Here is a 55,742-nt window from a genome sequence, read left to right as displayed (position 1 = left end):
TGCGCGGCGCCGGCCTCCGCTTCGGCGACCGCGAGCTGTGGAGCGGCGTCGACCTCGACGTGCGCGCCGGCGAGTTCGTCGCGGTGCTCGGCGCGAACGGCTCCGGCAAGACGAGCCTCCTGCGCGCGGTGCTCGGCCAGCAGCAGCTGAGCGCGGGGGAGCTGCAGGTGCTCGGCGAGCCCGTGCACCGCGGCAACCGGCGCATCGGCTACATCCCGCAGCAGAAGCTCGCCGACGAGGGCACTCCGCTGCGCGCCCGCGATCTGCTCGGGCTCGGGATCGACGGCCACCGGTTCGGCCTGCCCCTGCCCTCCCGCTCCCGGCGCGCAGCCGTCGACGCGCTGCTCGAGGCCGTCGGCGCCACCGCCTTCGCCGACGCCCCCATCGGCAGCCTGTCCGGCGGCGAGCAGCAGCGCGTCCGCGTCGGCCAGGCGCTCGCGGGCGACCCGGCGCTCCTGCTCTGCGACGAGCCGCTGATCGCGCTCGACCTCGCCCACCAGCGGGCGGTCAGCGAGCTGATCGACCGGCACCGCCGCGAGCGGAACCTCGGCGTCCTCTTCGTCACGCACGACGTGAATCCGGTGCTCGGCATGGTGGACCGCGTGCTCTACCTCGCCGGCGGCCGGTTCCGGATCGGCACCCCCGACGAGGTCCTGCGCTCGGAGGTGCTCAGCGAGCTCTACGACGCACCCGTCGACGTGATCCGCGCCCGGGGCCGGGTCATCGTGGTCGGCGCCCCCGACCACTCGCACGTGCACGAGCACGAGGAGGGGCAGTCGTGACGGACGTCTGGTCGGAGATCTTCGACTTCTCCGACTACGGAGCGCTGCTGTCGCTCCTGATGAACTCGGTGATCGCCGGCGCGGTCCTCGGAGTGGTCGGCGGGCTCATCGGCGTCTTCGTGATGTCGCGCGACATGGCCTTCGCGGTCCACGGCATCAGCGAGCTCTCGTTCGCGGGGGCCTCCGCGGGGCTGCTGCTGGGCGTCGGCGTCGTCGAGGGATCGATCGTCGGCTCGCTGATCGCGGCGGTCCTGATCGGCGTGCTCGGCTCGCGCGCCCGCGACCGCAACTCGATCATCGCGGTGCTGATGCCGTTCGGACTCGGCATCGGCATCCTCTGCCTGGCCCTCTACCCGGGCCGCAGCGCGAACAAGTTCGGCCTGCTCACGGGTCAGATCGTCGCGGTCGACGACCCGCAGCTCGGGTGGCTGATCGGCATCTCGGTGGTCGTCCTCGTCGGTCTCGCGCTGATCTGGCGCCCCCTCACCTTCGCGAGCGTCGACGCCGACGTGGCGGCCGCGCGCGGCATCCCCACCCGGGCGCTCTCGATCGCGTTCATGCTCCTGCTCGGCCTCGCGGTCGCCGTCTCGGTGCAGATCGTCGGCTCGCTGCTCGTGCTCGCGATCCTGGTGACGCCGGCGGCCGCGGCGCTGCGCCTCTCCGCCTCGCCGGTGGTCGTGCCGCTGCTGAGCGTGCTCTTCGCCGTCGGCGCGCTGGTGGGCGGCATCCTGCTCGCGCTGGGCGGATCGATCCCGATCAGCCCCTACGTGACGACGATCTCGTTCGCGATCTACGCGGTCTGCCGGATCATCGGCCGGAAGGGCGTCCGGCGCTCCCGGCTCGCCGTCGGCGGGGGGCGGTAGCGTGGCTCGGGTCGTGCGGAATGGAGGTGGTCCAGTGGTCAAGCGCAACACGTGGCAGCGCGAGGCGGTGCGCGAGGCTCTCGGGCGTCGCGAGGACTTCGTCAGCGCCCAGGGCCTGCACAGTGCGCTGCACGCCTCCGGCTCGCCGATCGGGCTCGCGACGGTCTACCGCGCGCTCTCGGACCTGGCCGTGGAGGGCGAGGCCGACTCGCTGCAGTCGCCCGAGGGCGAGAGCCTCTACCGCGCCTGCACGCCGGGCACGCACCACCACCACCTGATCTGCCGCCGCTGCGGGCTGACGGTCGAGATCGCGGCCGACGAGGTCGAGGAGTGGGCGCGCTCGGTCGCATCGCAGAACGGCTTCACGGACGCGCACCACGTCGTGGACGTCTTCGGGCTCTGCGCGGCCTGCACCGCGGAGCTCGCCGAGGCCTGACGCCGGTCCGGCCGGGAGCCCGTCCGCGGGCGCCCCTCGATCCTGGTCCGGCTCAGGCCGGGAGGAACACCCCGATCGACCGGTCCTTCACCACGGAGCCGGCGGGCAGCACCCGCCCGCTCATCGCGAGGTAGACGCCCGGCGGCAGCAGCTGCACGGCGGCCACCGCGGTGCCGAGGTTGAACGCGGCGTCGCTGTCGAGCATCCGTGCGGGCTGCATCGCGCCGGTGAGGACGACCACCCGATCGCGGACGACGCCGAGGGCCTCGGCCGTCGCGGTCATCGTGTCGGTGCCGTGGGTGAGGACGATCCGGTCCTCCTCGGCGGCGAGCACCCGCTTGCGGATGAGGGCCCGATCGGCGTCGTCGAGCTCGAGGCTGTCCTTGGCGAGGACCTCCTCGACGCGGAACTCGAGCGTGGTGAGCACCGGGGCGAGCAGGCGCGGCACCATCGGGGCGCCGATCTCGAGCTCGCCCGCGAGCGAGTACTCCTTGTCGACGGTGCCACCGGTGGTGAGGACGAGGATGCGGTCAGTCACGCGATCAGACTAGGCGCCGCCTCCGACACCGGCACGTTCGTGCGCAGTGGCCGCGCCACGGCGGCGGCGGCGGCGGCCCGCATCGGGAACGATGGAGCGCATGACATCCTCCTCCCCCTCCCTCCTCCGCACCGGCGCCAAGGTGCTCCTCGGCTCCGCCCTCCTCTTCGCGGGGGTGAGCCACCTCACCCGCAAGCGGGAGGAGTTCCAGGCGCAGGTGCCCGAGTGGGTGCCGCTGGACAAGGACGCGGTCGTGCTCGCCTCGGGCGTGGTCGAGATCGGGCTCGGCGCCTCGCTGGTGCTCGCGCGCCGCCGGGCGCCGCTGGTCGGAGCCGCGGCCGCCGCCTTCTTCACCGCGATCTTCCCGGGCAACGTCTCGCAGTGGGTGACGCGGACGAGCGCCTTCGGCCTCGACACCGACCGCAAGCGCGCCGTGCGCCTCGCGTTCCAGCCGCTGCTGGTGGCATGGGCGCTCTGGTCGACCCGGCGTCCGCGGGGCTGATCCCACTCGGCGGGCGGCACGGAACCGGCCGCGAGCGCGTGCCGTCCGCCGCCGGCCGCGGAGGATTCCCTTCAGACGTCGTGCTGCGCCTCGGCCAGCAGCGGCGCGAGCAGCTCCTCGATCCGGCGCCGCGCCCCCTCGGCGTCACCCGCGGCGATCGCCTCGACCAGCTCGGCGTGCTGGCGGGCGTGCACGTCCTCCTCGCCGACGACGTCCTCCTCCAGCACCGACTCGAACATGCCGGTGAGGCCGTCGTAGAGCTCGACGAACAGGTCGTTGTGGGTCGCGACGACGACGGCCCGGTGCAGCGCGGTGTCCGCGGCGATCCGCTCGGCGAGCTCCGGCGCCTCCCACGAGCGGGCCCGGCGGGCCAGCAGGGCGCGGAGGGCGGCGACGTCCTCCCCGGTGCGGCGCTCGGCCGCCAGCGCGGCCGTCGCCCCGTCGATCGCGAACCGCAGCTCGAGGCCCTCCCGGCGGGCGGCGCTCGGGATGCGCCGGCGCAGCGACTCGGCGAGCTGCGAGCGCGCGGTGACGAACGTGCCGCGCCCCTGCTCCCGCCGCACGAGGCCCGCCTGCACGAGGGCCTGGACGGCCTCGCGGACGGAGTTGCGTCCGGCGCCGGTCCAGCGGGCGAGCTCGGCCTCCACCGGGATCCGCTCGCCGACGGCCCAGCGGCCGGAGCGGATCTCCTCGTGGAACAGCGCCGTGACGTGATCGATCACGCTCTCGCGCTGGAACGGCGCCGCGGGGCTAGACTCGCCAGGATTCATCCCATCATCCTATCTCTCGGGGACTCCATGACCGCAGCACCGACGCTCCGCGCCACCGCCCTCCTGGCCCTCGCCGCCATCGCGATCACCGCGCTGAACCTCCGCACCGCCGTCACCGGCTTCAGCCCGCTGCTCGACACGATCGGCACCGATCTCGGCTTCGGGCCCTCGCTCTACGGGGCGCTGGGGACGATCGTCACCGCCTCCTTCGCCGTCTTCGGCTTCGTCGCCGCGGCCGTCTCGCGCCGGATCGGCCTGGAGCGCACGCTCGCGATCGCGACGCTGGTGACCACGCTGGGCATCGCCCTCCGCGCGCTGAGCCCGAGCCCGGTCGCTCTGGTGCTCTCGACCGTCGTCGCCTTCGCGGGCGTGGGCACCACGAACGTGCTCATCGTGCCGATCGTGAAGCGGTACTTCGCCGAGCGGATCAAGACGGTCAGCTCGCTCTACCTGGCGCTGCTGCAGGTGGGCCAGTTCGTCGCTCCGCTGGTCGCGGTGCCGCTGGCCTCGACGGCGGGGTGGCGCTGGGCGATCGGGATCTGGGCCGTGATGACGGCCGCGGCCTGCCTGCTCTGGGCGGCGCTCGCGGCCCGCGGAGGAGGCGGGGCGGCTCCGGCCGCCGCCGGCGGCCGTGTGGACGGGGCCTGGCGCACGCCGCTGCTCTGGGCGATGGTGCTGATGCTCGGGATGACCGGTCTGCACACCTACGGGATCATCACCTGGCTGCCGACGATCCTCGTCGACGCGGGCGCGGATCCGGCGCAGGGCGGTGCGCTGCTGGCGCTGTTCTCGGTGTTCGGCCTCGCCGCCGCCTTCGTGGTGCCGCCGCTGACGCTGGGGATGCGCAACCCGGTCGTGGTCGTGGTGGTGTGCTGCGCGCTGCTCGCCGTCGGATACGCCGGCCTCGTCGTCTCTCCGCTGGAGGGAGCCGTGGCGTGGGTGGTCTGCCTCGGGCTCGGCGTCAGCACGTTCCCGATGACGCTGACGCTCGTGAACGCGCGGACGCGGACGACCACCGGCTCCTCGACCCTCTCCGGCGCCGCGCAGGGGCTCGGCTACGGGCTCGCCTGCCTCGGTCCGCTGCTGATCGGCGTGCTCTACGAGGCGCAGGGGGACTGGGGCGGCGCGTACGCGCTGCTGTTCGCCGGAGTGGCGGTGCTGCTGGTCAGCGGGATCGTCGCGTGCCGTCCGCGGTTCCTCGAGGACGAGGCGGCGCTCCGCCGGGCCTGAGCGGCGGCGCTCAGCGCGACGCGGCCGGAGCGAGCGCGGAGACGATCCGCCCCAGCCCGAAGCGCCAGGCGCTCTCCACATCGCCGCCGAGGGTGAAGGCGCCGGTGATCTCCATCCCGATTAACCCCGTCGCCCAGGCGGTCAGCGTGCGCGCCGCCTCGAGGGCGTCCTCCTCGCCCGCCAGCTGCGCGGTGAGGTCCAGCAGGCGGGCGCTCGCCGCGTCGCGGTACTCCTGGGCGGCGACGGGCATGCCGGGAGCGGGGGCCGTCACGAGGAGGAACGCGGCCGGCCGGTCTCTGGCCGGAGCTCCTGGCCGAGCTGCGCGCGATGGGCCGCACCCTCGACGACGTGCGCGGCGTCGTGCTGACCCACGGCGACTCCGACCACGTGGGCTTCGCCGAGCGCCTGCGCCGCGATCACGGCGTGCCGGTCCACGTGCACGCCGCCGACGCCGAGCGGGCGAAGGGCGGGGCGAAGCCGAGGACCGCGACACCGCGGCTGCGCGTCCTGCCGCTCCTCGGCTTCGCGGCCTACGCGCTGCGGAAGGGCATCGCGACGGTCCCGCCGCTCACCGAGGTCGTCGAGGTGCACGACGGGCAGACGCTCGACCTGCCGGGCGCTCCCCGCGTGATCGCGCTCCCGGGCCACTCCCCGGGGAGCATCGCCGTGCACGTGCCGCTGGCCGACGCGGTCTTCGTCGGCGACGGGCTGACCACCCGCCACGTGCTCACCGGCCGCACGGGTCCGCAGCCCGCGCCGTTCACCGACGAGCCGGAGCAGGCGCTCGCGTCGCTCCGGGTGCTCCTGCCCACCGGGGCGCGCTGGGTGGTCCCGGGACACGGGGCGCCGTGGAGCGGCGGGATCGAGGCGGCGGTCCGGCTGGTCGAGAGCGCCTGAGGCGCGGAGCCGTTCAGGAGGCGGGGACGAGCTTCCAGCGGTCGGCGAGGATCTCGAGGCCCTTGTCGAAGGTCGCCGACCACGCCGTGACGTCGTGGGCGCTGTCCGGCACCTCGAGGTAGGTGGCGCTCATGCCGGCGGCGACGGCCGCGGCGTAGACGGTCTTCGCCCCGGGGAGGAACGAGGTGTCCTCGGCGCCGACTCCGAAGATCGCGACGGTGCCGGTGTAGGGGGCGTTCGCCGCGAGGACGTTCACCGGCTTCGCGGCCTCGTAGGCGGCCTGGTCGCCGCCGAACCCCTGCGCGACCGTCGCCGCCTCGCTGCCGAGGGTCGGCGCGAGCTCGCCCGAGGCGTCGACGATGTTGCCGAAGAGCGACGGGTGGCCGGCGCCGAGCTGGATCGAGCAGGTCCCGCCCTGCGAGAGGCCGCCGATCGCCCAGTGCTGCGCGTCGCCGAGCACCGGCAGGTTGGCGCGGATCCAGTTCGGGACGTCGACGGTGAGGTAGGTGGCCGACTTCCCGAGCGGTGAGTCGACGCACATCGGGTTCCTGTCCGGATCGCCCAGCTGGTCGGGCGACACGACGATCGGCGCGAGGCCGGCGTGCGCGGCGGCGTAGGCGTCGAGGGTCTGCTGGAACTTCTCGGTCGAGAGGGGATCGGAGGGCGACCCCGGCTGCCCCGAGAGCATGATCATCACCGGCAGCAGCGGCGGGGTCGCGGTGAGGGCCGCGGGCGGGAGGTAGACCACGGCGTCGCGGGCCGGGAAGCCCGACGCGGTGGCGGGGATGGCGACCGTCGAGACCGAGCCGACGGCGGGCATCCCGGCCGGGGCCGTCCAGGTCGCGAGGTCCGAGTGCGGTCCGTCCGCGGCGGCGACCGGCACGGAGGAGTCGGAGTACGCGCTGATCCCGAGCGCGCTGCGCACCGTGGGGTACTGGCCGAAGTCGATGTTGACGGTCATCGCGGCCGCCGCGACGACGAGCACTCCGGCCGCGAGCGATGCGAGAACCCCCCGCGCGCGGCGGCGGGCGATCGCGTGCCCGAGGACGACCAGGGCGACGCCCAGCCCGCCGATCCCGAGGCCGATCGCGACCCGGGTGACCGGCGTGAAGTCGACGCCGAACGGGCCGTCGGGTCCGTCGACGAGGGCGGCCAGGGCGGCGCCGCCGATCAGGCCCAGGAGGAGGACCGCGACGGCGATCCCGCCGCGTCGGGAGCGCCCGCGGCGGGGAGCGCGGACGTGGGCGGCGAGCAGGAATAGGAGCGCTCCGATCGCGAGCACGTAGACGGCGACGACGAGGGGGCCGGAGACGAGGCTCAGGTCGAGGAGAGAGGTCATGCGTCGATCCGGTCGGAGGGTGCTCGGGCGGGGGTCAGTCTGGCGGCGGTCTCTGGAGGAGAGCCGGGAGCTGTCGGGAGCGATTCTCCTCCCCGGGCGCGGATCCACCGAGCTCTCCACCGATCGGGCGCAACCCCGCGCGCCGCGCCGCCGCTCCCGCCTAGCGTGGGACTCCCGACGCACACCGCGCCCTCACGAAGGAGCCCGCACCATGACGCAGCACCCCCGCCTCGAGACCTCCTCCCGCGAGGCCCGCGCATGAGCCGCGGAGTCGCCGTCGTCACGGGCGGCACGGCCGGGCTCGGACGCGCCACGGTCCGCGAGCTCGCCTCGCGCGGCTGGGACGTCGCCGTGCTGGCGCGCGGCGAGGACGGACTGGCAGCCACGGTGGCCGAGATCGAGCAGAAGGGCCGGCGCGGGCTGGGCATCCCGACCGACGTGGCCGACCGCGAGGCCGTCGAGTCGGCGGCCGACCGGGTCGAGGCCGAGCTCGGCCCGATCGAGCTGTGGGTCAACGACGCGATGGTCGGCGTCTTCGGCGAGTTCCTGTCGACCGAGCCCGCCGACTTCGAGCGCGCCGTGGGCGTCAACTTCTTCGGCTTCGTCAACGGCACCCGCGCAGCCCTCTCCCGGATGACCCCGCGCGACCGCGGGCACGTCATCCAGGTCGGCTCCGCCCTCGCGCACCGGGGCATCCCGCTGCAGGCCGCTTACTGCGCCTCCAAGTTCGGCGCCCGAGGCTTCACCGAGGCCGTCACCGCGGAGCTGCTGCACGCGAAGAGCCGCGTGCGCCTGTCCGAGGTCGACATGCCGGCGCTCAACACCATCCAGTTCAACTGGGTGAAGTCGCAGCTGCCGCACCACCCGCAGCCCGTGCCGCCGATCTACGAGCCCGAGGTGGGCGCGATCGCGATCGCCGACGTGGCCGACAAGCCGCGCCGCCGCACCTGGGTCGGCGAGCCGACCGCGGGCACCATCCTCGGCGACCGCTTCGCCGGGCGCTTCATGGACTGGTACCTCGCCCGCAGCGCCTTCGACGGTCAGCAGGCCCCCGACAAGACGGAGCCGATGCTGCCGAACAACGTCTACGAGCCGGTCCCCGGCGATCACGGCGCCCGCGGCCTCTTCAGCGACCGCGCGCACACCATGACGCCCCAGATCTGGATGATCCGCCACCGCGCCCTGAGCTACGCGGGGGCCGCCGCGGCCCTCGCCGCCGGCGCCGCGGGCGTCGTCTCGGCCCTGCGGAGGAAGTGACCGTGGTCGACGCCGTCGTCATCGGGGCGGGGCCCAACGGCCTCGCCGCCGCGGTCACGCTCGCGCGGGCCGGGCTCTCGGTCACCGTGCTCGAGCGCAACGAGACGATCGGCGGCGGCGCGCGCACGGCGGAGCTGACGCTGCCCGGCTTCCACCACGACGTCTGCTCGGCGGTGCACCCGATGGCGCTCGCGTCCGGCTTCTTCCGCGCCTTCGGGCTCGACCGGCGCATCGAGCTGGTCGTCCCCGAGATCTCGTACGCGCATCCTCTCGACGGCGGCCGCGCGGGCATCGCCTACCGCGACCTCGACCGCACGGTCGAGGCGCTGGGGCGCGACGGAGCGGCGTGGCGCGCCCTGATGGGACCTCTCTCCGAGCGGGCCGACCGCGTCGCGGGCTTCACCAACGACGCGCTGCTGCGGATCCCGACGGACCCGAGCGTGCTGATCCGCTTCGGACTGCGGGTGCTCGAGCAGGGCACCCCGGTGTGGAATCTGCGCTTCCGCGAGGACGTCGCCCCGGCGATGTTCTCCGGGGTCGCCGCGCACTCGATCCGCCCGATGCCGAGCCCGTCGACGGCCGCGGCCGCCCTGGCGCTCGGCGCCTACGCCCACGCGCGCGGCTGGCCGGTGCCGATCGGAGGCAGCCAGTCGATCGTCGACGCGCTCGCCGACGACCTCCGGGCGCACGGCGGCACCATCGAGACCGGCGTCGAGGTGACCTCGCTCTCCGAGCTGCCCCCGGCCCGCGCCGTGCTCGTCGACGGCACGCCGACGGCGCTGCTCGCGATGGCGGGGGACCGGCTGCCCCCGGCGTACGCCGCGGCCCTCCAGCGCTTCCGCTACGGCAACGGCGTGGCCAAGGTCGACTTCGCCCTCGACGGGCCGGTGCCGTGGACGAACCCGGAGCTCGCCGGCGCAGGCACGTTGCACGTGGGAGGCAGCCGCGCCGAGATCGCGGCCGCCGAGCGCGACGTGAAGCGCGGCCGGCACAGCCGCAGCCCCTACGTGCTGGTGGCGCAGCCCTCGATCGTCGATCCGACCCGGGCGCCCGAGGGCAAGCACGTCCTCTGGGCGTACACGCACGTCCCCCGGTACTCGCCCGCCGACCAGCAGGAGGCGATCACCGCCCAGATCGAGCGCTTCGCCCCCGGGTTCCGCGACCGCGTGATCGGCGCCTCCTCGATGACCGCCCGCGACATGCAGGCCTACAACCCGAACTACCTGGGCGGCGACATCGCCGCCGGCGCCGCGAGCGTCGCGCAGCTGCTCTCGCGCCCGGTCCCCACGACCGACCCGTGGCGGACGCCCGCGAAGGGGCTCTACCTCTGCTCCTCGTCCACCCCGCCCGGGCCGGGCGTGCACGGCATGGCCGGCTGGCACGCCGCCCGCAGCGCGCTGCGGCACGAGTTCGGGGTGCGCGAGTCGCCCGACCTGTCGCCGGAGGCGCGCCCGGCCTGAGCCGCCGCTGTTGCGCTGCGCCCGTCGCCGCCCCCGGCCTGCCAGGCTGAGGGACGGCGCCGCCACGCGCCCCACCACCACTCGAAGGAGCCCGCGATGTCCCGCACCACCCGCGTCGTCCACTGCCCGCCCGAGTCCGTCTTCGCGGTGCTCGCCTCCGGCTGGCTGTTCCCGAGCTGGGTCGTCGGCGCGTCGCGGATGCGGAAGGTCGACGCCGACTTCCCGCACGTGGGCTCGCAGCTGCACCACTCCTTCGGCCTCTGGCCGCTCGTGATCGACGACCGCACCACGGTCCTCGAGTGGGACCCGCCGCGCCGGATGGTCATCCAGGCCGCCGGCTGGCCGCTCGGCGAGGCCCGGGTGCGCGTCGAGGTCGAGCCGCACGCGCGCGGCGCGAAGGTGCGGATGCACGAGGCGCCCGTGAAGGGCCCGGGCACGCTCGTCCCGAAGCCGCTGATGCACTCGTTCCTCTGGATCCGCAACCGCGAGGCCGTGCGCCGGCTCGCCCACATGGCCGAGGCGGGAGCCGCGGGCCGCACGCTCGCGCCCGCCTCGCTCCCCTCGCCCGCCGACCGCGCCGGGATCGACCGGCCGAAGCACGTCTGGGCGCGCCTGACCGGAGCGATCGGGTCGATCGCGGTCGGAACGCTCGTGGTCCGCGGCGTCCTCGCGGCCGTGCGGCGCGCCCGGAGCTGACGGGCCCGGACCCGACGGCGCCCGGAGTCGGCGGCGCCCCGGAGACGACGGCGCCCGGGTCCGACGCCGCTCGGCTCGGACGCCGCCCGGGTCAGACGATCCGCTCGACCAGCCGCACGTGCTGCACCGCGACGCGCTTCGGCTCGCCCGCGAAGGCGGCGTCGCGCTCGGGCGAGGCCAGGTACGCCCGCTCGACCTCGGCGAACGCGTCGGCGTCGCCGGCCGTGCTGACCGCCCAGACGAACTCGTTCACCTCGCGGTCGGCGTAGGCGAACTCGATCCGGAAGCCGTGGGCCTCGCGCGCCGGCACGATCCGCTCGGGGAACCAGGCGAGGAAGTCGTCCATCACCCCGTCCATCAGCTCGTAGCGTCGGAGTTGGATCGTCCTGGTCTCGGCTGCAGCGCTCATGCTGCGACGGTACCCGCCCGGCGGCCGCGCCGTCGCCGCGCTACGCTCGCCGCCGACAGCCCCACGCCGAGGAGGACAGCACGGACCCCCGCCACCGCTCCCTCGCGCTGCTCGTCGCCGGCTGCTTCTTCATGGAGAACCTCGACGCCACGATCGTGACGACCGCCGCGCCCGCGATCGCCGCCGACCTGGGCGTCGACTCCGCCGCGGTCTCGATCACCGTCACCGCGTTCCTCCTCACCGTCGCCGTCCTCATCCCGGCCTCGGGCTGGCTCAGCGAGCGCTTCGGCGTGCGCCGCGTCTTCACCAGCGCGATCGCCGTCTTCACCCTCGCCTCCCTGCTCTGCGCGCTCAGCCCCACGCTGCCGCTTCTGGTCGGCGCCCGGGTCCTGCAGGGCGTCGGCGGCGCGCTGATGGTGCCGGTCGGCCGGCTCGCGGTGCTGCGGGCGACCCCGCGGGAGGGGATCATCCAGGCCATCGCGATCCTGGTCTGGCCGGGACTGGTCGCCCCGGTGATCGCGCCGTTCCTCGGCGGCCTGCTCACGACCGTCGCCTCCTGGCACTGGATCTTCCTGATCAACCTGCCTCTCGGGGTCGTCGCGTTCGCGATCGCGCGCCGGATCGTCCCCGCCACCGCCGAGAGCGCGCCGCCCCCGCTCGACGTCACGGGGCTGGTGCTCGTCGCGGTCGGGCTGGGCGCGCTGGTCGGAGCCGCGGGGCTCCTCACCGGCTCCGAGCTGGACGGGCGGGCGGTGGCGCCGCTGCTCGTCGGCGCGGTCGTGACGGCGCTCGCCGTGCGGCACCTGCGCCGCGCCGAGCATCCGCTCGTGCGGCTCGACGCCTTCCGCTTCCGCACCTTCCGGGTCGCCAACGCGAGCGGATCGCTCTACCGGGCGACCGTGAACGCGGTGCCGTTCCTGCTCCCGCTGCTGTTCCAGGACGCGTTCGGCTGGAGCCCGGTGCAGGCCGGCTCCGTGGTGCTGGCGCTCTTCGCCGGCAACCTGGCGATCAAGCCGACCACGACTCCGCTGCTGCGGCGCCTCGGCTTCCGCGGGGTGCTGGTCGCGGCGAGCGCGGTCGGGGCGGCGTGCATGGCGGCGATGGCGTTCCTCGAGCCGGCGACTCCGGTGGCGCTCGTGGTGGCGCTGCTGGTGCTGAGCGGAGTGGCCCGCTCGGCGGGCTTCACGGCCTACAACACCGTCACGTTCGCCGAGGTCCCGCAGGAGGGGATGTCGGGCGCCAACACCCTCAACGCCACCACGCAGCAGATCGCGGCCGGCCTCGGAGTCGCGGTGGGCGCGGTGGCGCTCGCCGTCGGCACCGCGATCGGGCCCGGCCTCGTCCCCTACCGCGTCGCCTTCCTCGCCCTCGCGGTGCTGACCCTCGTGCCGCTCGCCGCCGCCGCCCGGCTCCCGCGCGACTCCGGGAGCGCCCTCACCGCCTGACCCGCGCGGGCGTCAGGCGAGGCCGAGCGCGATGCCGTCGAGGATGTCGTGCGCGGTCGAGCGGACCCGGTCGACGCCCGGCGACGCCTCGTGGACCGCGCGGAGGACCTCGCCCCAGACCAGCGCGCCGGCCGCCAGCACGTCCTCGCGCCCCGGGCGCACCCAGGGGAGGGCCGCCGTCCCCTCCGGAGACAGCGCGGCGAGCTCCTCGCAGGCGGCGAGGACCTCGGAGAGGGGGAGGGACGTCTCGAGCGCGGCGTGGTCGGTGCTGCGGAGGACGTGCGCGGTGATCGTGAGCACGGTCGCGGCGACGCCGACGACGCTCCGGGCCTGCGAGAGGTCGACGGAGGAGGCGGCCAGCGCGGCGCCCACGTCCACCCGCATCGCCGCGCGCTCGCCCTCCGTCGGTTCGGCGGCCCGGCGGTGGCGCTCGGTCAGGCGGACGCTGCCGACGTCCATCGAGTGCGCCTGCTCCGGCTCCGCTCCGCCGAGCACGAGCTCGGTCGAGCCGCCGCCGAGGTCGACGACCAGCACGGGCCGGGCGGAGTCGACGGCCGAGACCGCGCCGCGGAAGGAGAGCCGCGCCTCCTCCTCGCCGGAGATCGTCTCCGGGGTGACGCCGAGGATCCGCTCGACGGCGGCGAGGAAGTCCTCGCGGTCGGCCGCGTCGCGGGTGGCCGAGGTGGCGACGAAGCGGAGGCGCTCAGCGCCGGCCTCCTGCGCGGCGGCCGCGTACTCGCGGGTGACGGCGAGGGTCCGCTCGAGCGCGGCCGGGTCGAAGCGGCCGGTGCGGTCGACTCCGCGGCCCAGCCGCACGAGCTCGGTGCGGCGCTGGACGTCGCGGAGGCGGCCGCCCTCCACGTCGGCGATCAGCAGGCGGAGGGAGTTGGTGCCGCAGTCGAGCGCCGCGACGCGCGTGGGGGAGGACATCCGCCCATTCTGCCCGCGCGGCCCGGGCCGGAGGCGGGCGATAGCCTGGGGGAGAGACGAAGGAGCCGCCCGTGCACGAACACCACGTCCGCGTCCACCGCAGCGACGAGGAGCTCCCGCGACACGGGCAGCTCGCCCACGCGCTCGCCGAGGTCGCCGCCGATCCGGTCGAGATCGACGACGAGGTCGCCGAGATGGTGGTCAACCGGGTCATCGACAACGCCGCCGTCGCCACCGCGTCGCTCCTGCGCCGCCCGGTCGTCGCCGCCCGCGCGCAGGCTCTCGCGCACCCCGCCTCCATCGGCGGCCAGGGCTCGGTCGTCCTCGGCGTCGACCCGGCCCGCCGGGTCTCGCCCGAGTGGGCGGCCTGGGCCAACGGAGTCGCCGTGCGCGAGCTCGACTACCACGACACGTTCCTGGCGGCCGAGTACTCGCACCCGGGCGACAACATCCCTCCGCTGATCGCCGTCGCCCAGCACGCGGGCATCGGCGGGGCGCAGCTCGTCCGCGGCATCGTCACCGGCTACGAGGTCCAGGTCGACCTGGTGCGCGCGATCAGCCTGCACCGGCACAAGATCGACCACGTCGCGCATCTCGGCCCCTCGGCCGCGGCCGGGATCGGCACGCTGCTCGGCCTCGACGTCGCGACGATCGAGCAGGCCGTCGCGCAGGCCCTGCACACGACGACCGCCACGCGGCAGTCGCGCAAGGGCGAGATCTCGAGCTGGAAGGCGTACGCGCCGGCCTTCGCGGGGAAGATGGCGATCGAGGCGGTCGACCGGGCTATGCGCGGCGAGACCAGCCCGTCGCCGATCTACGAGGGCGAGGACGGCGTCATCGCCTGGATGCTCGACGGCGCCGACGCGAGCTACGACGTCCCGCTGCCCGACCGCGGCGAGGCCAAGCGCGCGATCCTCGACACGTACACGAAGGAGCACTCGGCCGAGTACCAGGCGCAGGCGCTGATCGACCTCGCCCGCCGCCTGCACCGCACGCACCCCGAGGCCGCCGATCCCGAGCGCGTCGAGCGGATCGTCCTGCACACCTCGCACCACACGCACTTCGTGATCGGCTCGGGCGCGAACGACCCGCAGAAGTACGACCCGGCCGCGTCCCGCGAGACGCTGGACCACTCCGTGCCGTACATCTTCACGGTGGCGCTGCAGGACGGCGCCTGGCACCACGTGCACAGCTACGCCCCCGAGCGGGCCGCCCGCGCCGACACCATCGCGCTCTGGCACCGGGTCACGACGCAGGAGGACGCGGAGTGGACGCGCCGCTACCACTCCACCGATCCGGGCGAGAAGGCGTTCGGCGCCCGCGTCGAGATCCTGATGACGGACGGCACGACGATCGTCGACGAGATCGCGGTGGCGGACGCGCACCCGCTGGGCGCGCACCCGTTCAGCCGAGAGCAGTACGTGTCGAAGTTCCGCACGCTCGCCGCCGACGTGCTCGAGGAGTCCGAGATCGAGCGCTTCCTCGACCTCGCGCAGCGCCTGCCCGAGCTGACCCCGGAGGAGGTCGGCCGCCTCAGCGTGATCGCCGCCCCCGGCGTCCTCGCCTCGATCGAGCCCCCGCGCGGCCTGTTCTGATCCCTCCGCGGGAGCGTCGTCCGCACGCACGGTGACGCGCGCACGGACGGCCTCCCGCGGCGGGGAGCGCCGTCGTCAGGCGGTCTGCTCGGCGACCCAGTCCTGGATCTCGGCGATGAAGCGCCGGCGCGAGAAGACCCGGGTGCGAGCCCGGAAGGAGTCGACGTCGAGCGCGAGCGCACGGCGCAGCAGGTCGCTCCAGTCGGGATCGCCCTCGAGGTCGGCGATGACGCCCCCGCCGGCGAGGGACACGCTCTCGCGCACTCCGCCGATGTCGGTCCCGATGACCGGCGTCCCGCAGGCCATCGCCTCGACGGGCATGATCCCGAAGTCCTCGACCGCGGGGAAGACGTACACGAGCGCCTGCGCGTAGAGCGCGCGGATCAGCTGGTCGGAGGGCGAGATGACGAAGGTCACGTCGGCCCGGATCTCCTCGGCGTAGGCGCGGAGCCGCGCCTCCCAGGGGCCGTGCCCGGCGATGACGACCGGGAGCCCGGTGCGGGCTCCGGCGTCCATGACCTTCTCGAGGCGCTTGTAGGGGACGAACCGCGAGGCGCCCAGGATGAACGGCCGCGCGAGCGAGTCGAGGAGGCGCAGCTCGTCGTCGTCGAGCGGGGAGCGCCAGTCGGTGATCGTCGAGAGCAGCTCGGTGTTCACGGGCGGGTAGATGACCCGCGACGGCTGGTGCCACGCGTCGCGCACCCGCTGCCCGGTGAAGAGGCTGTTCACGGCGATGGAGGAGGCCTCGGCGGCGCGGAGGCGGTCGATCGGCTTGAGGAGCAGGCTCGCGGTGCGGGCGGCGAGGCTGCTGCCGCGGCCGTCGCGGTCGGGCTCCCAGATGTAGCGGGCCGGGGTGTGCGCGTAGACGAGCTTGCGGGTCGGTCCGCTGGTGCGGACGTGGTGGGCGAAGAGGTGCGAGCTGACCAGCACCCACTCGCGGGAGGCGCCGACCGGGAGCCGCCACGTGGGCAGCATCGCCGGCAGGGCGAGGACCTTGTGGCGGCGCAGCGGCGTGCGCGCCAGCCAGGACTCCGAGACGGGCCTGCCGACGACCTCGGCGCAGTCGCTCCAGAGGACGCGGACGTCGGCGTCGGCGAAGGCCTCGGTCATCGCCTCGAGCACGCGCTCGGCGCCTCCGCGGCGCTCGACCCACTCGTGCACGATCAGGCCGGGACCGACCGGGGGGACGGATCGGGAACGGGTGGTCGCGTCGATGACGGCAGTGATGATGGGCCCCTTCCCCCGGGCGTGCGGTGAGGATCGGGCGGCCATCCGGAGACGGGAGCGGCTCCGAATGCTTATCCGTCGTCGGTGACCGATCAGCAGTGCAGTAGAAGCTAACCGGCTCGTGGAGAAGGAATCGAAAGGCGAGTACGAGTCGTCGCAGAACGACGGGGAAAGGAGAGTCCGATAATCCGGATAAGCCGCGAGTGGAATGGCGAGGATCGTCTGGAGTTCGTCGCGGAGGTGCTATTCCCTCGGAGATCACAACGATGGAGGAGAGTCGCGGAGAAGAAGAAGTCACTCTTTCAGTGACGCCGTGCCGGAAGGATCAGGAGACGCCGATGCGCTGCAGGGTCTGCCACCGCCACTGGTCGCGGACGCCCTCGCGGACGGTGCGCACCGCCCGCCAGCCCAGCTCCCGCTCGGCGCGTGCCGGGTCGGCCCAGCTCGCGGCGAGGTCGCCCGGCCGACGCTCCACGACCCGCCACCGGACCGTCTCCCCGCTCGCCCGCTCGACCTCGTCGATCAGCTCGAGGACGCTCGTCGGCGAGCCCGTGCCGAGGTTGTAGACGCGGTGCCCGGGCCGCGCGCGCTCGAGCGCCGCGACGTGCCCGGCCGCGAGATCGCAGACGTGGATGTAGTCGCGCAGCCCCGTGCCGTCGGGGGTCGGGTAGTCGTCGCCGAGGACGTCGACGCACCGGGAGGGGTCGCCCGCGGCCCGCGTCAGCACGGGCAGGAGGCTCCCCGGCGCCGTGGCCGGATCCTCGCCGATCCGCCCCGACGGGTGCGCGCCGATGGGATTGAAGTAGCGGAGGCTGACCCCGCGCAGGAGGGGATCTGCGCGCGCGGCGTCGCCGAGGATCTCCTCGATGACGCGCTTGGTCGCGCCGTAGGGGCTCGCCGCGCTCAGCCCGGCGGGGGAGTCCTCCCCGACCGGCATCGCGCCGCCCGGGCTGTAGACGGCCGCCGAGCTCGAGAACACGACGGTGCGGATCCCCGCCTCCGCTGCGACCGAGAACGCCGCGGTGGCGAGCCCGACGTTGACCGTCCAGTACTCGAGGGGCCGCCGCACCGAGTCGCCGACCGACTTGAGCCCGGCGAGCAGGACCAGGGCGTCGACCGGTCCGTGGGCGGCGAGGAAGCGGGTCAGCGCGGCCGTGTCGCGCGCGTCGGCGATCAGGCGGGGGACCACTGAGCCGGTCAGCTCCTCCACCGCGTCGAAGGTCCGCTCGCTCGCGTGCGAGAGGTCGTCCACGACCAGCACCTCGTGGCCGCTCTCGAGGAGCGCGACGGCGGTGTGGCTCCCGATGTAGCCCGCTCCGCCCACCAGAAGGACTCGCATGCGGGGGAGCCTAGATCGGCTCCCGCACGGCGTCGGCGCCGCTGCCGGGCCCGCGGATCCGTCGATCCGCGCCGCCATCACCCGTGCGCGGGACGCCCTCTGCCGCGGTCGTAGCCCGCGATCGCTGCGGACTCGACGGCGAGCGCGACCAGCTTCTCGCCGACCGGGCGGGGCACCACTCCGAGCGCGGCGTCCGCGAATCCCGCGACCAGTGCCGTCCGCCGCTCGCTCCCGTCGCGGGCCAGGAGGCGCACGGCTGCGTCCCACGCGCCGGCTGCGGGCACCGCCTCCCGCACCTGCTCGGGGTGCAGCCGCTCGAAGGTGCGGCGGGCCGCCCCCGAGAGGAACGCGCGCCGGCTGCGGACCGCCGCCGAGACGGAGGCGCCGTGGTGCAGGGCCTCGGCGCCGGACTCGATCCGCACCGGCACTCCCAGGCGGTGCAGCCGGTAGCCCCAGTCGACGTCCTCCCAGCCGTACTCGCGGTAGTCGGTGCTGTAGCCGCCGACCCGGTCGTAGGTCGCCCGCGTCACCGAGACGTTGCCGCCCCAGTAGCGCCAGGAGGCGTCGGGGCCCGCCGCGTAGGCGCCGCGGCGGAAGCGCTCGCCGGCGGGCCGGCCGTAGGCGCGGGAGTAGGCGGTGCCCGGGTCGACGTCGGGGCAGAGGCCGACGACGCCGGCGACCGCGTCCCGATGGGCCCCGACGTGCGCGGCGGCCCAGCCCGGGCCGGGCTCGAGGTCGTCGTCGCAGCGGATCAGCACGTCGCCCCGCGCGGCGTCGAAGCCGGCGGTGAGCGCGGCGGAGCGCCCCCGGTTCTCGGGGAGCACGACGCGGCGCACGGGCACGGGGGAGGCGTCGAGGGCGCGCTCGCTGGCATCGACGACGCCGTCGAGGACCACGACCACGTCGAGGTCGCGGTGGGTCTGAGCCGCGAGGGCGGCGAGGAGGCGGGGCAGGCGCGCCGCACCCGCGTAGCTGGGGACGACGACGCTCGCGACGCTCATCGTGGCTCCTCGCCGCGCGGGCTGCTCTCGACCAGGAGCAGCTCCTCCAGCCCGCTCAGCACGCGCGCCAGGTCGTCGGCGATGGCGCCGGGATCGGTGGAGTGAAGGCGGGCGAGCCGGTCGGCCAGGCCGGAGAAGTCCTGCGGCTCGTCGTCGAGCGCCCGCCAAATCGCGGCCACGCTCTCGCGCAGCGCGTAGGGGCTGCCCATCGGGGAGACGTCCAGCGGGAGCACCAGGACGCGCCCGTTCAGATCGACGGAGGCCGTGTCCGGGCGGCGCCGCCAGAGAAGGAGCCGGGGGTCCTCTGCCATCTTCTCCGCGTCCTCTCCGCTGATCGACGCCACTGCGAGTAGAAATCCGCCAGCGCCTCTTATCGCGACGCCTCTCTCGCTATGTTTGCCGCCGACGCGCCAAGGGGTGTACGTCGAGCGACAGCACCGGAGGGCCGCCAATGTCGGAGTCTAATCCGCTCGCATCCAGCGATATCAGCGATAAGAGCGAGAAGAAGAGCGCGAATTCCGCGGGCGTCTTCGCACGGCGGACGGTCGTGGCCGGAGCGGTCTGGTCGGTGCCCGCGGTGATGCTGGCGCAGTCCGCCTCCGCTGTCTCGATCAGCTGCTTCCCGGTGGGGACGGTCTTCCAGGCGGTCGCCCGCGGACGCCTCCTCAGCGGCTTCCTCGGCGGCGTGAACCTCGACACCGTCGCCGGTGTCGCGGGCGTGACGGCGATCGCTCCCGACCAGGGCAATCCGGCCGTCGTGACCGGCGGCGTCAACGCCACGGTGCTGAACGCGATCAACGTGAACGCGACCGGGCTGACCGGCACGCTCTCCTCCCTCCTCACGCTGGCGGCTCCCGCCACCGTCGGCACCCTCAACCAGTACGCGTCGGCGAACACGAACGGCACCGTCCGCGGCGCCTCCGGCGCGATCACGGACGCGGGCCAGCTGGCGCTCGACTCGACGGCGGGGAGCTTCCCCGACTTCGGGACGGTGAACCTCCGGGCGATCCTCGCGGCGTCCGGCGGCGCGGGAGTGGCCGCTCTGCTCACCAACGTGACGGACCTGACCCTGCGGATCGGCGCCCTGACCGGTCGCGCGTCCCTCCAGTCGGCCTGCGTGCCCGGGTCGGACAACCTGCAGCGCGACTACCAGGTCGGCCGCCTGGACCTGGTGCTGAGCTCGCCCACCCTGAGCGCGATCACGAGCGCGCTCACCCTTCTGCTCACGAACGCCGTCAACCTGTCGGTGCCCGGGGTCCTCTCGGTGACGGTCGACGGAGCGGCGCTCCTGACGGGAAGCCTGCCGGGCGGCACGCAGCCGATCCAGGCGCAGCTGTCGGCGAGCCCCGCGACCATCACGGTCGATCTCTTCTCGCTGCTCGGCGGAGCGCCGGGCCAGGGGGCGACGTCGCCCTACGTCAACGGCCTCCCGCCGAACTCGACCCTCTTCGTCGACAACGCCCTGCAGGTGCCGGGCACGGCGGTGGGGAACTTCACCGCCGCGCTCCTCACCTCTCTGACGACCCGCATCGGGAACGTCATCAGCGTGAACGGGACGCCTCTCGTCAACGCCGGGGCCGCCGGAGCCGGAGTGCGCCTGCTGGTGAACACTCTGCTGACGGCGACTCTCCCGCCGCTGCTCACGACGCTGCAGAACGCGGTCCTCACCCCGGTCTTCACCGCCCTGCGGGACGTCATCCAGATCGACGTCAACGCGCAGAACCGCTCCACCAACCCGACCGGGCCGGCCGCCCTCGAGGCGCTCCCCGTCGGCCGCTACGACGTCGCGGCGCTCTACGTCCGCGCGGTGGGGCTCGTGAACCTGCTCGACCTGTTCATCGCCCGCGGCTCCGTCGGGCCGAACGTCCGCACGGGCTAGCCGCGCGCTCGGCGCCGTCAGGCGCCGCGGACCACGAGGCCGTGCTCGACCATCGCGTCGAGCACGGCCTCGACGTGCGCCCGGGGGGCGCCCGCGGGCGGGGCGCCGTGCTCGGCGACGACGGCCCCGGTCAGCGCGTCGACCGTCGCGGGCGTTCTGAGAGCACGCCACAGCACCGGGCCGATCCCGGTCAGCGTCTCGACCCGCTCGTCGAGGAGGCAGCTGACCACTCCGTCGCGCTCGACCCACTCGACGCCGGCGGCGCGCGCGAGCAGGCCCGGGCCGGGCGCCGCCGGATCGGCCTCGGGTGCATCGGCGACGACCGGTGACGGCTCCCCGATCCGCTCGAGGAGGGGCAGCACCGTCTCCGCCTCGCGGTAGCGGAGCACCCGCGCCCCGCCGACGGAATCGAGCAGCCCGGCGAGGTGGTGCAGCGCCGCGGGCAGCCGTGCGAAGTGGCTCAGCTCGGGCAGCAGCACCGAGAGCGCCTCGTCGAAGGCGATCGGCTCGAGCCGGGGCTCCGCCGGGCCGGACGGGTCGCGGGCGATCAGGAGCAGGGCGGCCAGGCGCAGCGGAGCGTCCGGCAGCGGCTGCAGGCCCATCGCGGCGGGGGAGCGGTGCCGCTTCCAGTCGCCGCCGTCGAGGAGGGCGACGGGCTTCCGGAACGGCAGCACCCGCCCGTCGCGGCGGACGGCGAGCGTCTCGTCGGTCACGTACCCGTACCGCCGAGCGGCGAGGCTCACGAGGGTCGACTTCCCGGCACCGGGCCGGCCGACGAACGCGACGACCCGGCCGTCGGGCAGGGCGACCGCGGAGGCGTGCACGCTGAGCAGCCGGCCCTCGCAGGCGTCGGCCGCCGCGAGGGTGAGCGCGGCGCCGATGTGCTCGGCGAGGGCGTCCTCGGTCGGCTGCGCGATCACTCCGGGCTCCCCGACCGGCTCGGTCAGCGACACCCGGTACTCGGAGCCCGGGCGATCGGCGTCGTCGTCCACGTCGTTCCACGACTCCTCCACCTCCGCCACGAAGCGGTCGGGGACGGTGTCGTCGAAGGTGAAGCGCACGCCGAGCCCGAAGGGGGCGCGGATCAGTCGGCGGGTCATGTCAGGTCCTGTCCGCCCGTCGGAGGTGGTCCCACGCGAGCGGAGCCGTGCGGGCGCCGCGGCGCAGCCGCCGCCACCAGCCGGCCGCCACGTCGATCCGGCGCGGGCCGATGGCGGGGTCGGCGGCGCGCAGGGCGTGGGGAGCGGGGAAGACGGCGCGGGCGAGGAGCAGCGGCCGCTGCCGCCAGCCGGCCGCGCGCACGGCCTGCACCCACCCCGCGGAGGCGTGGGGCGAGCTCGCGTTGATCCGCCACGCCCGCAGCTCGGCCGCGGGCACCTCCCCGGCGCGCGCGCGGATGCCGAGCGCGTCGAGGAAGGGCTGCGCGGTCTGGACGGCGCCGAGCTCCTCCGCAGCCGCCCGGAGCGGAGCGTGCAGCTCCGCGCGGGCGGCCACCGCCTCGACGAGCAGGTCGTAGTCGGAGGGCCGCGTGAGGCGCGGGTCGGTGATCTGCCAGGCGTCGCGGAGCGCGTGCAGCGCCAGCACGAGTGCCGAGTCGGCGACGCTGGCGGTCGCGACCGGACGGCCGGCCAGCTCCACGATCCGGTGCCGGCTCCACAGCGCCTCGAAGGCGTCGCGCGGCGGCACGAGGAATCCCGGCCACCGCCAGTGCACGTCGATGTCGACCGGCCACGCGGCGTGCCGGTAGGAGCGCGAGTGCTTGGCCGCGAGCGTCGGTCCGTCCGGCCAGGGCCGCTCGGTCCAGCCGTCGGCGGCCAGGAGGGCCAGGATCCGGGGCAGGTCGTCGGGGGCGACCAGCAGGTCGACGTCGCCGGAGGCGCGGGGCGGCCGGAGCCGGTCGGCGGCGGCGGTCGGTCCCTTGAGCACGAGTGCGCGCAGGCCCGCCGCGTCGGCCCGCCGGTGGACGAACGCCGACACCAGCGGCACGGCCTCGTCGGCCCAGAGAACGCCCACGAGCTCCATCCGGTCAGTATTCCAGCGCTCCTGCGGCCCGCGGAGCCCGGCCGGGGGCGGTGGAGCGGAGCGCTCGTCTCGGTGAGGATGGGCCCGCGGGCCGCGGGGGCGCCGCACGGAGGCGGGCGGGGCGGCGGATGATCCACGGGGGAGCGGGCGGCGCCGGGCGGCCTCCGGTGGCGCTCGCGACCAACAACGGCGACATCGGCGGCGGCGAGGTGATGCTGCTGAGCATCGCGGAGGCGCTCGAGGCGCTCGAGGTCCCGGTCGTGGTCGTCGGCCCCTCGGAGCCGCGTGCGCTCGTCGTCGCCGCCCTCGCCGCCGGCCACCGGGTCGTCGAGCTCGAGGCCACGGGCAGACCCGCCTGGATGCGCGCGCTGCGGCGCTGGGACGCCTCCTCCCGCGAGGGCGTGCTGTGGTGCAACGGGCTGGTGCCGGCCGTCGCGACCGCAGGGCGTCCGCGGCGGATCGTGCATCTGCACCAGCGCCCGTCCGGCCTGCAGCGGCTGCTCGCGCCCGTGGCTCGCCGCGGCGCGCTGGCGACCCTCGTCCCCTCCCGCTACCTGGCGGGGGTCGTCCCCGGGTCGACCGTGCTGCCGAACTGGAGCCGCCGCGTCGACCTGCCGGAGGCGCGGCCGCGGGAGGACGGGACGACCGTCCTCGGCTTCCTCGGGCGTCCCTCGCTCGCGAAGGGGGTGCGGGTCCTCACCGAGGCGCTGGCGCTGCTGGAGGCCGGGGAACCGGGCGCGTATCGCCTGGTGCTGGCGGGCGAGCCCCGGTTCGTGGCGGAGCGGGAGCGTCGCGAGGTGGAGGCGGCCCTCGCTCCGGTCGCCGCTCTGGTGGACCGGCCGGGGTGGATCGAGCCCGGCGACCTCTTCTCGCGGATCGACCTCCTGGTGGTGCCGTCGGTGCAGCCGGAGTCGTTCGGCCTGGTCGTGACGGAGGCGATGTCGGCCGGCGTCCCCGTGGTGGTGAGCGATAGCGGTGCGCTCCCCGAGGTCGTCGGCCCGTCGATCGACGCCACGTTCCGAGCCGGGGATCCGCGGGCTCTGGCCGAGCTGATCAGAGCCCGGAAGAAGAGAGGACTATCGGAGTCGCGGGAGAGGGATCGTGCCCGCTGGAACGATTCCTACTCCCCGTCCTCCGGGAAGTCGGCTATCGACGGACTTCTGGCGCGGATGGCCCTCTCCGATGATTCCTGATCCTCCCGCCAGGAGACCGATCCGCTTTCCGGGGAATGCCGCGGGGAGCCTCTCCTCCTCCCTCGGGAAAGGACGACGATGACCCGCGAACCGGAAGTCCTCAGAGTGCTCGGACTGTTCCTCAAGCACTCGACACTGCGCCTGGCTCCGGGCGAGCCCTTCGCCCGCGGGAGGCTGCCGTACCGGGCCGACCTCCTCCGGGACGACTCGACGCGGCTCCTCGTCCCCGGTCACGCGTCTCGGCCCGCGCACGTGAAGCTCCGCGACGTCGTGGAGCACCGCACGGGGCTGAACGTGGACACGCAGCTGCGCGCGCTCCGGGCGGTCCGCTCGGCCGACGCGGTGCTCTGCGTGCTCGAGCCGGAGGCGGGCCTCCCCGCCCTGCTCCGGCGCGCGCGGCTCGGGCCGTACGGCCGCACGCCGCTCGTGGTCCTCTCCTGCTGGTGGGCGGAGGAGCTGCTCACCGGCTCGCCGGAGCGGCGCCGACAGGTGGTCCGGCTGCTCCAGGGCGTGGACCGGCTCGTCGTGCTCAGCGAGAACCAGCGCGAGGTCTTCGCCCGGCACGGCGTCGACGAGCGGCGGATCGCACCGGTCCTCTTCGGGGTCGACTCCGACTACTACCGGCCCGTTCCTCCGCGTCCGAAGCGGTTCGAGGTGCTCGCCGTCGGGGTCGACCGCGGGCGCGACTTCGACTCGCTGGTCGCCGCCGCCGAGCGCCTGCCGCACCGGCGGTTCGACATCGTGACCACTCCTGCGCGGCGGCCGTCCCGGGCGCTGCCGGCCAACGTCGTCCTGCACGATCCCGTCCCGGTCGATCGGCACCGCGACAACCTGCGCGACGCCGAGCTCGTCGTCGTCACCAGCCACGACCTCGCCTACCCGACGGGCCAGAGCGTCCTGCTGGAGGCCTCCGGCTGCGGGACCTGCACGGCGGTCACCGCGAGCGCCGCGATGACCGGCTACGTCCGCGACGGCGAGACGTCCTTCGCGCTGCCCCTGCACGACCCGGCGGGGATCGCGGCGGTGCTGGAGGCGGTGCTGAGCGACGACGGGAAGAGGGCCGAGGTCGCCAGCGCGGGCCGGGAGCGGGTGCTGGCCGAGCTGAACGCGCGGCACATGTGGGCGGGCGTCCGCGCGGTACTCCGCGACGCGGTCCGCGAGCGCGGCCGCGCCTGAGCGGCGGTCGGCCGGGGCCGCACCAGGCGAGCTCCGCCCCACCGGGAAGCGCCCGCCGACCGGGACCTGCGCGCCCCGGATCCGCGGATACGCGCCGGATCGGGTGGACGCGGGAGGCGCTACTCCGGCGGCAGAGCGCGGACGCGGGCGGACTGCTCCGCGAGCAGAGCGAGACCCGCGCCGACGACGACGAACGAGATCGGGGCGAAGAACACCTCGCCGAGCTGCGTCGCGCACAGCAGCACCAGGATGCTCGCCGCGCCGACCGCGTGCCCCGGGCGGCTCCCGGCCCCGGCGGCCGTGGTCGCGAAGCCGGCCACGAGCACGGTGCCGACGACGCCGACGAGCAGCACGACGCCGCCCTCGGCCATCAGCGCCAGGTAGGAGTTGTGGAAGAACCAGTCGATCCCGTCGACCCGCGCGGTCGCCTCGCCGAGCCCGGAGCCGGTCCACGGCGAGAGCGCCACCTTGTCGACCGAGGCGTCGAGGATGCGGGCGCGCAGGGCGTCGGAGCCGGCCCGCTCCACCCCGTAGCCGCCGGCCGTCGCCAGGTTCCGCTCGGCCCAGAGGAACAGCAGGACGAGGCCGCCGCCGAGGAGCGCGCGGAAGAGCAGGCGCAGGTACGGCGCCGCGACGAGCCACACGAGCGCGCAGGCGTAGGCCGCCATCGACGTGCGGGAGTCGGTGGCGACGACCGCGGCGGCCCCGAGCGCGAGCACGCCGACCCGCAGCCACAGCCGCGAGCTGAGCGCCGAGACCAGCAGCGCCGCCGCTCCGTAGACGAGACCGGCCACGTTCTTGTCCTGCAGGTAGCCGGTCAGGGCGCCCTGGTAGCTGTCCGGGGCGAGTCCCGCGACGAACAGCACGGCGTTCAGCGACAGCGCCGCGGCGAGTCCTTTGAGCCCCGAGACCACGTCGATCCGCCCGCTCGCGAGGAAGCCCGCGGCGAGCATGACGAGCGCGATGTTCGCCGCCCGGCGCAGGGCGTCGAGGCCGTCGAAGGACGAGCCGGCGAGGACGAAGGCGAGCAGGGCGAGGCACAGCCACGGGTACCAGGCGGCCCGTCCGAGACGGCGGGTGGGCCGCCGGAAGAGGCTGACGAGGACCAGGGCGGCCAGCGCCGTCTGGGCCAGCGGGACGCTCCCCGGGAGGAAGGGGGTGGGGAGCCGGTAGACCAGGAGGCCCATCAGGACGGCATCGAGTATCCGAGCGGAATGTGCTATCGGAAAGGCCTCGTGAACGAGCGGGGAACGCCTCTCGACGACGATCTCTCCCCCTGGCGCGGACATGTCGTCATCCTCGCAGAAAGGGCCTCCCGAGGGGTCGGGGACCGCCTAGGGAAAGGCGCTCCGCATTGCTAGCGTGACCGACACCTCAGCATCGTCGTGCGGCGCATGCGCGGCACGCAGAAAGGTGCGCAGTGACTGTCGTCGATCTCATCGCATTCATCCGGCGGAACTGGCGGACCCTCGTGGGCACCGTGCTCGTCGGAGCTCTGGCGATGGCCGCCTTCTCGTTCCTCACTCCGAAGGTCTACGAGTCGAGCTCGGCCGGATTCGTGATCGCCGCGAGCGACGGCAGCTCGGCCGATGCGATCAGCGGGTCGCAGACCGCGGTGACCCGGGCGAACGCCTACCTGCCGCTGATCTCGAGCAGCGCCGTCTCCGAGCGGATCGAGGCCGACCCGGAGGCGAACCCCGGCGGAGAGGCCCTGAGCGGCCGCCTCACCGCGAGGGTCGCTCCGGGCAGCACCCTGATCGAGGTCACCGCCGCGGCCGGGACCGCGCAGAACGCCGCAGCCCTGGCCAACGGGGCGCTCGCGGCGCTGGCGGCCGTCATCACCGACATCGAGACGCAGTCCACCGCCGACCGCACACCGCAGATCACCGTCGTCCCGCTCGAGAACGCGGAGCCGCCCGCCGCCCCGACGAGCCCCGACTGGGTGCGGAACATCCTGCTCGGCGCCCTGGGCGGCCTGGTGCTCGGCTTCGGTCTCGCCTTCCTCCGCCGGGCCCTCGACATCCGCGTGCGGACCGTCGACGACCTCACCGAGCTCTTCGGCGTCGGCGTCCTCGGGCGCATCCCCAAGGCCGGACGCCCGGGCCGGACCGGCGGCCGCCGCGGCACCGACGCGCTCACCGCGGAGGCGTTCCGCTCGCTCCGGACGGGCCTGCGCTTCTCCAGCGTCGACGAGGAGACGCGCAGCGTCGTGATCACCAGCGCCAACCAGGCCGAGGGCAAGTCCACGATCGCCGCCGGACTGGCCCGCGTCACCGCGGAGTCCGGGCAGCGCACCCTCCTGGTCGACGCGGACCTCCGCCGGCCCTCCGTGGCGCGGATGCTGGACATCGACGGCGCCATCGGCCTCAGCGAGGTCCTCAGCCACCAGATCCCTGTGGACGACGCGATCCGCCCCACCGGCACCGCGGGCCTCTACGCCCTCCCGGCCGGGCACATCCCGCCGAACCCGTCCGAGATGCTCGGCTCCGAGGCGATGCGCGCCCTGGTCGCGCGCCTCTCGAAGGACTACTTCGTCATCATCGACGCGCCGCCCGTGCTGCCCGTCACCGACGCCTCCATCGTCGCGACCGTCGTCGACGGCGTCGTCTTCGTCGTCGCCTCGAACCAGACGCGCCGGCCCGAGGTGGTCGCCGCCCGGCGGATCGTCCAGCAGGTCCGCGCCCGCGTGCTCGGCACCGTGCTCAACATGGTCACCGCCCGCGACGGCGACACCGGGTACTACTACTACGACCGCAAGAACTCGTACTACGCCGAGCCGCAGCCGGCGACGGGGCGCAAGCGCGAGGCGGCGGCACCGCGCCGGTCCGAGCTCGCCCCGGTGGAGTCGCGGGCCCTGCCTCCGCAGACGTCCCGCCGGGCGGCTCGATGAGCGGGCGCCTGCTCCTGCTCTGCCATGCGAACGTGGCCCGGTCGCCCTCGGCCGAGCTGATCGCGGCGCGCCTGCTCGGCGCCGGCTCCGACTGGCGGGTCGAGAGCGCGGGAACGCACGCGGAGGCCGGCCGCGGGCTCGACCCCGAGCTCAGCGATGCGCTGCGGGCCCGCGGACTCTCCACGGCCGGGCACCGCGCGCGCCAGGCCGACGGCCGGATGCTCGCCGGCACCGACCCGGTGCTCGTGTTCGAGGCGGGCCAGCGGGAGTGGGTCACCCGCCACTTCCCGGCCGCCGCGCGCCGCACCACCACGGTCCGCCGGGCGGCGCGGCTGGCGGGAGCCGCCCCCGGCGTCCCGCTCCTGCGGCTGCTCGCCGATGACACCGCCCCCTACGGCGCCGAGGACGACTTCGCCGACCCGTTCGGGCGCGGACCGGACGTCGCCGCGGCGGCCGTCGAGGACATCGACGCCCTGCTCCGGGTGATCCTCCCCGCTCTCGGCGCTCTGCCCGTCGGCGCGGAGCCCCCGGCCGCCACCGTCCGGAGCACCCGCCGCTCGCTCCGCCGGGACCGCGCCGCCGAGACGGTCGCGAGGTGACCGCCGAGGGGGTGAGCGTCGTGATCCCGCACTACGGCGACCCCGCGCCCGCGCTCGCCCTCGTCGAGCGGCTCCGCAGCCAGGAGTCGCCCCCCGCCCTCGAGATCGTCGTCGTCGACGACGCCTCCCCGATCCCGTTCCCGACCGGGACCGACGGAGTGGAGGTCGTGCGGCGCGAGCGGAACGGCGGCTTCGGCGCCGCGGTGAACACGGGCGCCGCCCGGGCGCGCCACCCGCTGCTCCTGGTGCTCAACAGCGACCTCGTCGTCGGGCCCTCCTTCCTGTGCGACCTGCTCGAGGCGGGACGGCCGTGGCTGCCCGCGGTCGTCGCTCCGGACCTCGTCGACGCGGGCGGGGAGCGGCAGTGGGTCGGCCGGCGGTTCCCGCGGCTGCGCCACTACGTCGTGGAGTGGCTCACTCCGCTCGCGCGCTGGCGCCCGCGGCTGCACGCCGCCGTCGGCCACGACACCCGGTGCGCCCCGGGCGCGACGGTGCCGGTGGACTGGGTGGTGGGCGCCGTGATGCTGCTGCCGGTGGCCGAGTTCCGCGCGGTCGGCGGGTTCGACGAGTCCTTCCACATGAACTGCGAGGAGGTCGACCTCCAGCGCCGGCTGCGCGAGCGCGGCGTGCCCTCGGTCTTCGCCGGCTCCGTCGTCGCCGAGCACACGGGAGGCGGCTCCTCCGACCCCGCGCGCCGGCTGATCTGGCTGGTCGCCTCGCGCCTGCGCTACGCCCGCAAGTGGGGCGGGCGCCCCGCCGCCCTCGCCGCGGCCCTGCGCGCCGCCTCCGCCGTGAACCTCGCCGCCAACGCGGTGCGTGCCGCCGCCGGCAGCGACGTGCGCCCGCTGGCCGTCCTCCGGCGCGAGCTCCGGCTCGTCGCCGCCGCCGAGGCGGCGTCCCGGTGAGCGGGCCCGTGCTCGTGGTGAGCCCGGTCTTCCACGGCTACTGGGAGGCGCTCGAATCGGCGCTGGCCCACCTGGGCGACGACGTGGTCGTCCACCGCTACGACGCCGCGACCGGGCTGGGCCACGTGCGCGACGCACTCGGCCACCGGCTCCCCGGGGGCCGGCTCCGGCGCTCGTCGATGCGCGCCGAGACCGACCGCGCGATCGCGGCGCTGCGGGCCGTCCGGCCCCGGGCCGTCCTCGTGGTGAAGGGCGACTCCCTCGGCGACGCCTGGTGGGAGGAGATCGGCCGCGCCGGCGTCCCCGTGGTGCTCTGGCTCTACGACGAGCTCCGCAACATGGGGCACCCCGTCGACCGTCTGCGCTCCCTCGCCGGGGAGGCGGTGTCGATCGTCAGCTACTCCGTCGCCGACGTCGCCGAGCTCGTCCGCGCGGGGGTTCCGGCCGGGCACCTGCCCGACGCCTTCGACTCCCTCCTCTCCTTCCGCCCCCGCCCCTCCTCCGCGGTGACCTTCGTCGGCGCCCGCTACCCCGAGCGCGAGCGCGTGCTGCGGGAGCTCGCGGCCGGCGGGGTCGCGGTCGAGGCGTACGGGCGGCAGTGGTCGCGCCATCCCTGGGACGTGGCGCGCACCGGCCGCTGGCGCTCGGCCGGCGTCCCCGCCCGCCGCGACGTCCCGCGGGCGGGCTACTACGGAGTGATGGCCGGCTCGACCGCGACCCTGGCGCTGCACGGCGCGGGCCACGGCGGGCTCTCGATGCGCGCCTTCGAGGCGCCGGGCGTCGGGGCGCTGACCCTGATCGACCGGCCCGAGGTGGCGGAGTTCTACGAGGTGGGCAGCGAGGTGCTCGTCTTCGAGGAGCGCGACCAGCTCGTCGAGCACGTGCGGCGGGCGGGCGCGGACCCCTCGTGGGCGCGGCGCATCCGCGAGGCGGGCGCGCGCCGCACCGGCGCCGAGCACACCTTCGTGCACCGGATGCGGGAGGTGAGGGCCCTGTGGCGCTGACGCACCCGACCGACCTGGAGGCCTGGCGCCGCTGGCAGCGCGGCCGCGACCCGCTGCGCACCGCCCGGGCGGCGCTGCGGGGCTCCGAGCCGACCCGCCTGGTGCTGCACGTGCGCGGCGACCGGCCCGCGGTCCTGCTCGCGGTGGAGGCGTCGACGGCGAGCGCCCTCGCCTCGACCGCGGCCTCGCTCGCTCCTCTCGGCGGGGCTCCGGCGGCGGTCCTCGCTCCCTCCGGAGCCGGCGACGCGCTGTCCGGGCTGCTGCCGGGCCGCTGGAGTGCGCACCCGGTCGACCCGGAGGCGGACCCGCCCGCCGAGCTGCGGGGCCTCCGCGCCGTGATCGCCACCGGCCACTTCCTCGCGGCGGGAGCGGCCGCCCACCGCTGGTCCGGAATCCTCGGCGCCCGCTTCCTGGTCGTGCAGCACGGCCTGCTCACCCCCTCCGCCCCGCCGCTCCCGCCCGGAGCGACGCTGCTGGCGTTCTCGGAGGAGGACGCGGCCTTCTGGACCTCCGGCCGCAGCGACGTGGAGACCGAGGTCGTCGGCAGCCAGCTGCTCTGGACCGCGTCGCGCCGCCCGCGCCCCGAGCGGCTCGAGGAGCGGCCCCTGTTCCTCGGCCAGCTGCACGGCGCGGAGCTGCCCCGGCGGACGGCCGCGGCCACCGCCTCCCGCTTCTGCCGCGAGGCGGGCGCCGACTACCGCCCCCACCCCGCCGAGGTCGACCGCCGCTCGCGCTGGCAGCACGCGCGGTGGGAGCGCCGCGGCATCCGGGTGCTCCGCGGCGGCGACCTCGCCGCGCAGGCCCGGCCGGTCGCCTCGATCTTCTCGACCGGGGTCCTCGAGGCCGCGGCCGCCGGGATCCCCGCGTGGGTCGTCTGCGAGGACCCGCCCGCCTGGGTGCTCGAGTTCTGGAGCCGGTACCGGCTCGCGCGCTGGGGCGGGCAGACGCCGACCGCGGCTCCGCCCGTCCCGTCCGTCGAGCCGGCCGTCGCCGTCGCCCGCCGGGCACTCGCCATCGCCGAAGGAGGCACCCCGTGACCGTTCTCTGCGTCATCCCCGTGCGCGGGGGCTCGAAGGGCGTCCCGCGCAAGAACGCCCGCCCCGTCGCGGGCCGCCCGCTGGTGGTCTGGAGCATCGAGCAGGCGCTCGCCGCCGGTCTCGACGTGCTCGTGTCGACCGACGACCCCGAGCTGGCCGCGATCGCGGAGGGGGCGGGAGCGGACGTGCCGTTCCTCCGGCCCGCCGAGCTGGCGCGCGACGAGACGGCGACCGAGCCCGTCGTGCTCCACGCGATCGAGCACCGGGCCGCGCTGGGCCGCCGCCCGGACGCGGTGATGCTCCTCCAGGCGACCTCGCCGATCCGGCTCCCGGGCACCCTCGCCCGCGCGCTCGAGCAGTTCGCCTCGACGGGGGTCGACTCGCTGGTGGGCGTCGTCCCGCAGACGCCGTTCCTCTGGCGGCTGCAGGAGGGCGCCTCCGTGCCGCAGTACGACGTCACGGCCCGGCCGCGGCGCCAGGACCTCGCCGAGGCCGACTTCTTCTACCGGGAGACCGGGTCCCTCTACCTCACCCGCACCGAGGTCTACGAGCGCGAGCGCAACCGGATCGGCGGCCGGGTCGGCCTGTTCGTCATGGACGAGGCGGAGGGCGGGGACATCGACACCGAGGCGGACCTCGCGGTGGTCGAGCAGACCCTCCTCGGCCTCGCGGCGGGAGGCGGCGCATGATCATCGACCGCCACCTCGCCCCGTTCATCGTCTTCGCCGAGGACCCGGTGCTCACCGCGCTGGCCAAGATCAACGCGAACAAGCAGCGGATCGTCTTCTGCGTCGACGGGCACGGGATCCTCCGCGGGTCGGTGTCCGACGGCGACTTCCGCCGCTGGATCATCGCGAACCCGACGGCCTCCCTCGACGTCCCGGCCCTCGCCGTCGCGAACACCGCCGTCCGCACGGCGGGAGCCGACGAGCCGGCCACCGCGATCGCCGCCCGGCTCGGCCGCGACGGGATCAGCCACCTCCCGCTCGTCGACGACCGCGGGCACCTCGTCGCGATCGCGGTCGAGGGCGACCGGGCGCTGCGGATCGGCCGCCACGAGGTGGGCGACGGCCACCCGGCCTTCCTGATCGCGGAGATCGGCAACAACCACAACGGCTCGGTCGATCTGGCGCGGCGGCTGGTCGACCTCGCGGTCGAGGCGGGCGCCGACGCGGTGAAGTTCCAGCTGCGCGACCTCGACTCCCTCTACCGGCGCGCCGGCGGGGCCACCGCGGGGGAGGACCTCGGCGCCCAGTACACGATCGACCTCCTGCGCCGCTTCTCGCTGCCCGCCGAGCCGCTCCTCCGGGTCTTCGACCACGCGGCCGACGCCGGGATCGACGTCCTCTGCACCCCGTGGGACGCCCCGAGCGTGCAGGCCCTCGTCGACTACGGGATCCCGGGCCTCAAGATCGCCTCGGCGGACCTCACCAACCACGGGCTGATCGAGGACGCCGGCACCCGGGGACTGCCCCTGCTGCTCAGCACCGGGATGTCCCGCGAGTCCGAGATCCTCGAGTCGGTCGCGCTGCTGCGCTCGCTCGGCACCTCCTTCGCCCTGCTGCACACCCAGTCGACGTACCCGGCGCCCTACCGCGACCTCAACCTCGCCTACCTCGACCGGCTCGCCGAGATCGGCGGCGGCGTCGTCGGCTACTCCGGCCACGAGCGGGGCTGGCACGTCCCCGTCGCCGCGGTCGCCCGCGGGGCCCGCATCGTCGAGAAGCACTTCACGGTCGACCGGGGGATGGAGGGCAACGACCACACGGTGTCCCTGCTCCCGGACGAGTTCCGCCGCATGGTCGGCGAGATCCGCGACATCGAGGACTCGCTCGGCACGCGCGACGCCCGATCGGTCTCGACGGGGGAGTCGATGAACCGCGTCTCGCTCGCGAAGTCGCTGGTCGCCTCCCGCGACCTCTCGATCGGGGACGTGGTGCGCGCCGCCGACGTCGTCGTCCGCAGCCCCGGCCGGGGCCTCCAGCCCAACGAGCTGCCGCAGCTGCTCGGCCGCGCCCTCCACCGCGACGTCGAGGAGGGCGGGTTCTTCTTCGCCGGCGACCTGCGCGAGAGCACGCCGTCCGGCCGGCCGTTCCGGTTCCGCCGCCCCTGGGGCCTGCCGGTGCGGTACCACGACCACGCGGCGCTCGCCGCGGAGTCGAACGCCGACTTCCTCGAGTTCCACTTCTCGTACCGCGACCTGGAGATCGAGCCGGACGACGTGTTCACCCGCCGCCTCGACTCCGGCTTCACCACCCACCTGCCGGACCTGTTCGCGGGCGACTTCCTCGTCGACCTCGCCTCCTTCGACGACGACGTGTGGGAGCGCTCGATCGCGGAGGTGCAGCGCACCGTCGAGACCACCCGGAGCCTCGCGCGCTGGTTCCGCCAGGAGGAGGACCCGATGATGGTCGTCACGATGGGCGGCTTCACCCGGCACGCGCACGTGGCTCCGGATCAGCGCGCTCCCCTCTACGAGCGCGTCGCCGACGCCCTCGAGCGGATCGACGCGAGCGGCGTCCGCGTGCTGGCGCAGACCCTCCCGCCCTACCCGTGGCTCATGGGCGGGCAGCAGTTCCACAACCTCTTCGTGGACCCGCGCGACACCGCCGAGTTCGCGGCCGCGACCGGCACGCCGCTCTGCCTCGACGCCTCGCACACCAAGCTCGCAGCGAACCACCTCGGGCTCGCCTTCTCGGAGGCGGTGACGCTGCTCGCTCCGCTCAGCGCGCACCTGCACCTCGTCGACGCGACGGGTGTCGACGGCGAGGGGGTGCAGATCGGCGAGGGCGAGATCGACTGGCCGGACTTCGCGGCGTCGCTCGACGAGCTGGCGCCCGGGGTGCCGTTCATCCCCGAGATCTGGCAGGGGCACGTGAACAGCGGCGAGGGCTTCTGGACCGCGCTCGAGCGGCTGGAGGAGTGGCTGTGACCCCGCTCGCGCTCTGGGCGGTGCCGGTCGGCGAGTTCGGCGGGGTGGCCCGCCACGTCCTCGACGCCGCCCGGCACGGGATCCCCGGCCACCGCCTCGTCGTGCTCTGCCCGGAGGGAGCACTCGCCGAGCGGCTGCGGGAGCAGGGCTCGGCCGTGACGACCGGGCGCTTCGGAGCGTCCGCCGGCGCCGCCGCCTCCGTGGCGACCCTGCGCGCGACCGCGGCGGCTCTCCGCCCGGCGGTCGTCCACTCCCACCTCGCCCACGCCGACCTCGTGACCGCGGCGACCTCGCTGCCCCGCGGGGTCCGCCGCGTCACGACGGAGCACGGCATCGCCGGGCCCGACGTCTACCACCGCACCGCACTGCGGGCGCGGACGACCGCGGCGGCGCACCACGCGCGGCTGCGGTCGTTCCACGGCGCGATCGCCGTCTCGGAGGCCACCCGCCGCACCATGATCGAGAAGTGGCGGCCGAGCCTGCCGGTGCAGGTCGTGCTGAACGGAGTCGACGCCGCGCCCCGCGACCGCGAGCCGGGGGAGCCGGGCTCCCTCCGGGTCCTCTCGCTCGCGCGCCTGGCGCCGGAGAAGCGCCTGGACGCGCTGCTCGAGGCCTTCGCGGTGCTGCACCGGCGCGTCCCCGGCGCCACGCTGACCGTCGCGGGCGAGGGACCGCTCGACGGCGCCCTGCGCGCCCGGGCCGAGCGGCTCGGCCTCGGCGACGCGGTGTCCTTCCCCGGCTTCGCCGATCCGGAGGCGGCGCTCGCCGCGGCGGACGTCGTCGCCCAGCTCTCGGTCTGGGAGAACTGCTCCTACACGCTGCTCGATGCGGCCGCCCGCGGGATCGGCGTGGTCGCCTCCGCGGTGGGCGGGAACCCCGAGATCGTCGAGCGGGACTCGCTGGTCGACGCCGACGACCCGGAGGCGGTGGCCGCGGCGCTGGAGCGGCAGGCGTCGAGGGCCGCGGCTCCTCGTGCCGTGCGGGACGTCTCCGCCATGTGCGGCGGGATCGCCGCCGTGTACGAGGGGGTGGCGGCGTGAGCGGCGGGTCCCTGCGACCGGGGCTGCGCACCCTCCTCTCGCTGGCCGGCGCCGCCTCTCCGGGGTGGATCACCGCCGCCGTCGCGGGCTCCCTCGCGCTCGCGGTCCTCGACACCCTGGGCGTCGCCGCGATGGTGCCGCTCATGGCGCTGCTCACCGGGACCGACACCACCACGGGCGCGCTCGGCGTCCTCTCCGGCGTCCTCGGCTCGACGGACGTCCAGACCCTCCTCCCGATCATCGCCGGCTTCGTCGCGGTCGTCTTCGTGCTCAAGAGCGCCGGGACGATCGTCTTCCGGTGGTGGCTGCTCGGCCGCACCACGCGGATCTCGGCCGACGCTGCGACGGAGCTGCTGCGGCGGTACGTCCTCGCGCCCTACGCCGTCCACCGCTCCCGGCGCCTCGCCGAGGTGTACCGGACCATCAACGACGCCAGCGCGCAGGCGGCCGGCGTGCTGCTCGGCGTGATCGGCATCGCCTCCGACCTGCTGGTGCTCGTCGCGATCGTGGCGATCCTGCTGGTCGCCTCGCCGGTCGCGACCCTGTTCGCGGCCGTCTTCTTCGCGGTGCTGCTCGGCGGCGTCCAGGCCCTCCTGCGGCGGCGGCAGGGCCGGATCGGCGAGGAGATGGCGGAGGCGGCGCTGGAGTCGTGGCAGTTCCTGCTCCCCTCGCTCGACGGGTTCCGCGAGGCGCGCCTCACGTCGAGCGCGGCGAGCCTGGTCGCCGGCTTCAGCGGGGCCAAGCGCCGCAGCGCCCAGGCTCTGCGCTCCCTCTCGCTCGTCTCGGAGCTGCCGAAGTACCTGCTCGAGATCGGCTTCGTCGTCGCCGTCGTGGGCGTCTCGGGGATCCTCGTCGCCACCGGCTCCGGCGCCGAGGCGCTCTCCGTCCTGGGCGTCTTCGCGGCCGCCTCCCTCCGCGCCCTGCCGACGCTCAACCGCGTCTCGGCCACGTTCGCGATCGTGCGCAGCGGGCAGGCGGGGCTGCGGATCGTCTCCGAGGCGGCCGAGGAGCTCGCCTCCGAGGGGGCGCACGACGAGACGCCCGGGCCGGGCGGCCGCTACTCCGGCGACATCGCGCTCGAGCACGTCACGTACCGCTACGCCGACTCCGACGTGGACGTGGTGCGGGACGTCTCGCTGGTGATCCAGCGGAACGCCACGACCGCCTTCGTCGGATCCAGCGGCGCCGGCAAGAGCACCCTCCTCGACCTGGTCCTCGGCCTGCTCCCGCCCACGAGCGGCCGGATCCTCTGCGGCGGGCGGCCGATCGACGAGGACCCGGCGGCCTGGTACGCGGGGCTCGGCGTGGTGCCGCAGGACGTGTTCCTCCTGGACGCGACCGTCGCCGCGAACGTCGCCTTCGGGGTGCCGGCGGCCGAGGTCGACCACGGGCGCGTGCGCGAGGTGCTGCGGACGGCGCAGCTCGAGGAGTTCCTCGGCGGGCTGCCGCAGGGTCTGGACACCCGCGTGGGCGAGCGCGGCGTCCGCCTCTCCGGCGGCCAGCGCCAGCGGCTCGGCCTCGCCCGGGCGCTGTACCGGCGCCCCTCGGTCCTCGTCCTCGACGAGGCGACCTCGGCGCTCGACAACCGCACGGAGCACGAGATCTCGCGGGCCGTCGCCGAGCTGCACGGCAGCATGACCGTCCTCGTGGTCGCCCACCGGCTCTCGACCGTGCGCGGCGCCGACCGGCTGCTCTTCCTCGACGGCGGCCGGATCGAGGGGGCCGGCACCTTCGAGGAGGTGCGGGCCGCGCACCCCGGCTTCGCCCAGCTCGTGGCGCTCGGAGAGCTCTCGTGAGCGGGGGAGGCCCCCGGTGGTGACGCTCGGCGACGTCCGCTCGGCGCTGCTGGCGCCCCTCCGCCGACGGGGCACGACGGTGCTGCTGCCCGGCGAGTCGTTCGGGGTCGGGAACCTCGCCTACTTCTGGCTGCAGGCCCACGCCCGCCGGAGCCGCGGGGTGCCGACCGCGGTGCGCGCGACGCGGAGGACCGCGGAGTGGGCGGAGGTCTTCCCGCGGGTCCTCGAGGAGCTCGTGGTGCCCCCGGCGGAGATGTCGTTCTTCAGCCCCCGCGAGCTCGGGAGCGTCCACCAGGAGCTCGGCGTGGAGTTCACGACGGATGAGCTGGCGGACTTCGTCGCGACGATGCTGCTCCCGCCCGGCGGCTCCTTCACCGCTCTGGTGGCGGCGTCGCGACCGGAGGCGGACCTCACCCTGAACATCCGGCGCGGCGACTACTACAGCGTCCCGGCCTTCCGCGGCCGCTACTCCTTCGACGTGGTCGAGTACGTCGACAAGGCGCTCGCCCTGGCCCGCGAGCGGGAGCCCGTGCGCAGCGTCCTGATCGTGTCGGACGACCTCGACTGGTGCCGGGTGAAGCTGGCCCGCGTCCTCGAGGGCCTCGAGGTGCGCTTCCCGGGGGCGGGGACGCCGGTGCCGCAGCAGCTCGCCCTGCTGGCCGCGTCCCGCCGCCTGGTGCTGACGAACTCGACCTTCTCGTACTGGGGCGCGCATCTCGGCGACCACGTGCACGGCGGCGCCGACGTGATCGCGCCGTGGTTCCACAGCCGCGCGTGGAACGGCGGGGCGGCGACGCAGCTCGACCCGCGCTGGCGGGTGGTCCGCGACCTCCCCGGCGGCTGGGACGGCTGACGCGGAGAGTCGGAGTCCGGCGGCTGCGCGGGGCTCTCGGGTACCGGCGGGGGCTGCGGGCGGGCGGCTCCGGGGGCGCGACCGGGCGTGGACGGCTGCGGGCGGGCGGATGTGCGAGGACGGCTCCGGGCTCGCGGCTCCGTGCTCTCGGCTCGGCTCTCGGCCGCGGGCTCTCGGCTCCGGGCTCGCGGCTCCGGGCTCTCAGCGCAGGACGTGGCCCTCGACGTCGACGGGAGCCCGGGCGGTGAGGCGCTTCAGCCGCATCGCGGGGCGCTCGACCAGCAGCCAGCTCGCCCACGCGAGGGGGACCGTCGCTGCGACCGAGAGCGCGATGTAGGCCCAGAGCGGCACGTCGGCTCCGGCTCCGACGATCGCCAGCGAGAGCAGCTGCTGCACGGGGAACGCGTAGATGTACATCCCGTAGGAGACGTCGTGGGTCGCGCCCACTCGACGCAGGGGGAGCCGGGCGCCGAGCGCGACCATCAGATAGGCGAGGGGGAGGCCGGCGAGCACGCGGTAGAGGCCGGTCGCGATCACGAGGACGAGCAGCACGGCCGCGACGGCGGTGAGTGCGCCCGTCAGGGGGAGGCGGTCGCGGTACAGGTGCACGAGCGCGCCGGCGAGGAAGTACCCGACGAGCGTCACCGTCTGGTTGAGGGGTGCCGGGAACGGGACGAGGTCCGTCGCGAGCACCGCCGCGACGAGGGTGAGGCCCGCGAATCCCGCGACCACGAGGGGGCGCACCCAGCGCGCGGGCGCCAGGGAGACGAGCAGGCCGATCACGACGTAGCTGACGAACTCGTAGAACAGGCTCCAGAGCGAGCCGTTCCACGCGCCCGGGTAGGGGACGGAGCCGAGCATCCCCGCGATGCCGTACTCCCGGATGTAGAGGGCCGCATTGGCGACCACGAAGCGCACCGCCCCGGCCGCGCTGTACTCGCCGGCTCCGAGGAGGAGCGACGCGAGCGGTGCGGCGACGAAGGCCACGACCAGGAGCGAGACGAGGAAGGCGGGATAGATGCGGAGGAAGCGCCGCCAGAGGAAGTCGACCAGCGATCGCGAGCGCAGCCGGCTCGCGGTGATCAGGAAGCCGGAGGTGGCGAAGAACCCGCCGACCGCCCAGGCGCCGAGGGTCGAGCCTCCGAACCCGGGGTCGTCGCCGTAGCCGCCGAGGGGGAAGGAGTGCGACACGATGACGAGGACCGCCAGCCCGAGCCGCAGGGCGTTGATGCTGTTCGACCGCGGGTCGAAGGCGGAGCCGACGGTCGGACGCGTGCGCGTGCGTGGCGCGCGGGCGGGCGCGGCGGTGCGCCGGCCGTTCTCCTGGCGGGTCATGCGCACATCCTGCTGACCCCGGCCGCCGCCGTCGATCGGGCGTGGGACGCGCCGCGCTCCTCCCGGAGGGCCCGCGCACCAGCAACGACGCGCGCTCCACCCCTGCGGCCCCGTCGCGGAGCTGACGCGGACTGACGTGCGGCCTGCGGCTGATCCCTCTCCGCCCCGTCGTTCCTCCGTCGCCCTCTCCGCGAGACGCCGCTCCGGTAGTCGACACGCCGGAGCGGGTTCACCGGAGCGGGATCCCGCGGCGGGCGGTCGGATCACGCCGGTCGGATCACGCCGGTCAGAGCAGCCCGTCCGTGAGGTGGTCCGGCGTGCCGAAGCGGTGGGCCGTGATCGACACGGCCTGCTCGCGGAGGAACGGCAGCAGCTCCAGCCGGCCCGCCTCGGTCGCCGGGCCGGCGTAGACCGCGAGGTCGGGGCGCCCGCCCGTCACGGCCGTCACCGTCGCGGCGGAGGCGCCCAGCAGGCGCACCCGTCCGGCGCCGTGGGCGCGCACCCGCGCCTCCCACGCCGCGTCGTCCTCGACCACGACGGCGCCGGCCGCCTCGTCGAGACCGGCGGCGAGCTGCGGAGGCAGCGCCACGGCGCTCGAGACGACCACCCGTGCCTGCGCGGTCGCCGCCGCGACGGCCACCCGCACGAGCGAGCCCAGCGGCTCCCCGGCGGCCAAACGCACCAGCACGGCGGAGTCGTAGGGCAGGCGGCGGAAGACGTTGCGCTCCGCCTCCAGCCCCGTCACGTCGCGAGGAGCGCTCGCGGCCCGCGCCGCCGCGCAGCTGCGCGCCGTCCGCTCCACCGCGGCGTGCTCCTCCGCCGGGAGCTCCGCGCGCGACGCGGCGAGCAGGCGGGCGGCCGGTCCGACGACCGGAGCGGTCGCCTCCGACGGCGCCGCGGTCCACGAGCCCAGGCCGAGCAGGTAGTCCGGCCCGCCCGCCTTGGTGCCCGGGCCGACCGCCGACTTCTTCCAGCCGCCGAACGGCTGGCGCTGCACGATCGCCCCGGTGATCCCGCGGTTCACGTAGAGGTTGCCCGCCTCGATCCCGTCGAGCCAGGTGCCGATCTCCTCCGGGTCGAGCGCGTGCAGGCCCGAGGTGAGCCCGTAGTCGACCTCGTTGACGATCGCGATCGCCTCGTCGAGGGTCGCCGCCGTCATGATCCCGAGGATCGGCCCGAAGTACTCGGTGCGGTGGAACTCGGACCCGCGGCGCACGCCGTCGCGGACGCCGGGGCTCCACAGGCGTCCGGAGTCGTCGAGGCTCCGCGGCTGCAGCAGCCAGTTCTCGCCGGCGCCGAGCCCGGTCAGGCCGCGCAGCAGCTTGCCCTCGGCGGGTTCGATCACCGGCCCCATCCGCGTCGCGGGGTCGGTCGGGTAGCCGACCGTGAGAGAGGAGACCGCGTCGAGCAGCTGCGCGCGGAACCGCTTCGAGCGCGCGACGGAGCCCACCAGCACCACGAGCGAGGCGGCGGAGCACTTCTGGCCCGCGTGCCCGAAGGCGCTCGCCACCACGTCCTTCACCGCCAGGTCGAGGTCGGCCGAGGGGGTGACCACGATCGCGTTCTTGCCGCTCGTCTCGGCGAGCAGCGGGAGGTCGTTCCGGAAGGAGCGGAACAGCTCCGCCGTCTCGTAGGCGCCGGTGAGGATCACGCGGTCGACCTGCGGGGAGGCGATCAGGTCGCGCCCCAGCTCCTCCTCCGGCAGGCGGAGCAGGCGCAGGGCCTCGCGGGGCACGCCCGCCGCCCACAGCGCCTCGGCCACCACGGCGCCGCAGCGCGCGGTCGGACCGGCGGGCTTGAGCACCACGGCGGAGCCGGCCGCGAGCGCCGCGAGGACGCCGCCGGCCGGGATCGCGACCGGGAAGTTCCACGGCGGAGCGACCAGGGTCAGCGCGGCCGGGTGGAAGCGGGCGCCGTCGACCGCGTCGAGCTCGAGGGCGCGCTCGGCGTAGTAGTGGGCGAAGTCCACGGCCTCCGAGACCTCGGGGTCGCCCTGGTCGAGGGTCTTGCCGCCCTCGGCCGCCATGACCTCGAGCAGCTCGGCGCGGCGCGCCTCCAGCTCGTCGCCCGCGCGGTGCAGGATGCGGGCGCGCTCCTCGGCCGGGACGTCGCTCCAGCCGCTGCCGCGGGCGCCGTAGAGCACCGACTCCAGCTCGTCGAGGGTGCCGATCGTGGCGGCCTCGATCGCGTCGGCGCCGGCCCGGGAGGAGGGGACGCGCGCGAGGATCGCCTGCGCCCACTCGCGGTTCGCGGCGACGGACGGGTCGGTGTCGGGGGTGCTGCGGAAGTCGCCCGGTCCCGGACGGCCGCTCGCGGCGAACCGGTCGGGCACGCGGTGCGCCGGGGGGACGGCCCCGTCGAGGGCGGCGACGGAGGCGCGGAACCGCTCCTCCTCCCTCGCGAAGAGCGCCGGGTCGGCCTCGAGCTCGAAGACGGCCGACATGAAGTTCTGGCTCGACGCGCCCTCCTCCAGCCGGCGGATCAGGTAGGCGATCGCCACGTCGAACTCGGCCGGCGCGACGACCGGCGTGTAGAGCAGGAGCGAGCCGACCGTGCGGCGCACCGCCTCCGCCTGGCCCTGGGCCATGCCGAGGAGCATCTCGTACTCGATCCCCTCGCGGACGCCGCGGGTGCCGGCGAGCAGCCACGAGTACGCGACGTCGAAGAGGTTGTGCCCGGCGACGCCGACCCGCACGTTGCGGATCCGCTCCGGGTGCAGCGCGTAGTCGACGACGCGCTTGTAGTTCGTGTCGGAGTCCTGCTTGCTGCTCCAGGTCGCCAGCGGCCAGCCGTGGACCGAGGCCTCGACCTGCTCCATCGGCAGGTTCGCGCCCTTGACCAGGCGCACCTTGATGCCGGCGCCACCGCGGGCACGGCGGGCGGCGCTCCACTCCTGCAGGCGGATCATCGCCGAGAGCGCGTCCGGCAGGTAGGCCTGCAGCACGATGCCGGCCTCGAGGCCGAGGAACTCCGGCCGGTCGAGGATGCGGGTGAAGACCGCGATGGTGAGGTCGAGGTCCTTGTACTCCTCCATGTCGAGGTTGATGAACTTCTGCGGCGAGGAGGCGGCGGCGCGGGCGAACAGCGGCGCCAGCTCCTCGACGATGTCGTCGACCGCGGCGTCGAAGGCCCACGGGTTGTGCGGGGCGGTGCTCGAGGAGACCTTGATCGAGACGTAGTCGACGTCGTCGCGGGCGAGGAGCCGGTGCGTCCCCTCCAGGCGGCGGTGGGCCTCCTCGCGGCCGAGGACGGCCTCGCCGAGCAGGTTCATGTTGAGCCGGACGCCGTCGCGGCGGATCGCGGCGATGGCCGGGCCCAGGCGCGAGTCGGTCGCGTCGATGATCAGGTGGCCGACCATCCGCCGCAGCACCCGGCGCGCGATCGGCACCACGACGTCCGGGAGGAGCGGCGCCATGACGCCGCCGAGGGCGACCGCGCCGCGCATCGGAGCCGGGAGGAAGGACGGCACGCCGCCCGCGATCGCCTTCAGCGCCGCCGCCGCGACGCGGGTGTCCTCGGGTCGGACGACGCCGTCGACGAAGCCGACCGTGAAGTCCAGGCCGGTCGGGTCCTTCAGCACGCCCGCCAGCTGCGCCCCGGAGGCGTCGATCGGGATCGCGGACGCCTCGCGCAGCCAGCGCCGCACCAGGGCGACGCTCTCGTCGACCAGGCGGGGATCGATCGAATCGGCGGACGGGCCGTCGGCGGCGGGGCCGGTGGCGAGAGCGGGGCTGGCGAGATCCGTCATGGTGCGGTCCTTCTGCTCTGAGGTGGGTGCCTTCAGTATTCGACCGACTACCGTTGAGCAGAAGCGACCGTTCCTTATCGGTACCGGTCAGCTCAGCTGAACGATCGGAGGGACGCCGTGCTCGATGTCCGCCGCCTGGTCCTGCTCCGCGAGGTGGCCATCCGCGGCACTCTCGCCGCCGCGGCCGAGGCCCTCGCCTACAGTCCCTCCGCCGTCTCGCAGCAGCTCGCCGTGCTCGAGCGCGAGGCCGGCGTCGAGCTGCTGCGGAAGGCGGGCCGGCGCGTGCAGCTCACACCCCAGGCCGAGATCCTGGTCGAGGCGGCCGGCGAGGTGATGGCCCTGCTCGAGCGGGCGGAGGCGGCGCTCGCGGCCTCGGGGGAGTCGGTGACCGGGCGGGTGCGCGTCGCGGTGTTCCAGTCGGCCGCGCTCGCGCTCATGCCGGGCGCGCTCCGGGCCGTCGCCGACCGCTTCCCGGAGGTGCGGATCGAGATGGTGCAGCGCGAGCCGGAGGGCGCTCTGCACGAGACGTCGTGGGCGCGGGAGTTCGACCTCGTCGTCGCCGAGCAGTACCCCGGCCACTCGACCTCCTGGCTGCCCGGACTGGTGCGCAGCGACCTGACGTCCGACGCGATCCGCCTCGCCGTGAGCCGCGACTCCGCCGTCGTCGACCTCGCCTCGGCCCGCGACTCCGCCTGGGTGATGGAGCCGCGCGGTACCGCGAGCCGCCACTTCGCCGAGCAGACCTGCCGGGTCGCGGGCTTCGAGCCGGACGTCCGCTTCGAGACCGCCGACCTGCAGGCGCAGATCCGACTCGCCGCCTCCGGCCACGCCGTCGCCCTGATGCCCGACCTGGTCTGGGCGGGCGAGGCGCCGGACTGCCGCCTCCTCGAGCTGCCCGGCACGCCCCGCCGCACGATCTTCACCGCCCAGCGCGAGGCGCAGCTGGCGTCGCCGGCCGTGCGGGTGTTCCGGGAGTGCCTGGCGGAGGTGGCGGGGCGTTTCGCGTGAGGCTGCGGGCGTGCGGGGGTGCGTGAGGCGGGGCGGTGCGGTTCGGGTGAGCGGGGGGCGTGTGGCGGTGCGGTTCGGGTGAGCGGGGGCGTGTGTGGCGGTGCGGTTCGCGTGAGCGGGGGGCGTGTGGCGGTGCGTGTGGCGGGGTGTTGCGCCGGTGTCCTGCGCGCGCCGCCCCGAGGACGGCGGGGATGTGCGGCGTCGGCTGCGGTGATCCCTCCCTCCACAGGAGGGCCTCACGCCGGTTCTCCACGGATGTGACGATCCGTCGCTTCCGTGTCGGTGGTCGCTGATTGAATACACGTATGACGATGATCAGCAGGTCGACAGCAGCGGAGGCGGTGCTCAGCGAGGCGCGTGCTCGCGGCGACCGAGCCGCGGCGCTGGCCCGCTCGGCGTCCCCGCTGCTCCTGGCCGCGGCCGAGGAGCTGCACGCCGGGCACCGGGCCGCGCTCGAGCATCCGGAGTCGTTCGCCCGCGGCTCGGCGCCCCACGCGTCGAGCGACCTCGCCGAGCGGTCGATCCGCGCGGAGTTCGCGGTCGCCCTCGGAGTCTCCGAGCGGGTCGCCTCCCGCGAGCTCGACCACGCGCGCCTCCTCGTCGAGGACCTGCCGACCACCCGCGCCGCCCTCGCCGGGGCGCGCCTGCGGTGGGAGGCGGGCCAGGTCGTCTGCGCCGTCGCGGCCACCCTGCCTCCGGGCTCCCGCGCCGCGTTCGATACGCGGGCGGCGGAGCTCGCGGCCCGCACCACGCCGACCCAGCTGCGGCGCGCTCTGGCCCGACTGCGGGAGGAGCTCCACGAGCAGCCCCTCGCCGAGCGCCACCGACGTGCCCGCGAGGACCGCGCGGTCTGGCTGACCCCCGAGGTCGACGGCATGGCGACGCTCTGCGCCCTCCTCCCCGCCCCGGTCGCCGTGGGGGCGTACAGCCGCCTCGACCGGATCGCCCGGATCCTCCGCGACGCGGCGGAGGGGACGCCGCCGCTCGCCGCCGCGGGAGCGGGCTCCTGCGGAGCGGAGTCCAGCGGGACGACCGGAGCGGAGCCCGCCGGAACCACCGGGGCGGGCGCCGTCGATGCGATCTCCCGAGCGGGCGACGAGCGGACCCTCGCCCAGCTGAGAGCCGACGCTCTCGCCGACCTCCTCTGCGATGCGGACGTCATCGGCACGGTGCCCGACTCGGTCGGTGCCGATCGGCCCGTTCCGACCCTCGTCACCGGCGTGCGCGCCGAGGTGCGGGTCACCCTGTCGGCGAGCACCGCGTCCGGCGCCGACGACGCCTCCGCCGAGCTCGACGGCTACGGCCCGATCCCGGCGGACGTCGCCCGGAGCCTCGTCCCCGCGACCGTCACCCGCGTGCTGACCGAGCCCCGGACGGGCGCCGTCCTCTCGGTCGGGCGCACACGCCGACTGCCGCACCGCGAGCTGCGGCTCCTCCTCCAGCTCCGCGACGTGACCTGCCGCTTCCCCGGCTGCACCCGCTCCGCCGCGGGCGCCGAGGCCGACCACGTCGTCGAGTGGCGAAACGGCGGCGGCACCGACCCCGCCAACCTCGCCAGCCTCTGCGTCGCCCATCACCACGTGCGGCACGGCGACCGCTGGACCTACGTCCTCCACCCCGACGGCACCGCCGACTGGACCACCCCCACTGGCCGCCGCATCACCACGCGCCCGCCGGGCCTCGAGGCACGGCTCCGTCCAGACCCACCCGCGACCCCGAGGTTCGAGGACCGGCCGCCGCCGTTCTGACACGCTGCCGTGCTGACACGCTGCCGTGCTGCGGTGCTGCCGTGCTGCCGTGCTGCCGTGCTGACGTGCTGCCGTGCACCCCTGAGGGAATCGGCTGTCGGGCGGGTTCGGCGCATTGCGCGGGTTCGCACTGGTGATCGGGCCGTGCTGTCGCTCGGAGGCGAGTGCTCAGCGACCTCCCGCCGCGCCGCTGACGCTCGGATCTGCGCCTTCGCTCGGGTTCACGCGGCCGCACCGTCGCACCACCGCCGCACCACTGCCGCTGAGGCGCGGACCGTCACCGGGGCCGCACCGTCGCCTGACACCGTGCCGACACCAGGGCCGTGCCGCCGCCGTTCGCCATGCCGCCGTTCAGCCACCACGATGCAGCACCTCGGCAGCTCAGCACCTCGGCAGCTCAGCGCGCGCCTAACCGCCGTCACATGCCGTCGCGTCGGCCCGCCGTTCGGGCAGCGTGTCTCGGGACTGCGCTGGCGCCCCGCACCGCCCCGCGGCTGCTCCGGCGGGGTGCGCAGTCCGGGCGAGCAGTCCGGGCGGGCACGCGCGGTCAGTCGGCGACGCGGAGGAGCACCTCGCCCGTCGTCCCGCCCCGCAGCCGCCCCGCAGCCGCGACGCTACGCCGCCAGGAAGCGGTCCGCCGTCCGCAGCGAGAGCGCCATCGTCGCGAGCGCCGGGTTCGCGATCAGCGCGCTCGGGAACACCGAGTTGTCGCACACCCAGAGGTTCGGCACGTCGAAGCTGCGGCCGTCCGCGTCGATCACGGCGTCGCCCGCGTCGGTGCCCATCCGCACGGTGCCGAGCGTGTGCGCCGTGCGCGCCATCACCCGCGTGCTCGTCGCGCCGGCCGCCTCCACGATCGCGGTCATCGTCCGGATCGCGTGCCGGTCGATCGCCTCCTCGTTGGCGCCCGCCGAGAACGTGATGCGCGCCTTCGGCACCCCGTGCTCGTCCAGCTCGTCGGTCAGCTCCAGCCGATTGCCGTCGGCGGGCAGGCACTCCGCGTTGATCCCGACGCCCGCCGCGAAGCGGTATCCGTCGAGCGCGTCCATCAGATCGCGGCCCCAGAGTCCCGCGCCGCGGGCGAGCGTCGTCGCGTAGGTCAGCGGCATCACTCCGAGACTCTGGATCAGGTAGCCGCCCGCGAAGTCCGCGTCGGCCGGGCGGACGGTGTCCTCGGTGATCACCGAGGAGGGGTAGCCGCGGTAGCCGCGCATCTCGTTCTCGAAGGTGCCCCAGACCTGGGTCGCCCCGTGCGCCAGGAAGTTGCGGCCCACCTGGCCGCTGCTGTTCGCGATGCCGGTGTGCAGGAGGAGCCGGGGCGTCTCGACGCCGCCCGCGCAGAGGAACAGGGCGGAGCAGCGCTGCCGGTGCTCCACTCCGCCGCTCGTGTAGACCACGGCGCACACGCGGCCCGCGGCGTCCAGCTCGATGCCGTGCACGAACGAGTCGGCCCGGATCTCGGCACCGGCTCGCACCGCCTCCGGCAGGTAGGTCACGTCCATGCTCGTCTTCGCGCCGGTCCGGCAGCCCTGATGGCACTGGCCGCAGTTGACGCAGGAGGGCCGGCCGTCGTCCCGCGGGCTGCTGAGCACGGCGGCGGGCGCGTCGGTCGCGCGCATCCCGATCGCCGCGCAGCCGCGCAGCATCATGTCGGCCGAGGCGTTCCGCGCGAGCGGGCCCTGCAGGTAGCGGCGCGACGGGTCCCACGGGTACTCGGCCGGGCCCGCCACTCCGATCGTCGCCTCCACCTTCTCGATGTACGCGGTGAGCTCGGCGTGCTCGATCGGCCAGTCGCGGCCGACGCCGGAGTCGCTCCGGAGTCGCAGGTCGCGCGGGTCGGGGCGGGGCGTGAACGCTCCCCAGTGCAGCGTCGAGCCGCCGACCCCGCGGCCGCTGTTGTTCTGCCCGAAGGCGGTGGGAGTCTCGCCTCCGCTGAGGCGCTCCTCCATCCAGTTGATCTCGACGGCCGCCGTCTCGTCGGCGGTGTGGCCGAGCGGATCTAAGTGCGGCCCGGCCTCGAGGGCGACGACCCGCAGCCCTCGAGCGGCGAGCACCGAGAGCAGGGGCGCTCCGCCTGCCCCGGTGCCGATCACGACGGCGTCGACCGTCTCGTCGAGCGGGAAGCGGCGCATGCCGGTCGTGTTCATCGGTGACTCCTCGTCGTCGGTTCCCAGGTCTCGCGGTCGTCGGCGCCGAGCAGGCGGAAGCCCGTCACGAGCGGCAGCGTGTCGCCGCCACTGGCGTAGCCGTCGTAGCCGATCCGCGCCATCGATGCGGGGTGGGCCAGCCACTGCCTGACGAGGTCGACGCGGCAGTCCTCGAACCAGGCGGTCAGCTGCTCGGCACCGAGCCCGCCGGCCGAGCGGTCGCCGAGCTCCGCGGAGCCGTCGGCGATCGCGGTGAGGCGCGCGTCCTGCTCGGCGGGGCCGAGGCCGGCGAAGCCGCGGAGGGTGTCGAGCGCCAGACCGTAGGCGATCGGGTCGGCCGGCAGGTCGGCGTTGCGCCAGCCGTCGCCCTCACCGTTCGCGAGCTGCGTGTCCACCCGTGCGGCCAGGTCGATCCGGCCGCCCTCCTGCGGGACGACCCGGTCGGCGATCGCGCGCAGCTCCGCGAGCTGGGCGACGGTCAGGGCGCGGGGCGCGTACTCCGGGTCGTCGGCGAGCGCGCGCACGGCCAGCAGCCCGCGCACCCGCGTGGAGGTGCGGGCGGAGGCGATGGCCGCGCCGACGTCGGCCGGGACCGACGGCGCCGTGCCGGCCTCCTCCTCCCAGAACCGGCGGATCGCCGCCGCCACCTCGACCGGGCGCTCGAACGGCAGCAGGTGGCCCGCCCCGGCGAGCGTGAGCAGCCGGGCGCGGGAGTAGAGAGAGCCGTTCAGGCGGCGCTGCGCGTCGGCGCCGAGGTCGCCGTCCTCACCGCCCGCGATCAGGAGCGCGGGCACCGCCCCGAGGGCGGCCTCGCCGGTGCGGTCCTCACGGCTGCCGTGCTCGAGCCAGTCCCGCCAGCCCTCGGGGGAGTAGCGGCGCAGCTCGGCCAGCACCTCCGCGTCGGCGTCGGCGGGCAGCGGCGAGCCGACGTTCTGGTCGACGAACTCGCGCGCCTGCGCCTCGTCGAGGTGCCCGTCGGCGACCCAGCCGAGCATGGTCGAGCGGCGCTCCTCCTCCATCGGCTCGGGCGAGAGCGGCGACCCGGCGAGGAGCACGACGCCCGCGAGCCCGAACAGGCCCGAGCGGCCGGTGACCGTGCGGGAGGCCACGAGCGAGGCGATCTTCCCGCCCATGCTGTGCCCGAGGAGCAGCCAGCGGGAGGAGCCGTGCTCGCGGATCCGGCGGATCGTGGCAACGGTCATCTCCTCGAGCGAGGTCCCGGATCCACCGGGCAGGTCGAGCGCGACGAGGTCCGCGACGTCGGCGAGCTCGCGGCCGAGCGCGTCGAAGGCGCGGCCGTCGAGCCCGAGTCCGGGCAGGGCGAAGAGGGTGGGGCGGGGGCTGGTGGACACGGGCGTCCTGTCGGATCGGCCGCGCCACGGCGGTGGGGAGCGGGAGGGGAGCGGCGGCGGGGGGCCGGCCCTCCCCATCCGACCACACGGCGTGCGCGCGCCCGGACCCTTGCGCCGACGGGGAACTCGTGCTGTGCTCTGCGCCACCGTTCCGCACTACCGTGCTGGGCCGTCGGAGGTCACGAGGATCAGCTCCTCCTCGAGGGTCGCGCCGGAGCGCTGCGTTCACTCCATCTGAGAGGATCTTCACGGAGACGGTCCTCGCCTCCGATGAACGCTGCCGCCGCCGCGGCCGTACCCCCTTCCGACGGACCACCGGTCCCGACGAGGAGGCGGTGTGGCGCGCACGGCGACGGCACGACGAGACGAAGGGCCCGCGATGCCGCGCGAGCACTCGGAGGTCCCGGCTCCGGTGGTGCGCCTCGAGCCCCGGACGGCGGGGTTCGACCCGGCCGCCGCCTTCGACGAGCACGGGTCCGCCCTGCTCGGCTTCGCGCTCAACGCCCTGCGCGACCGCGGCCTCGCCGAGGACTGCGTGCAGGAGACGTTCCTGCGCGCCTGGCGCTCGCGGGCGAGCTACTCCGCCGAGCGTGCCAGCACCCGCACCTGGCTCTTCGCCATCGCCCGCAACGTCGTGATCGACGTGCACCGCTCGCGTCAGCGCCTGCCGCGCCTGATCGAGGCCGAGGTTCTGGAGGAGGTGCCCGCGGAGGACCGCGACCCCCTCGAGCCGCTCGCGATCGCCGAGGCGCTCGCGCGGCTCTCCGCCGAGCACCGGCAGGTCGTCGTCGCCGTCCACCTGAACGGCGAGACCTACGCCGAGCTGTCGGCGGCCACGAGCGTGCCGGTCGCCACCCTGCGCAGCCGCGCCTTCTACGCTCTCCGAGCGCTCCGCGGTCACCTCGCGGGCGCCGGACCCACCGACGAGGAGAGATCGTGACCGACCGAGACCAGCCCGCCGGAGACGAGCCCGGCGGCCGCCGCGAGGAGCTTCTCGCCGCGGCCCTCGCCGGCGACCTCTCCGCCGAGGAGGCGCGGGAGTTCGAGAGCCTGCGCGCCGCCGACCCCTCGATCGACCGCGAGCTCGCGTCGTTCGGTGCGGTGGTCGACCGGGTCGGCGCACTGGGCCGCTGGGAGGAGGCGGAGCCGTCGCCGGAGCTGCGGTCGCGCGTCGCGGCGCTCGCCGGGGAGCGGCCCGAGCGCGGGGAGAGTCTGCGTGCCTCGCGCCGCCGGGCCCCGCGCCGCCGTGCCTCGCGTCTTCGTGCCGTCCTGGCCGTCGCCGCGGCGGCCGCGCTCCTCGTCGTGGGCGGCGTCGCCGGAGCGGCCCTGCGGTCCGCCGAGGAGCGCCCCGTCGCGGGACCGCCCGGGACGCTCGGCGCCGTCGAGGCGATCGCCTTCGATGAGCGGACGGAGGGCGTGACGCTTGACGGCTCGCTCGTGGCGCACACCTGGGGCACCGAGACGATCCTCCGCGGGACCGGCTTCGCGCTCGGCGAGAGCTACGACCTCGTGCTGGTCACCGGCTCCGGTGAGCGGCTCCCGTCCGGCTCCTTCCTCGGCAGCTCCGCGGAGCTCGACTGCGAGATGAACGCGGCCGTCCTGCGCGAGTCCGTCGCCGCCGTCGAGATCACCGACGCCGGCGGCGCGCTCGTCGCCTCCGCCGCCCTCCCCGCCGTCACCTGAGAGCCGGCGGCGCAGGCTCGCGGCGCGGCTTCAGCTCGCTGACGAGCGTGCCCGCGACGATGAACCCCGCCCCGAGCAGGGCGAGCGCGGGGAGCCGGTCGCCGGCGAGGCGGCCGATCAGACCGGCCCAGACGGGCTCGGCGGAGTAGATGATCGTGGCGCGCGACGGCGAGACCGAGCGCTGAGCCCAGTTCATCGTCAGCTGGATCAGGCAGCTGCTCGCCCCGAGCGCGAGCGCGGGGATCAGCCAGGCCCACGAGAACGCCGGGACCGCCTCGCCTGCGACGGGCATCGAGGCGAACCCGAGCGCGCCGGCGACCAGCAGCTGCACCACGGTCACCCGGCCGAGGTCCACGCGTCCGGCGACGAGGCCGATCAGGATGATCTCCGCCGCGATCGGCAGCGTGCTCACGATCGTCGCCACCTCGCCCGCTCCGAGCGCGACGCCCGGCTGCGGGCCCGCGATCAGGAGCAGTCCGACGAACGCCAGCGCGACGCCCACCAGCGTCAGCACGCCCGGACGGCGACGGAACACGACCCACTGGAGCAGCGGCACCAGCGGCACGTACAGCGCGGTGAGGAACGCGGAGGTGCTGCTCGTGATCGTCTGCAGCCCGTAGCTCTGCAGGCCGTAGCCCGCGAAGATCATCACCCCGATCACGACGCCGGCCGCGAGATCGATCCGCCGCATCCCCCGGAGCGACCGGTGGAACACGACCGCGCTGATCAGTCCCGCGATCGCGAACCGCATCCCGACGAAGAACAGCGGACCACTGTGCTCCATCGCGATGTGCACGGCGAGGAAGGTCCCGCCCCAGATCGCGGTGATGCCGATGAGCGCCCACTCCGGACGGGTGAAGCGGAGGCCCCGGAGCGGCGAGATGTGCATCATTCTGCACATCCTAGGAGCAACAGGGGCCTGTCGGTGCAGAATAGTGCGCATGTCGGCTCCCGTCCTCGCCCACCTGGGCGGCAACCTCCGCCTCGCGCGGCGCGGAGCCGGGCTGAGCCAGTCCGCGCTGGCGGCGCGCTCGGGTATCAGCCGGCGGACGATCGTCGCGGCCGAGGCCGGCGAGGCCAACATCTCGCTGACCGGAGTCGACCGCCTCGCGACCGCCCTCGGCACCACGTTCACTGCACTCGTCTCGGCCCCGGGATCCGCGCCCGCGGCGATCGACCAGGTCGCCTGGCGGGGAGCGGGCGAGGCGAGCGTCGCCGTCCTGCTCTCCTCCGTCCCCGCGCGCCGGGAGGCCCAGCTCTGGACCTGGACGCTCGGTCCGGGGGACCGCTACGACGCGCAGCCCGACCCCGAGGGGTGGCACGAGATCCTGCTCGTCACCGCCGGCGCGCTCCTCCTGGAGCGGGAGGGCGAGGAGCCCGTGCGGCTGGAGCCCGGACGGCACCTCGCCTTCCCGACCTCGCGGCACTACTCCTACGTGAACGCGGTGGATGCCGTCACGACGCTCGTCCGGATCGTGGTCGACTGACGGGTCGGCGCCTCAGGCCCGCGAGCGCAGGGTCTCGAGCAGCGCCGCGGGGGTCTCGGGGTCGTCGAGGCTGATCGCGAACTCGCGCGAGCGGTCCGTCGTCACCACCAGCCCCGGCCCGGCGTGCAGGATGACCGCCGAGCGGCCCGGCATCACCCGGTACCCCCAGCCGCCCCACTCCGACGGCCGCAGCTGGGCCGTGCCGGCCGAGGCGATGGTGTCGAGCGGGATGCGGCGCAGCGGGATGCCGAGGGCGGTCGTGACGACGCGGAGGCCGCGGCGGTCGGCGGTCACCCTCAGGCGGGAGAAGGAGAGGAGCACCAGCGCGACGACGCCGAGGACGACGGCCATCGCGATCGCCGGACCGGTGGCGCCCGCCGCGGCGAGCGTCGCGAGGGAGAGGGCCGCGCCCGCCGCCGTGGCGATCGCGGCGACGGCGAACACCGGGCCCGTCAGCGTCTGCGACCAGGCGCCGGTCTCCTCCGCCGCCAGCGGCAGGCGGCCGGCGGCCAGGCGGGAGGCGCGCCGGGTGCCCGGAGCGATCAGCGCGGGCACGACGGCGAAGAGCATCCCTCCGAGCAGCGCGAGCAGCCACCCGCCGAGCTCCGCCCCCTCGGCGCGCCCGGCCGCGAGCGTCGTGCCGACCGAGGTCGCCCAGGCGGAGGCGCCCAGCCCGGCCACGAGGCCGAGGGTCGCCAGCAGGAGCCGCGGGGCGCGCCCGACGACCGCCGCCACGACGCCCGCGACGGCCGGGAGCCCGGAGAGCACGAGGGCGATCGCGAGCAGAGCGCCCGTCGACGCGGTCGCATCGGCCGCCCCGGTGCCCGACCAGTGCGAGGCGAGCTCCGCGGGCAGCGCGTCGTCCAGGACGAGGCGCGAGACGAGCACTCCGGCGGCGGGGAGCAGGAGGGACGCGGCGGCGAGGAGCTCGCGGCGGCGGTCGGCGGTGGCGGTCATGATCCGGTCCTCTCGATCAGGCGGACGAGCTCCGCCGGGGTGATGCCGCTGCGGCGGGCCTCCGCGAGCAGCTCGTCGACCAGGGCGGTCACGCGCACGAGCCCGGGCCCGGCCGACTCCGTGATCCACGCGCCGCGGCCCCGGCGCACCTGGAGGATCCCGTCGTCGCGCAGGGCGGCGTACGCGCGCAGCACGGTGTGCATGTTGATGCCGAGCGAGTCGGCGAGCTCACGGGCGGGCGGCAGGCGGTCGCCCGCCGAGAGCTCGCCCCGGGCGACGGCCGAGCGCACCTGCGACTCCAGCTGGTCGGCGAGCGAGCCCGCCGCGGAGTGGTCGACCCGGAACAACATGTTCACAATGTTAGTAGAACAAGCAGTGCACCACCAGGCCCTCAGTGCAGCGCGAGCGACACCGCCAGCACCACCATCACGACCGCCACGGCCGCGTCGAGGATCCGCCAGGCCCCGCGGCTCCGGAACAGCGGCCGCAGCGCCCGCGCCCCGAAGCCGAGAGCGGTGAACCACAGCACGCTCCCGGCCGCCGCCCCCGCCCCGAACCACCAGCGCTCGTCGCCGTGCGTGTTCGCCACCGACCCGAGCAGCACGACCGTGTCGAGGTAGACGTGCGGGTTGAGCAGCGTGAGCGCCAGGCACGTGCCGATCGCCGTGCGGAGCGACGTCGAGGCGCCGGCCGGATCGCCGTCGAGGGTCCCCGGCCGCAGTGCGCGCCTCGCCGCCATCACCGCGTAGGCGAGGAGGAAGACGATGCCGCCCCAGCGGATCACCACCAGCAGCCACGGCGCCGACTCCAGGACCGCTCCGATCCCCGCGATCCCGAGCACGATCAGCGCGGCGTCGCAGAGTGCGCAGATCGCGACGACGGCGGGCACGTGCTCGCGGCGGAGGCCCTGGCGGAGCACGAAGGCGTTCTGCGCGCCGATCGCGATGATGAGCGAGAGGCCGAAGCCGAGGCCGTAGAGGGCGGCGAGGAGGGGGGACACGCTCCGACGCTAGGGCGGGGCGCTCCTGTAGACCAGCTCATGCTCCTTCAGTACCGTAAGCACTACTGATGCTGACCGACGATCTCGACCTCTCCCGCCTGCGCGCGCTCGCCGCCTCCGTCCGGTACGGCTCCTTCGACGCCGCCGCCCGGGCCCTGCACATCACCCCCTCCGCCCTCAGCCAGCGGATCAAGGCGCTCGAGACCGCCGCAGGCCGCGTCCTGCTGGTGCGCTCGCGCCCGGTCGTCGCGACCGAGGCCGGTGCGGGGCTCCTCCGCCTCGCCCGCCAGATCGAGCTCCTCGCCGACGACGCCGTCCGCTCGCTCGGCGGCGAGGACGCGGAGGGGGCGGGCCCCGTCGTCCTCCCGCTCGCCGTCAACGCCGACTCCCTGGCCACCTGGGTGCTGCCCGCGCTCGCCTCCGTCCCCGACGTCGTGGTGGAGCTGCACCGCGAGGACCAGGCGCACACCACCGCGTTCCTCCGCGACGGCACCGTGCTGGCGGCCGTCACCGGAGAGTCGGAGGCGGTGCTCGGCTGCACCGTCGCGCCGCTCGGAGTGATGCGGTACCGCGCCATGGCCTCGCCTGCGTTCGCCGAGCGCTGGTTCCCGGACGGCGGCACGGCCGGTCTCGCGAGCGCTCCGCTGGTCGTCTTCGACGAGAAGGACCGCCTGCAGGACGACTTCCTCCGAGCCGCCGGCGTCGAGGGCCGCCCGCCGCAGCACCGCGTCCCCGGATCGACCGACTTCGAGCGGGCCGTGCGCCTGGGCATGGGGTGGGGGATGCTGCCCGAGCTGCAGGCCCCGGTCGGCGGCGAGGGCCTGGTCGAGCTGGGCGGCGACCCCGTCGACGTCCCCCTCTACTGGCAGCAGTGGGCCCTGCACACGCCCGCCCTCGACGCGGTCGCCGCGGCCGTCTCCGCTGCCGCGCGCGCCGCGCTCCGCTGACCCGCGCGCTGACCTGCGCTGCCGGGGAGGCGCTCAGACCGCGAACACGTCGCGGAGGGTCACCGTCTCGAGCGAGCGCTCGCGGAGGATGTCGACGAGCCGCGCGTAGACCTGCGTCACCGGATCGAAGTTGGCGTGCCCGATCACGATGTGCTGCGGCAGGAACCACTGGTCCGCGAAGCCGACCACCTGCTCCGGCGTGATCCGCCCCGAGTCCGAGAGCGAGCCGTACCAGAGCACCGTCGCCGTGTAGCCGATCGCCGACGCGGCGGCCCGGCTCCGCTCGTC

Annotated in this window: 51 protein-coding genes and 1 pseudogene (1 of these 52 running past the window's edge); 30 read left to right on the top strand and 22 right to left on the bottom strand. The window is 75.1% G+C overall.

Annotated elements, in window-relative coordinates; genetic code table 11:
* The 3 genes in view from C5D09_RS13810 to C5D09_RS13800 are tightly spaced (at most 59 nt apart) and all read left to right on the top strand, a layout consistent with a single transcriptional unit that may run on beyond the window.
* A protein-coding gene (locus C5D09_RS13810; RefSeq protein ID WP_104227225.1) for a metal ABC transporter ATP-binding protein crosses the window boundary here: on the top strand, positions 1-782 show its 3' portion. The gene continues 67 nt to the left of window position 1, outside the view; 782 of the gene's 849 nt are visible here — the last part of the coding sequence; its start codon lies off the left edge, out of view; it ends in the stop codon at positions 780-782.
* 59 nt (positions 783-841) lie between these two features.
* Positions 842-1,645 carry a metal ABC transporter permease gene (locus tag C5D09_RS13805; RefSeq protein WP_104224551.1) on the top strand — a complete coding sequence of 268 codons (804 nt, stop codon included), beginning with the start codon at positions 842-844 and terminating at the stop codon, positions 1,643-1,645.
* 34 nt (positions 1,646-1,679) lie between these two features.
* A complete protein-coding gene (locus tag C5D09_RS13800; RefSeq protein ID WP_104238381.1) occupies positions 1,680-2,081 on the top strand; it encodes a Fur family transcriptional regulator in 402 nt (133 codons plus the stop codon).
* A 52-nt stretch (positions 2,082-2,133) separates the two neighbouring features.
* Here the strand turns inward: C5D09_RS13800 and C5D09_RS13795 are convergent, their stop codons facing one another.
* Entirely contained in the window at positions 2,134-2,619 is a 486-nt protein-coding gene (locus tag C5D09_RS13795; protein WP_104269547.1) for an asparaginase domain-containing protein, read from the bottom strand.
* Between the two features lie 100 nt (positions 2,620-2,719).
* Between C5D09_RS13795 and C5D09_RS13790 the strand changes: the two genes are divergently transcribed.
* Positions 2,720-3,121 (top strand): hypothetical protein, encoded by a 402-nt coding sequence (locus C5D09_RS13790; protein ID WP_104224540.1) that lies wholly within the window; start codon positions 2,720-2,722, stop codon positions 3,119-3,121.
* Positions 3,122-3,192: 71 nt separating this feature from the next.
* On the opposite strand, the gene C5D09_RS13785 is transcribed toward C5D09_RS13790, so the two are convergent.
* Complete coding sequence (locus C5D09_RS13785; protein ID WP_104269546.1) at positions 3,193-3,891, bottom strand: FadR/GntR family transcriptional regulator; 699 nt, start codon at positions 3,889-3,891, stop codon at positions 3,193-3,195.
* Positions 3,892-3,918: 27 nt separating this feature from the next.
* On the opposite strand from C5D09_RS13785, the gene C5D09_RS13780 reads away from it, so the two are divergent.
* The gene (locus C5D09_RS13780) at positions 3,919-5,121 is read left to right on the top strand and encodes an MFS transporter (RefSeq protein ID WP_104269545.1); all 1,203 of its coding nucleotides are present in this window, start codon (positions 3,919-3,921) and stop codon (positions 5,119-5,121) included.
* 10 nt (positions 5,122-5,131) lie between these two features.
* Here C5D09_RS13780 and C5D09_RS13775 read toward each other — a convergent pair whose 3' ends face one another.
* Positions 5,132-5,371 (bottom strand): TetR-like C-terminal domain-containing protein, encoded by a 240-nt coding sequence (locus C5D09_RS13775; RefSeq protein WP_104269544.1) that lies wholly within the window; start codon positions 5,369-5,371, stop codon positions 5,132-5,134.
* Between the two features lie 59 nt (positions 5,372-5,430).
* On the opposite strand from C5D09_RS13775, the gene C5D09_RS13770 reads away from it, so the two are divergent.
* Positions 5,431-6,018: an MBL fold metallo-hydrolase gene (locus tag C5D09_RS13770; protein ID WP_258067013.1), complete on the top strand. Its 588-nt coding sequence runs from the start codon at positions 5,431-5,433 to the stop codon at positions 6,016-6,018.
* Between the two features lie 13 nt (positions 6,019-6,031).
* Here C5D09_RS13770 and C5D09_RS13765 read toward each other — a convergent pair whose 3' ends face one another.
* The gene (locus C5D09_RS13765) at positions 6,032-7,357 is read right to left on the bottom strand and encodes an esterase family protein (RefSeq protein ID WP_104269542.1); all 1,326 of its coding nucleotides are present in this window, start codon (positions 7,355-7,357) and stop codon (positions 6,032-6,034) included.
* Between the two features lie 258 nt (positions 7,358-7,615).
* On the opposite strand from C5D09_RS13765, the gene C5D09_RS13760 reads away from it, so the two are divergent.
* The 3 genes from C5D09_RS13760 to C5D09_RS13750 all read left to right on the top strand — a co-directional run bounded on the left by C5D09_RS13760 (position 7,616) and on the right by C5D09_RS13750 (position 10,770).
* Complete coding sequence (locus C5D09_RS13760; RefSeq protein WP_104233564.1) at positions 7,616-8,614, top strand: SDR family oxidoreductase; 999 nt, start codon at positions 7,616-7,618, stop codon at positions 8,612-8,614.
* 2 nt (positions 8,615-8,616) lie between these two features.
* A complete protein-coding gene (locus tag C5D09_RS13755; RefSeq protein ID WP_374953736.1) occupies positions 8,617-10,074 on the top strand; it encodes a phytoene desaturase family protein in 1,458 nt (485 codons plus the stop codon).
* Between the two features lie 96 nt (positions 10,075-10,170).
* Positions 10,171-10,770 (top strand): SRPBCC domain-containing protein, encoded by a 600-nt coding sequence (locus tag C5D09_RS13750; RefSeq protein WP_104233566.1) that lies wholly within the window; start codon positions 10,171-10,173, stop codon positions 10,768-10,770.
* A gap of 91 nt (positions 10,771-10,861) precedes the next feature.
* Here C5D09_RS13750 and C5D09_RS13745 read toward each other — a convergent pair whose 3' ends face one another.
* Positions 10,862-11,179: an NIPSNAP family protein gene (locus C5D09_RS13745; protein ID WP_104224531.1), complete on the bottom strand. Its 318-nt coding sequence runs from the start codon at positions 11,177-11,179 to the stop codon at positions 10,862-10,864.
* 131 nt (positions 11,180-11,310) lie between these two features.
* Between C5D09_RS13745 and C5D09_RS13740 the strand changes: the two genes are divergently transcribed.
* A complete protein-coding gene (locus C5D09_RS13740; RefSeq protein WP_104269541.1) occupies positions 11,311-12,624 on the top strand; it encodes an MFS transporter in 1,314 nt (437 codons plus the stop codon).
* A gap of 12 nt (positions 12,625-12,636) precedes the next feature.
* On the opposite strand, the gene C5D09_RS13735 is transcribed toward C5D09_RS13740, so the two are convergent.
* Positions 12,637-13,554 carry an exopolyphosphatase gene (locus C5D09_RS13735; RefSeq protein ID WP_104269540.1) on the bottom strand — a complete coding sequence of 306 codons (918 nt, stop codon included), beginning with the start codon at positions 13,552-13,554 and terminating at the stop codon, positions 12,637-12,639.
* A 71-nt stretch (positions 13,555-13,625) separates the two neighbouring features.
* Here C5D09_RS13735 and C5D09_RS13730 point away from each other — a divergent pair, with 71 nt between their 5' ends.
* Positions 13,626-15,149 carry an MmgE/PrpD family protein gene (locus tag C5D09_RS13730; RefSeq protein ID WP_104251037.1) on the top strand — a complete coding sequence of 508 codons (1,524 nt, stop codon included), beginning with the start codon at positions 13,626-13,628 and terminating at the stop codon, positions 15,147-15,149.
* A gap of 75 nt (positions 15,150-15,224) precedes the next feature.
* Here C5D09_RS13730 and C5D09_RS13725 read toward each other — a convergent pair whose 3' ends face one another.
* The 4 genes from C5D09_RS13725 to C5D09_RS13710 form a co-directional block, all read right to left on the bottom strand.
* Positions 15,225-16,421: a glycosyltransferase gene (locus C5D09_RS13725; protein WP_104269539.1), complete on the bottom strand. Its 1,197-nt coding sequence runs from the start codon at positions 16,419-16,421 to the stop codon at positions 15,225-15,227.
* A 280-nt stretch (positions 16,422-16,701) separates the two neighbouring features.
* Entirely contained in the window at positions 16,702-17,715 is a 1,014-nt protein-coding gene (gene galE / locus C5D09_RS13720; protein ID WP_104269538.1) for a UDP-glucose 4-epimerase GalE, read from the bottom strand.
* A 77-nt stretch (positions 17,716-17,792) separates the two neighbouring features.
* Complete coding sequence (locus C5D09_RS13715) at positions 17,793-18,716, bottom strand: glycosyltransferase family 2 protein (protein WP_104269537.1); 924 nt, start codon at positions 18,714-18,716, stop codon at positions 17,793-17,795.
* A complete protein-coding gene (locus tag C5D09_RS13710) occupies positions 18,713-19,027 on the bottom strand; it encodes a PqqD family peptide modification chaperone (protein ID WP_146085641.1) in 315 nt (104 codons plus the stop codon). Before C5D09_RS13710 ends, C5D09_RS13715 begins: the two co-directional genes overlap by 4 nt.
* Positions 19,028-19,167: 140 nt before the next feature.
* Between C5D09_RS13710 and C5D09_RS13705 the strand changes: the two genes are divergently transcribed.
* Positions 19,168-20,595: a choice-of-anchor G family protein gene (locus tag C5D09_RS13705; protein ID WP_146085640.1), complete on the top strand. Its 1,428-nt coding sequence runs from the start codon at positions 19,168-19,170 to the stop codon at positions 20,593-20,595.
* Positions 20,596-20,612: 17 nt separating this feature from the next.
* Here the strand turns inward: C5D09_RS13705 and C5D09_RS13700 are convergent, their stop codons facing one another.
* A complete protein-coding gene (locus C5D09_RS13700; protein ID WP_104269534.1) occupies positions 20,613-21,695 on the bottom strand; it encodes a PqqD family protein in 1,083 nt (360 codons plus the stop codon).
* Position 21,696: 1 nt separating this feature from the next.
* Complete coding sequence (locus tag C5D09_RS13695) at positions 21,697-22,617, bottom strand: nucleotidyltransferase family protein (protein ID WP_104269533.1); 921 nt, start codon at positions 22,615-22,617, stop codon at positions 21,697-21,699.
* 128 nt (positions 22,618-22,745) lie between these two features.
* Between C5D09_RS13695 and C5D09_RS13690 the strand changes: the two genes are divergently transcribed.
* Both C5D09_RS13690 and C5D09_RS13685 read left to right on the top strand, forming a co-directional pair.
* The gene (locus C5D09_RS13690; protein ID WP_104247944.1) at positions 22,746-23,810 is read left to right on the top strand and encodes a glycosyltransferase family 4 protein; all 1,065 of its coding nucleotides are present in this window, start codon (positions 22,746-22,748) and stop codon (positions 23,808-23,810) included.
* Positions 23,811-23,888: 78 nt separating this feature from the next.
* Positions 23,889-24,986, top strand: a complete 1,098-nt coding sequence (locus C5D09_RS13685) for a glycosyltransferase family 4 protein (protein ID WP_104247945.1) — start codon at positions 23,889-23,891, stop codon at positions 24,984-24,986.
* A gap of 119 nt (positions 24,987-25,105) precedes the next feature.
* Here C5D09_RS13685 and C5D09_RS13680 read toward each other — a convergent pair whose 3' ends face one another.
* On the bottom strand, positions 25,106-26,173 hold the full coding sequence (locus tag C5D09_RS13680) for an O-antigen ligase family protein (protein WP_104247946.1): 1,068 nt from the start codon (positions 26,171-26,173) through the stop codon (positions 25,106-25,108).
* 233 nt (positions 26,174-26,406) lie between these two features.
* Here C5D09_RS13680 and C5D09_RS13675 point away from each other — a divergent pair, with 233 nt between their 5' ends.
* Genes C5D09_RS13675 through C5D09_RS13630 form a run of 10 tightly spaced genes read left to right on the top strand, consistent with a single transcriptional unit; the run spans position 26,407 to position 38,042 of the window.
* Entirely contained in the window at positions 26,407-27,876 is a 1,470-nt protein-coding gene (locus C5D09_RS13675; protein ID WP_104269532.1) for a polysaccharide biosynthesis tyrosine autokinase, read from the top strand.
* Positions 27,873-28,475, top strand: coding sequence for a hypothetical protein (locus C5D09_RS13670; RefSeq protein WP_104227202.1), 603 nt, complete (start codon positions 27,873-27,875; stop codon positions 28,473-28,475). The genes C5D09_RS13675 and C5D09_RS13670 overlap by 4 nt, the downstream gene beginning before the upstream one ends.
* The gene (locus tag C5D09_RS13665; RefSeq protein ID WP_104269531.1) at positions 28,472-29,380 is read left to right on the top strand and encodes a glycosyltransferase family 2 protein; all 909 of its coding nucleotides are present in this window, start codon (positions 28,472-28,474) and stop codon (positions 29,378-29,380) included. Before C5D09_RS13670 ends, C5D09_RS13665 begins: the two co-directional genes overlap by 4 nt.
* Entirely contained in the window at positions 29,377-30,384 is a 1,008-nt protein-coding gene (locus C5D09_RS13660; protein WP_104263340.1) for a glycosyltransferase, read from the top strand. The genes C5D09_RS13665 and C5D09_RS13660 overlap by 4 nt, the downstream gene beginning before the upstream one ends.
* Positions 30,375-31,421 (top strand): hypothetical protein, encoded by a 1,047-nt coding sequence (locus C5D09_RS13655; protein ID WP_104269530.1) that lies wholly within the window; start codon positions 30,375-30,377, stop codon positions 31,419-31,421. Before C5D09_RS13660 ends, C5D09_RS13655 begins: the two co-directional genes overlap by 10 nt.
* A complete protein-coding gene (locus C5D09_RS13650) occupies positions 31,418-32,110 on the top strand; it encodes a cytidylyltransferase domain-containing protein (protein ID WP_104269529.1) in 693 nt (230 codons plus the stop codon). The genes C5D09_RS13655 and C5D09_RS13650 overlap by 4 nt, the downstream gene beginning before the upstream one ends.
* Entirely contained in the window at positions 32,107-34,353 is a 2,247-nt protein-coding gene (locus tag C5D09_RS13645; protein ID WP_104269528.1) for an N-acetylneuraminate synthase family protein, read from the top strand. The genes C5D09_RS13650 and C5D09_RS13645 overlap by 4 nt, the downstream gene beginning before the upstream one ends.
* Positions 34,350-35,393, top strand: coding sequence for a glycosyltransferase family 4 protein (locus C5D09_RS13640; RefSeq protein WP_104269527.1), 1,044 nt, complete (start codon positions 34,350-34,352; stop codon positions 35,391-35,393). The genes C5D09_RS13645 and C5D09_RS13640 overlap by 4 nt, the downstream gene beginning before the upstream one ends.
* Positions 35,390-37,189: an ABC transporter ATP-binding protein gene (locus C5D09_RS13635; RefSeq protein WP_104269526.1), complete on the top strand. Its 1,800-nt coding sequence runs from the start codon at positions 35,390-35,392 to the stop codon at positions 37,187-37,189. Before C5D09_RS13640 ends, C5D09_RS13635 begins: the two co-directional genes overlap by 4 nt.
* A 19-nt stretch (positions 37,190-37,208) precedes the next feature.
* Positions 37,209-38,042 (top strand): alpha-1,2-fucosyltransferase, encoded by an 834-nt coding sequence (locus tag C5D09_RS13630; RefSeq protein WP_146085639.1) that lies wholly within the window; start codon positions 37,209-37,211, stop codon positions 38,040-38,042.
* A 201-nt stretch (positions 38,043-38,243) separates the two neighbouring features.
* On the opposite strand, the gene C5D09_RS13625 is transcribed toward C5D09_RS13630, so the two are convergent.
* Entirely contained in the window at positions 38,244-39,377 is a 1,134-nt protein-coding gene (locus tag C5D09_RS13625; protein ID WP_104269524.1) for an acyltransferase, read from the bottom strand.
* 286 nt (positions 39,378-39,663) lie between these two features.
* Positions 39,664-43,125, bottom strand: coding sequence for a bifunctional proline dehydrogenase/L-glutamate gamma-semialdehyde dehydrogenase (locus tag C5D09_RS13620; RefSeq protein WP_104269523.1), 3,462 nt, complete (start codon positions 43,123-43,125; stop codon positions 39,664-39,666).
* 117 nt (positions 43,126-43,242) lie between these two features.
* Here C5D09_RS13620 and C5D09_RS13615 point away from each other — a divergent pair, with 117 nt between their 5' ends.
* Together C5D09_RS13615 and C5D09_RS13610 are read left to right on the top strand one after the other, a co-directional pair.
* The gene (locus C5D09_RS13615) at positions 43,243-44,133 is read left to right on the top strand and encodes a LysR family transcriptional regulator (RefSeq protein ID WP_104269522.1); all 891 of its coding nucleotides are present in this window, start codon (positions 43,243-43,245) and stop codon (positions 44,131-44,133) included.
* A 311-nt stretch (positions 44,134-44,444) separates the two neighbouring features.
* Complete coding sequence (locus tag C5D09_RS13610; RefSeq protein ID WP_181135052.1) at positions 44,445-45,881, top strand: HNH endonuclease signature motif containing protein; 1,437 nt, start codon at positions 44,445-44,447, stop codon at positions 45,879-45,881.
* A gap of 614 nt (positions 45,882-46,495) precedes the next feature.
* Here C5D09_RS13610 and C5D09_RS13605 read toward each other — a convergent pair.
* Positions 46,496-48,028, bottom strand: a complete 1,533-nt coding sequence (locus tag C5D09_RS13605) for a GMC family oxidoreductase (protein WP_104269520.1) — start codon at positions 48,026-48,028, stop codon at positions 46,496-46,498.
* Positions 48,025-49,380, bottom strand: a complete 1,356-nt coding sequence (locus C5D09_RS13600) for an alpha/beta hydrolase (protein WP_181135051.1) — start codon at positions 49,378-49,380, stop codon at positions 48,025-48,027. Before C5D09_RS13600 ends, C5D09_RS13605 begins: the two co-directional genes overlap by 4 nt.
* 379 nt (positions 49,381-49,759) lie before the next feature.
* Here C5D09_RS13600 and C5D09_RS13595 point away from each other — a divergent pair, with 379 nt between their 5' ends.
* Together C5D09_RS13595 and C5D09_RS13590 are read left to right on the top strand one after the other, a co-directional pair.
* A complete protein-coding gene (locus tag C5D09_RS13595) occupies positions 49,760-50,320 on the top strand; it encodes a sigma-70 family RNA polymerase sigma factor (RefSeq protein ID WP_104269518.1) in 561 nt (186 codons plus the stop codon).
* A complete protein-coding gene (locus C5D09_RS13590; protein WP_104269517.1) occupies positions 50,317-51,063 on the top strand; it encodes a hypothetical protein in 747 nt (248 codons plus the stop codon). Before C5D09_RS13595 ends, C5D09_RS13590 begins: the two co-directional genes overlap by 4 nt.
* On the opposite strand, the gene C5D09_RS13585 is transcribed toward C5D09_RS13590, so the two are convergent.
* Complete coding sequence (locus tag C5D09_RS13585; RefSeq protein ID WP_258063200.1) at positions 51,056-51,955, bottom strand: DMT family transporter; 900 nt, start codon at positions 51,953-51,955, stop codon at positions 51,056-51,058. The genes C5D09_RS13590 and C5D09_RS13585 overlap by 8 nt on opposite strands.
* 49 nt (positions 51,956-52,004) lie before the next feature.
* On the opposite strand from C5D09_RS13585, the gene C5D09_RS13580 reads away from it, so the two are divergent.
* Positions 52,005-52,550 (top strand): helix-turn-helix domain-containing protein, encoded by a 546-nt coding sequence (locus C5D09_RS13580; RefSeq protein WP_104227343.1) that lies wholly within the window; start codon positions 52,005-52,007, stop codon positions 52,548-52,550.
* A 12-nt stretch (positions 52,551-52,562) separates the two neighbouring features.
* Here C5D09_RS13580 and C5D09_RS13575 read toward each other — a convergent pair whose 3' ends face one another.
* Genes C5D09_RS13575 through C5D09_RS13565 form a run of 3 tightly spaced genes read right to left on the bottom strand, consistent with a single transcriptional unit; the run spans position 52,563 to position 54,507 of the window.
* Positions 52,563-53,507, bottom strand: coding sequence for a hypothetical protein (locus C5D09_RS13575; RefSeq protein ID WP_104263546.1), 945 nt, complete (start codon positions 53,505-53,507; stop codon positions 52,563-52,565).
* Positions 53,504-53,857 carry a GntR family transcriptional regulator gene (locus C5D09_RS13570; RefSeq protein WP_104269554.1) on the bottom strand — a complete coding sequence of 118 codons (354 nt, stop codon included), beginning with the start codon at positions 53,855-53,857 and terminating at the stop codon, positions 53,504-53,506. The genes C5D09_RS13575 and C5D09_RS13570 overlap by 4 nt, the downstream gene beginning before the upstream one ends.
* Positions 53,858-53,898: 41 nt before the next feature.
* Entirely contained in the window at positions 53,899-54,507 is a 609-nt protein-coding gene (locus tag C5D09_RS13565; RefSeq protein ID WP_104269516.1) for a LysE/ArgO family amino acid transporter, read from the bottom strand.
* A gap of 68 nt (positions 54,508-54,575) precedes the next feature.
* On the opposite strand from C5D09_RS13565, the gene C5D09_RS13560 reads away from it, so the two are divergent.
* On the top strand, positions 54,576-55,454 hold the full coding sequence (locus C5D09_RS13560; RefSeq protein ID WP_104269515.1) for a LysR family transcriptional regulator ArgP: 879 nt from the start codon (positions 54,576-54,578) through the stop codon (positions 55,452-55,454).
* 33 nt (positions 55,455-55,487) lie between these two features.
* Here C5D09_RS13560 and C5D09_RS17580 read toward each other — a convergent pair.
* Positions 55,488-55,742: pseudogene (locus C5D09_RS17580) on the bottom strand (polysaccharide deacetylase family protein); the annotation flags it as partial.

It is taken from the genome of Rathayibacter sp. AY1C9 (assembly GCF_002932315.1).
Lineage (GTDB): Bacteria > Actinomycetota > Actinomycetes > Actinomycetales > Microbacteriaceae > Rathayibacter.
The sequence above is the reverse complement of the archived record's forward strand: the minus strand, read 5'-3'. Positions and strand labels throughout refer to the sequence as shown.

Coding starts and splice junctions, on each gene's coding strand:
- C5D09_RS13805 (WP_104224551.1), top strand. CDS start 842: ATGAACTCGGTGATCGCCGGCGCGGTCCTCGGAGTGGTCGGCGGGCTC.
- C5D09_RS13790 (WP_104224540.1), top strand. CDS start 2,720: ATGACATCCTCCTCCCCCTCCCTCCTCCGCACCGGCGCCAAGGTGCTC.
- C5D09_RS13785 (WP_104269546.1), bottom strand. CDS start 3,891: ATGAATCCTGGCGAGTCTAGCCCCGCGGCGCCGTTCCAGCGCGAGAGC.
- C5D09_RS13780 (WP_104269545.1), top strand. CDS start 3,919: ATGACCGCAGCACCGACGCTCCGCGCCACCGCCCTCCTGGCCCTCGCC.
- C5D09_RS13775 (WP_104269544.1), bottom strand. CDS start 5,371: ATGCCCGTCGCCGCCCAGGAGTACCGCGACGCGGCGAGCGCCCGCCTG.
- C5D09_RS13765 (WP_104269542.1), bottom strand. CDS start 7,357: ATGACCTCTCTCCTCGACCTGAGCCTCGTCTCCGGCCCCCTCGTCGTC.
- C5D09_RS13760 (WP_104233564.1), top strand. CDS start 7,616: ATGAGCCGCGGAGTCGCCGTCGTCACGGGCGGCACGGCCGGGCTCGGA.
- C5D09_RS13750 (WP_104233566.1), top strand. CDS start 10,171: ATGTCCCGCACCACCCGCGTCGTCCACTGCCCGCCCGAGTCCGTCTTC.
- C5D09_RS13745 (WP_104224531.1), bottom strand. CDS start 11,179: ATGAGCGCTGCAGCCGAGACCAGGACGATCCAACTCCGACGCTACGAG.
- C5D09_RS13740 (WP_104269541.1), top strand. CDS start 11,311: ATGGAGAACCTCGACGCCACGATCGTGACGACCGCCGCGCCCGCGATC.
- C5D09_RS13735 (WP_104269540.1), bottom strand. CDS start 13,554: ATGTCCTCCCCCACGCGCGTCGCGGCGCTCGACTGCGGCACCAACTCC.
- C5D09_RS13725 (WP_104269539.1), bottom strand. CDS start 16,421: ATGGCCGCCCGATCCTCACCGCACGCCCGGGGGAAGGGGCCCATCATC.
- galE (WP_104269538.1), bottom strand. CDS start 17,715: ATGCGAGTCCTTCTGGTGGGCGGAGCGGGCTACATCGGGAGCCACACC.
- C5D09_RS13715 (WP_104269537.1), bottom strand. CDS start 18,716: ATGAGCGTCGCGAGCGTCGTCGTCCCCAGCTACGCGGGTGCGGCGCGC.
- C5D09_RS13710 (WP_146085641.1), bottom strand. CDS start 19,027: ATGGCAGAGGACCCCCGGCTCCTTCTCTGGCGGCGCCGCCCGGACACG.
- C5D09_RS13705 (WP_146085640.1), top strand. CDS start 19,168: ATGTCGGAGTCTAATCCGCTCGCATCCAGCGATATCAGCGATAAGAGC.
- C5D09_RS13700 (WP_104269534.1), bottom strand. CDS start 21,695: ATGACCCGCCGACTGATCCGCGCCCCCTTCGGGCTCGGCGTGCGCTTC.
- C5D09_RS13695 (WP_104269533.1), bottom strand. CDS start 22,617: ATGGAGCTCGTGGGCGTTCTCTGGGCCGACGAGGCCGTGCCGCTGGTG.
- C5D09_RS13690 (WP_104247944.1), top strand. CDS start 22,746: ATGATCCACGGGGGAGCGGGCGGCGCCGGGCGGCCTCCGGTGGCGCTC.
- C5D09_RS13685 (WP_104247945.1), top strand. CDS start 23,889: ATGACCCGCGAACCGGAAGTCCTCAGAGTGCTCGGACTGTTCCTCAAG.
- C5D09_RS13680 (WP_104247946.1), bottom strand. CDS start 26,173: ATGGGCCTCCTGGTCTACCGGCTCCCCACCCCCTTCCTCCCGGGGAGC.
- C5D09_RS13670 (WP_104227202.1), top strand. CDS start 27,873: ATGAGCGGGCGCCTGCTCCTGCTCTGCCATGCGAACGTGGCCCGGTCG.
- C5D09_RS13645 (WP_104269528.1), top strand. CDS start 32,107: ATGATCATCGACCGCCACCTCGCCCCGTTCATCGTCTTCGCCGAGGAC.
- C5D09_RS13625 (WP_104269524.1), bottom strand. CDS start 39,377: ATGACCCGCCAGGAGAACGGCCGGCGCACCGCCGCGCCCGCCCGCGCG.
- C5D09_RS13620 (WP_104269523.1), bottom strand. CDS start 43,125: ATGACGGATCTCGCCAGCCCCGCTCTCGCCACCGGCCCCGCCGCCGAC.
- C5D09_RS13610 (WP_181135052.1), top strand. CDS start 44,445: ATGATCAGCAGGTCGACAGCAGCGGAGGCGGTGCTCAGCGAGGCGCGT.
- C5D09_RS13605 (WP_104269520.1), bottom strand. CDS start 48,028: ATGAACACGACCGGCATGCGCCGCTTCCCGCTCGACGAGACGGTCGAC.
- C5D09_RS13595 (WP_104269518.1), top strand. CDS start 49,760: ATGCCGCGCGAGCACTCGGAGGTCCCGGCTCCGGTGGTGCGCCTCGAG.
- C5D09_RS13585 (WP_258063200.1), bottom strand. CDS start 51,955: ATGATGCACATCTCGCCGCTCCGGGGCCTCCGCTTCACCCGTCCGGAG.
- C5D09_RS13580 (WP_104227343.1), top strand. CDS start 52,005: ATGTCGGCTCCCGTCCTCGCCCACCTGGGCGGCAACCTCCGCCTCGCG.
- C5D09_RS13575 (WP_104263546.1), bottom strand. CDS start 53,507: ATGACCGCCACCGCCGACCGCCGCCGCGAGCTCCTCGCCGCCGCGTCC.
- C5D09_RS13570 (WP_104269554.1), bottom strand. CDS start 53,857: ATGTTGTTCCGGGTCGACCACTCCGCGGCGGGCTCGCTCGCCGACCAG.
- C5D09_RS13560 (WP_104269515.1), top strand. CDS start 54,576: ATGCTGACCGACGATCTCGACCTCTCCCGCCTGCGCGCGCTCGCCGCC.